The organism is Micromonospora sp. NPDC005171 (genome assembly GCF_040608575.1).
GTDB lineage: Bacteria > Actinomycetota > Actinomycetes > Mycobacteriales > Micromonosporaceae > Micromonospora.
The window spans coordinates 1-57003 of the sequence record NZ_JBEXIM010000011.1 but is presented as its reverse complement, the minus strand read 5'-3'; the positions used below and the strand labels follow the sequence as shown (position 1 = coordinate 57003).

The window sequence follows — 57003 nt, the reverse complement described above, 5'->3', positions numbered from 1 at the left end:
AACCGTCGAAGCTGACCCGCACGTCACGGACGGACAACCCGTCCAACCGCTCGCCACTCATGCCGCCGGCACCTCCGTCCGCTCGGCCCGTCGTCGACCCACCGACAACCACCCGCGCCGCAGCGGCGGCGCGCCCACCTCACGGCGGCGGGTCAACGCCCACAGCGACGCCAGGCCACCGGGAAGGAACGCCACCACGACCACGAAGAGCAACCCCTGAAGGTACGTCCAGGTGCCCGGGAAACGCTCGGAGAGGGCGGTACGCGCCCAGGCCACCGCCACCGCGCCGAGCACCGGCCCGAGCACTGTCGCCCGGCCGCCCACCGCGACGCCGATGACGAACTCGATCGACGGGACGATGCCGATCAGCGCGGGCGAGATGATGCCCACCGCCGGCACGAACAGCGCACCGGCCAGCCCGGCCATGCCCGCCGCGACCACGTACGCCACCAGCTTGACCGACGCCGGGTCGTAGCCCAGGAAGCGGACCCGTTCCTCACCGTCGCGGACCGCCACCAACAGCTCGCCGTAGCGACTGTGGATGAGCTGACGGGTCAGCGCGAGCAACGCCAGCAGCGTGCCGGCGATGATGAAGTACACCATCCGCTGGTTGACCGGATCGTCCAGGTCGTAACCGAAGAAGCCCTTGATGTCGGTGAGCCCGTTGGTGCCGCCCGTGGTGCCCTGCTGACCGATCAGCAGGATCACCATCGCAGCGGCGAGGGCCTGGCTGAGGATGGCGAAGTACGCGCCGCGGACCCGGCGGCGGAAGACCAGCGAGCCGAGCCCGAAGGCGACAGCCATCGGCAGCAGCACAGTGGCGGGCAGCGCGAACCACGGGCTGGCGAACGGCCGCCACCACAGTGGCAGCTCGTCGAGTTGCCCGTACAGCTGCATGAAGTCGGGCATCCCACCCGGGCCCGCGTCGGCGAGCTTGAGGTGCATGGCCATCGCGTAGCCGCCGAGGCCGAAGAAGACGCCCTGGCCGAGGGTGAGCATCCCGCCCCGGCCCCAGGCGATCCCGATACCGACCGCGACCATGGCGACGCAGAGGTATTTGGCGAGCAGCGCCAGCCGGAAGTCCGACAGCGCCAGCGGTGCGACGGCGAACAGCAGCGCCGCGCCGAAGGCGAAGCCGGCCAGGGTCCGCAGTCGCGAGCGGCCGGCGGGCCGGCCCGGTGGTACGGCCCCGGCGGGCGCCGGGCGGACGGCTGTGTCGGGTGGCGCGGGGGTGACGGCGGTCATGCGAGGCTCCTGGTCCGCAGGGTGAACAGGCCCTGTGGCCGCCACTGGAGGAACGCGACGATCGCCACGAACACGATCACCTTGGCGACGCTGAGGGTGGTCAGGTACTCCCCGGTGGCCTGGAGCACGCCGAGGGCGAAGGCGACGATCACGCTGCCCTTGAGCTGGCCGATCCCGCCGACCACGACGACCAGGAAGGCGTCGATGATCAGGTTGGTGCCCATTGTCGGGCCGATCGGACCGAGCAGGGTGAGGGCCACCCCGGCGAGCCCGGCCAGGCCGGAGCCGAGAAAGAAGGTCGTCCGGTCGACCCGGGCGGTGGCGACGCCGGACACGGCGGCGAGATCGCGGTTCTGCACCACCGCGCGGATACGACGCCCGAGCGGGGTGAGCCGCAGCGCCAGGGTGAGCGCCGCGACGGCGGCCAACGCCAGGGCCAGGATGAACAGCCGGTTGTTGGCGATGGTCAGCCCGCCGGGCAGCGCCACGTTGCCGGTGAGCAGCTCGGGCGCGCGGGTCTGCACGTTCGGGCTGCCGAAGATGTCCCGGGCCAGTTGTTGCAACATCAGTGACACACCCCAGGTGACCAGCAGGGTGTCCAGTGGTCGGGCGTAGAGCCGGCGGATGAGCAGCACCTCCAGCAGGACACCCATGGTGCCGGCGACCACGAACGCCACCGGCAGCGCGACCACCAGCGACAGGCCGGCGCCGGTGATGCTCTGTTGCAGCACGTAGGTGGTGTACGCGCCGGCCATGATGAACTCACCGTGCGCCATGTTGATCACGTTCATCTGGCCGAAGGTCAGCGCGAGGCCGAGCGCGATGAGCAGCAGCACCGCGCCGATGCTGATGCCGGTGAAGAGTTGACCGAAGAGGACTGTCACGGTGGGTACTCCGAACTGCTGGTCGGGTGGCCCGGGCGGAGCGCGCGGCAACGCGTTCCGCCCGGGCCGGCGTCGTCAGCTCAGGCCGCTCGCCCACGGGTAGGTCTTGAGGTACGGGTCCGGCGCGACCGGCTTGCCGGAGTTCCACACCTCGGTGATCAGACCGTCCGCGCCGATCTTGCCGATCCGGGCGGTCTTGGCGATGTGCTGGGTCTTGCCGTCGACGGTGACCAGACCCTCCGGCGCGTCGAAGGTGATCCCGTCCGAGGCGGAACGGACCTTCTCCACGTCGAAGGCGCCGGCCTTCTCGACCATCGCCTTCCATAGGTGGACGCCGACGTAGGCGGCCTCCATCGGATCGCTCGTCGGCTTGTCCGCGCCGTACTTCGCCTTGTACGCGGCCACGAACTTCGAGTTCGCCGCGCCTGGGGTGGTCTGGTAGTAGTTCCAGGCCGTCAGTTGGCCCTCCAGGTACTGGGTGCCGATGCCCTTGACCTCTTCCTCGGCGATCGACACCGACACCACAGGCATCGCGGCGGCGGTCAGACCGGCCGACTTGTATTCCTTGAAGAAGGCCACGTTGCTGTCACCGTTGAGGGTGTTGAACACCGCGTCCGCGCCGGAGGATTTGACCTTGTTGACGATGGTGCCGAACTCGGTCGACCCGAGGGGCGCGTAATCCTCACCCAGCACCGTCATCCCGTTCGCGGTGGCGTACGCCTTGATGATTTTGTTGGCGGTCCGGGGAAAGACGTAGTCGCTGCCGACCAGATAGACCGACTTCGCGCCCTGTGACTTGAGATAGTCGAGCCCGGGAACGATCTGCTGGTTTGTCGTCGCTCCGGTGTAGAAGATGTAGGGCGACTGCTCCAGACCCTCGTACTGCACCGGGTAGAACAGCAACGCCTTGTTCTTCTCGAACACCGGCTTGACCGCCTTGCGGCTGGCCGACGTCCAACAGCCGAAGACGGCGGCCACCCGGTCCTCGGAGATCAGCTTTTCGGCCTTCTCCGCGAAGGTGGGCCAGTCGGAGGCGCCGTCCTCACCGACCGGCTGGATCTTCTTGCCGAGGACACCGCCGGCCGCGTTGATCTCTTCGACGGCGAGCATGATGGAGTCGCGGACGGTGACCTCGCTGATCGCCATGGTCCCGGAGAGCGAGTTGAGCAGGCCCACCTTGACGGTGTCGCCGGAGACGTCGGCGGTGACGCCGGTCGTGCCGCCCTCGTCGGTGGTCTTGCTGCCGCACGCGGTCATCGCGGCCGCGGCGACCACTGTCATGGCACCCGCCAGGATGCGGCGGCCCCGGAATAATGACATCTATTCTCCCTGCGGTGCGCTCAAGTGGCGAAAGGACGGTCGGTGCGGTCCGATGGAGCTGACGTGGGCGATGCCGAGGTCGACGGGTGGACGCCGCGCAGGGCACCGGATCGGATATGGGCAGGGAAAGCGTCGACCGGCATGATTGCGCGGGTGTTTCCCGGTCCTTAATTGACTGTTTCCGAGGGGCTGTCGAGGCGCGCACGAAAAACGGCCGACACCGTGGGGAGGAAACGGTGCCGGCCGTTCGGAGAGACGCAAGATAAGTGCCACCACAATGGTCGACGGAGAATTCGCCGACGGTGGGCACACAATGGTGAGATCCGACCCCGGGGCCAGATACTTCACGCAGGAAGTATCTTAGGGCGGTGTCGGGTGCCGCTGTCAAGGGTCGGGTGGGCCGACTGCCGTGCCCGGTTCAGAGCTGGGCGAGCACTGTGAAGTCGAGCCCGTCGGCCTCGGCCAGGTAGATGCGCTGACGCACGTGCCGCTGGCGCAGCCGCAGCCGCCCCCGCGGCCCGTGGTAGGCGACCGTGTCCGCGGCCGTCTCGATGGCCCGTACGTCGAGGGCGCGGGCCTGGCCGATCAGCGCGGCGAGCAGCATCACGCCCTCGTAGCAGGACTCCCCCAGGCTGCCCAGCGGTGGTGCCTCCACCCCGAAGCGCCGCGCGAACTCGCCGTGGAAGTCGAGATTCTCCTGGGTGACCAGCCCGGCGAAGAAGCCCGCCGTGCTGTACAACCTCCGGGTCGCGCCGGCGCCGCTGGCCAGCAGCATGTTCTCGTCCATCAGGGTGCTCAGCCGCAGGCAACGCTGGTCCAGACCGGAGCGGGCGAACGCGCGGTTGAACCGCACCGCGTCGGCACCGACCAGCAGCATCAATACCGCGTCCGCGTCACTGTGCTCGATGCGGCGCAACACCTCGGTGAAGTCGTGCGCGTCCAACGGCAGGAAGTGCCGACCCACCACCTGCCCCCCGCCGCGTAGCGCGTACCGCTGGGCCGCCCGCGACGTTCGGCGCGGCCACACGTAGTCGTTGCCCACCACGAACCAGCGACGCACGCCCTGCTCCCCGGCGAGCAGCCGCATCGCCGGCCACAGTTGGGCGTCGGGCGTCTCGCTGGTCAGGAAGACCCCTTCGGTACGCTCACCGCCCTCGTAGAGTGCGGTGTAGACGTACGGCACCCGGTGCGCGACGCGGGGCGCCAACGCCTGGCGCACCGAGGAGATGTGCCACCCCGTCACCCCCTGCACGGCTCCCACCGACACCAACGCCTCGACCTCGGCGGCCACCTCGACCGGCGGCGCGCCACCGTCGACCGGCACCAGCCGCACCTCCCGGCCCAGCACGCCACCGCACCGATTGATCTCCTCCACCGCGAGCTGCGCGCAGAGCTCGCAGGTGGGGCCGAACATGCCGGCCGGCCCGCGCATCGGGTAGACCAGCGCGATGCTGACCACGGCACGGTCGACGGTCAGCCACGGCGGTGCCGGCGCGGACATGAGGACATGATTGTCCGGCCCACGACGGAAGACCAGCGCTCACCACTGACCGGGACGACTGGCTACCATGACAGGGCCACCGGACCAGGGAGTTTCATGTCAGACGTGCCCGGGGCGCCAGCCGACCTGCTGCGCTCGCTCACCCGCGCCGAACGGCTGCTCTCCCGCCGGCTGGGCGCCGTTCTGGCCGACGACGCGATCAGCATCGAGGCGTGGCGGGTGCTCTGCCTGCTCGCCGACGGCGAGGGTCACCCGATGAGCGAGGTGTCCACCGAGGCGTCGCTGCCGCCGGGCACCCTCACCAAGCTCGTCGACCAGCTCGTCGACCGCAACCTCGTCTTCCGCCGGATCGATCCGATCGACCGTCGACGCATCCGGGCGTACCTGACCGCCCGGGGCCGCCGCGAGCACGCCCGCCTGGAGGAGCGGGTCCGGGCCAGCATCGCCGAGTTGGGCATCACGGAGAGCAGCGAGCTGGGGGTGCCCCCGGCCGCCGACCTGGTGAGTCAGCTCGACGACCTGATCGGCCGCCTCGACCCCACCCGTCGAGTCGACCCGGTCGGTCACCACGACCCCGTCCGTCGCGACGATCGCGTCGATGCCGGCACCGCCGCTGACCCCCACCGCTGACCCACGCAACAACCGCACGGTGACAATCTCACTGAGGATGCCTGGACGGACCGGCCGGGACCAACAGTCCAGCGGAGGCCGACGGGACCACAGACGGTGGCCGGTTCTGCTATGCCGGGAGGTGGGCGCGCAGGGTGTGCGCGTCGGGGGCGGTGGCGGTCCACAGTGTCGCGGGACCGCCGGCCAACGGCAGCCGGGCGACACTGCCCTCGGCCGTCGGCGGTTCGGCGGGTTGCGACGGGTCGACCACCAGCAGCGACCCGGTGGCCGGGGCACCGCCGAGCACCGCCGGGCCCGCCCAACCCGGCGCGTGCGGTCCCACCGCGAGGGACTGGCGCAGCAGTGGTCGACCCGCGTAGTCGACCTGGGTGTGCACGACGGCGCCGCCGGGCACCTCGCCGTACCGGCCGCAGATCAGCTCGTCGCGCCAACGCAGGGTCGCACCAGCGGCCAACTCGATCCGGGACTCGGCGAGGTGCGCGCAGCCGGCCGCCGCGACCAACTGTTCCGGGAGCCAGTGCAGCGTGGCGTCGGCGTGCACCACCGCCCGTACCGCCACCCGGGAGACGGCACCCGCGCGACCCGGTAGGGCGATCGAGGCGGCGACGCTCTGCACCCGGACCGCCGCGCCCGGGCCGACCTCGATCTCCAGGCGCAGATCGTCTCCGGCGAGCGGTCCGGCCGCTCCGCCGACCAGGTACACGGTGGCGACACCAGCGTCGGTCGGGGTCTGGCGCAGCAGCAACGGCGTTTCGCCGTGCAGCTCGACCAGGGCCGTCCCACCCCGACCGTCGGCCTGCGCCACCAGCCGGGCGAACGCTCGCATCAGGCCGGACCGACCGGCGCGGCGAGCGGGTGCAGGGCGGCGTGGTGGGCCAACTCGTGCCGGATCCAGTCCGCGACCGACGTCGCGGTGGGGTCTCCCACGATGGACAGGAAGAGGGTCGGGAGGTCGCCGCGCCGGGCCCGCGCGTCACGATCCATGACGGCGAGGTCGGCGCCCACCATCGGCGCCAGGTCGGTCTTGTTGATCACGAGGAGGTCGGCGGCGGTGACCCCGGGGCCCCCCTTGCGGGGCACCTTGTCCCCACCCGCGACGTCGACCACGAAGATCTGCCGGTCCACCAGCCCCCGGCTGAAGGTCGCGGTCAGGTTGTCCCCGCCGCTCTCCACGAGGACCAGGTCCAACGGGCCGACCGCCTCGGCCAGCTCGTCGACGGCGTCCAGGTTGGCGCCGATGTCGTCGCGGATCGCCGTGTGCGGGCAGCAGCCGGTCTCCACCGCGCGGATCCGGGCCGGGTCCAGCACTCCGGCCCGCCGGAGGAAGTCGGCATCCTCGGTGGTGTAGATGTCGTTTGTCACCACGCCGAGCCGCAGCTCATCGGCGAAGGCACGACAGAGCGCGGCCACCAGGGCCGTCTTGCCGGACCCGACCGGGCCGCCGATGCCAACCCGAAGGGCACGACCGGCACGCGCCAACGGCGGATGAGGGTCCACCCCCGGCTCCGGGTGGGTGTGCGGAACGGTCTCATCGTGGGGTGGGGTGACCGGCGGCGTGGTCGGTTCGACGGCGGGCACAGCGCTCGGCACAACGGTGTCAGGACGCAAAGAGACGCACCTCCCAGGTGGCATGGATTTCGGCATGGATGTCGGCAAGTGGAGCGGCGGCGGCCGGCAGCCGCTCCGGTGGGTCGTCGGCGGCCCGCGCCGCGTCGGCGGCCGTGCCGTCGCAGGCGTCGGCCAGGCCGACCAGCAGGGACTGGACCTGGTACGGGTCGAGGCCGAGCAGACGTACGCCGGCGCTGGCCGCCCCGGTCAGCGTCCCGTACGCGGAGATCGTGGCGGTCTCGACGCGCGACAGCCCGGCCGCCGCGCAGAGCAGCCCGAGCACCAGCGGTTGGTGTGGGCCACCGGGCGTCGCGGGCAGGTCGGCGAACGAGGCGTCCGGCCAGACGGCCCGGCCGGCACGCAGCAGCGCCCGGCCCTGTCGGCGCGACACCGCCCGCAATGCCGGAGCGGCGGTACGGGCGTCCAGCTCCGCGTCGAGCCGAGCCAGCGCCCCCGACCGGACGGACGGCTCAGCCAGCGCCGCCGCCCGGTGCGCGGCCGCCGCGAACGCCGCGCCGACCAGACCGGCGGTGGCCAACCGTCCGGTCAGGAACGCCTCCAACGTGGCCAGGTCGGTGACCCGGCCGGCGGCGACGGCCGCCTCCAGGCCACCGGAGTGCGCGTGCGCCCCGGCCGGGAAACGCCCGTCGGCCAACAACAACAGCAGGCTCGGCGTCGCCATCAGAACAGGAAGTACCGCTGGGCCATCGGCAGCCGGGTCACCGGGTCCGGCTCCACCACCTGCCCGTCGATCCGCACGGTGAAGGTGTCCGGGTCCACCTCGATGCGCGGCATCGCGTCGTTCTCCGGCAGGTCGGCCTTGCCCCGCGACCGCACGTCGCTCACCGGCACCACCCGGCGGCGCACGTCCAGGCGGAGCCCGGCTTCCAGGGCCGCCGGGGCCACGAAGGCCAGGCTGGTGGCGGCCGCCGCCGCGCCGTACGCCCCGAACATCGGCCGCGGCAGCATCGGCTGCGGTGTCGGGATCGAGGCGTTGGCGTCACCCATCTGGGCGTACGCGATCATGCCGCCCTTGAGCACCAGGTGCGGTCGGACGCCGAAGAACGCCGGGTCCCAGAGCACCAGGTCGGCGAGCTTGCCCGGCTCGACCGAGCCGATCTCCCCCTCCAACCCGTTGGCCATCGCGGCGCAGATGGTGTACTTCGCCACGTACCGCCGGGCCCGGTGGTTGTCGGCGGCCCCGTCACCCGGCAGGGCGCCGACCCGGTCCTTCATCACGTGCGCGCTCTGCCAGGTCCGCATGATCACCTCGCCGACCCGGCCCATTGCCTGCGCGTCGGAACCGATGATCGAGATCGCGCCGAGGTCGTGCAGGAGGTCCTCGGCGGCCATCGTCGATGGCCGGATCCGGCTCTCGGCGAAGGCCAGGTCCTCCGGCACGGACGGGTTGAGGTGGTGGCAGACCATCAGCATGTCCAGGTGCTCGGCCAGGGTGTTGGCGGTGTACGGCCGGGTCGGGTTGGTCGACGACGGCAACACGTTCGGTTCGCCGGCCACGATGATGATGTCCGGTGCGTGCCCGCCACCGGCTCCCTCGGTGTGGTACGAGTGGATCGCCCGCCCACCGATCGCCCGTAGGGTGTCGGCGACGAACCCGGCCTCGTTGAGCGTGTCGGTGTGGATCGACACCTGGACCCCGGACGCGTCCGCCACCCGCAGGCAGGCGTCGATCGCCGCCGGTGTGGTGCCCCAGTCCTCGTGCAGCTTGAAACCGCCCGCACCGGCCCGCAACTGTTCCCACAGCGCCTCTTCCGACACGGTGTTGCCCTTGCCGAGCAGCAGCACGTTGACCGGCATCGTGTCCAGCGCCTCGTGCATCCGGGCCAGGTGCCAGGCGTTCGGGGTGACGGTTGTCGCGCGGGTCCCCTCGGCTGGCCCGGTGCCGCCGCCGACCATCGTGGTGATGCCACTGGCCAGGGCCTCGGTGACGATCTGCGGGCAGATGAAGTGCACGTGGGTGTCGACCGCGCCGGCGGTGAGGATCCGCCCGTTGCCGGCGATCACCTCGGTCGACGGGCCGATGACCAGGTCGGGGTGGACACCGGGCATGGTGTCGGGGTTGCCGGCCCGGCCGAGCGCCACGATGCGTCCGTCACGCAGCCCCACGTCGGCCTTCACCACGCCCCAGTGGTCGAGCACCACCGCGCCGGTGATGACGGTGTCCAGTGCCCCCTCGGCGCGGGTGGCACGAGCCTGCCCCATCGACTCGCGGATCACCTTTCCGCCGCCGAAGACGGCCTCGTCGCCGCCCACGCAGTGGTCGGTCTCCACCTCGATGAGCAGGTTGGTGTCGGCCAGTCGGATCCGGTCACCGGTCGTCGGCCCGTACAGGTCGATGTAGCGGTCCCGCCGCACGGCGCTCACCGCGGCGACCCGTCTGCCGTGGGCGGGTGCGGCGACGGGTCCAACGGTCCCGCGCACTCCGCGCGCAGACCCGGCACGATCCGTGCCCCGCCGAGCGGTACGAGGTCGACGCTGCGGCTGATGCCCGGCTCGAACCGGACCGAGGTGCCCGCCGGCACGGCGAGCCGCTGCCCCCACGCCGCGCCCCGGTCGAACGACAGCGCCGGGTTGGCTTCGGCGAAGTGGTAGTGCGAGCCGACCTGCACCGGGCGGTCGGCGGTGTTGACCACGAGCACTGTGGTCACCGGACGACCCACGTTGATCTCGACCGGGTCGGCCGCCGGCAGGATCTCCCCGGGGATCACGGGATCGGGTGGTGCACCGTCACCAGCTTGGTGCCGTCCGGGAACGTCGCCTCCACCTGCACCTCCCTCAGCAGCTCGGGGATGCCGTCCTGGACGTCGTCGCGGCCGAGCACCGCCCGGCCGGCAGACATCAGGTCGACCACCGACCGCCCGTCGCGGGCCCCTTCGAGGAGGAACGCGGTGATCACCGCGACGGCTTCGGGGTAGTTGAGGCGCAGGCCGCGTTCGCGGCGGGCGCGGGCGACATCCGCCGCGACGTGGACGAGCAGGCGGTCCTGCTCGTGCGGGCTGAGGAACACGGGGCTCTCCCGGTGGGTCGGCGTGCCCCGGCTCGCCGTCGGCTCCACACGGAGCCACCCCGGGCAGACCCGGGGACGAGCTGGGAGTCACACGACCGCCGGGTCACCGCCGACGGGGCGACCCGGGACTCCACCATCCCGGCCCGCACGACGGGCATCCGGCGGTGTCGGGTCGGATGCGGACCGCACCGCCCACCGCTGAGCAGACCGTAGAGGATCGCCACCGACCGAGGCAACAGTCGATCAGGGATGCCGGCGCGTATTTCCGTGCAGCGGCGGGCAGGGCATGATCGCCGGATGACGGCGACGAGGGGTACCCGCGCACTGCTCGGTGTTGTGTTCCTGGCGGCGGCCACGGTCGGGGTGTGGATCCTCTGGTTGGGCTGGGACACCGAGTACACGGTCGACGCGCAGACCGGCGCGAGCCGCGGCCCGTACGAGGCGTGGCAGGTGATCGGCTGCGTGCTGACGCTCGTGGTGCTGGCCGCGCTCGCCGGGACGCGGCTCAGCCCGTGGCTGGTGGCGCCGGTGATGACCGTGGCGTTCACGGCGGCCTGGTCGTGGCGGGCCGCGTCGACCGATGACAGCGGGTTGTGGGTGGTCGGCGGGATTCTGGTGCTGCTCGGCATGGCGGCCGGCAGCACGGCGGTCAGCTTCGCCGCGCGGCGGTTCGCCCGACGCCGGGCCGGCCGGCCCGGCTAGGACGTGTCGTGTCGATCCTGTGCCGGCTCATCGGTCAACGCCGGTGGGTGAAGGCGCGCCCGGCGACCGCGAACAACGACAGGCTGATCGTCGCGACGAACACGCGCATCGTTGGGTCGAAGGTCAGCGCGGAGCCGAGTTCGCGGGAGACATGCGTGCCGATGAAGGTCGGCACGGCGCCCCACACCGTGACCGCGAGCAGGAGCAGGGCGGCGATGGCGAGGACGGCGGCGAGCAGGCATTGGCGCAGGTAGCGACCGGACTGCTTGCCGCGTGCCCAGAGCCGGGCGACCGCCGACGTCGGCGGTCGGTGCCAGCTGCCGTGTCGGACCCAGCGGTCCTCGTGGTCGTCGAGGGAGTAGCGGTTCACGATCGCCTGTATCAGCAGGTAGGTGCGCAGCAGCAGGTGGACCTTCGACGGTGCGTCGAACGCGAACCAGCGCTGCAACTCCCGCGTCTCCGCGCGGATTCTGCCTGCCCACCCGCGCAACTGCCGATCGGTGACGTCGACGCCGGTCCGGTTCACGCGATGCCAGGCGAACTCGAACCTGGTCGCGGCGCGGTCGAGGGCCTGCACGGCACGGCGTCGGTCCGGTGGCGCAGGATCCGCCTCGACGCAGTCGCCGAACTCCAGGAGAGCGGCGACCAGCGCCAAGTGCGGACGCGTCCACAGGTCCCGTTCGACGCGCCACACGTGCACGAGCGGCCACAGCGCGGCGACGACCAGGCCAGCGCCCGCGAACGCGAGTCCTACCAGGACGTCGTACCAGCGTGTCGCGTGGATCGCGGGAGTGGCCGACGCCGCGACGCTCACTACGGCCATGGCGGCGCCCCCGATTGCCGCCAGGCGGTACGGAATGGCGAGGAGAAGCACGGCAAGCGCCACCACGACCCCGAGGACGAGGCTCGTGGCGAAGACCACCAGCCGGTGGGCCAGTGACCCGCCGACGATGCCGAACACCGCGATGGCGGCCACCACCACACCGAGAATGAGCGGTAGCCGCTGTGGCGTCCGCACCGGGCGCAACGCGAAGTCCAACCAGTCGAGTGTGAGCCTGGCGCCCCGTACGATGGGCACCACCGACACCGGGTCGTCGTCGACGTGGCCCCAGAACGTGTCGTAACCCGCAGGAAGACCGCTCCGCCTGAACTCCTCGCGCGCCTTCTTGCGGTTGGCCAGCGCGGTCGCGTCGATCTGTTCGCCGTGGCTGATCCACCAGGGCACCTGATCCATCCGGTCGGCGACCTCAGCCTCGTCGACCGGCTCGCTGTCGGCCGGCGGGCTGTCGGGCTCCTCGTCGACGAACAGTACGTCGTCGTCGGGAATGTCCGTCAGCATCGGGTCGCCGGACCGCGCGCGTCGAGGCAGTGGCGCCCAGAATTCAGGTTCGGGCGCGTCGGATGCCCATTCGTCGTCCACGAGATCACCACCAGGTCGCGGATGTGCCTCCGTGGTAGCACGCCACGACAAGCCAGACAGTGCCCACCACCGTCCGTCGGCTGGTCAGTGAGCCGCAGCCGACTGCGCCGGGCGCGACGTCGGCATCCCGGCGAACGGGACGTCGACCTTCTCCACCGCCCCGGGCGTCCCGTCGGGGTGCCGCCACAGCCCTCGGTCGCGCAGGATCGGCAGCACGCCCTCGCCGAACCAGTACGCCTCCTCCAGGTGCGGGTAGCCGGAGAGGATGAACTCGTCGATGCCGAGCGCGTGATATTCGGCGATCCGGTCGGCGACCTCGGCGTGGCTGCCCACCAGTGCGGTGCCGGCCCCGCCACGGACCAGCCCGACCCCCGCCCACAGGTTGGGGGCGACCTCCAGGCCGTCGCGGGAGCCGCCGTGCAGGTCGAGCATCCGGCGCTGCCCCTCGGACTCGCTGCGGCGCAGCCCTTCCTGCACGGCCCGGATGTCGGTCTCGGAGATGCCGTCGAGTAGGCGCTGGGCCTGCGCCCAGGCATGCTCGGCGGTGTCCCGCACGATGACGTGCAGCCGGATGCCGAAGCGCAGCTCCCGCCCGGCGCGGGCGGCCAGCGCCCGGACCCGCTTGAGTTTGTCGGCGACCAGGGCCGGCGGCTCGCCCCAGGTGAGGTAGACGTCGCTGTGCCGGACGGCCACCGGGAGGGCGGCGGCGGAGGACCCACCGAAGTAGACCGGTGGCGCCGGGTCGGGCAGCCGGTGCAGCCGCGCCTGTTCGACGTGGACGTGGGTGCCGTCGTGGTCGACGGTCTCGCCGCGCCACAGCGCGCGCACCACGTGCAGGAACTCGTCGGCCCGCGCGTACCGGGCCTCCTTGTCCAGGAAGTCGCCGTAGGCCCGCTGCTCCTGCGACTCGCCGCCGGTGACCACGTTGAGCAGCAGCCGGCCGCGGGACAGCCGCTGGAAGGTCGAGGCCATCTGGGCGGCGAGCGTGGGGGCCAGCAGCCCCGGCCGGAAGGCGACCAGGAACTTGAGTCGCTCGGTCACCTCGGTGAGCATCGCGGTGCTGAGCCAGGCGTCCTCGCACCAGGCGCCGGTCGGGGTGAGCGCGCCGACGAAGCCGAGTTGCTCGGCGCTGCGGGCGATCTGCCCGAGGTACGCCACGCTGGCCGGGCGGGCGCCTCCGGCGGCACCTGTCGGTACGCCGTGTCCGCCGCCGACGATGTCCCGGCTGTCGCCGTTGGTGGGCAGGAACCAGTGGAAGGTGAGGGTCATCTCGGCTCTTTCCGTACGGAGGCGTCGGGTGGGGGTGCGGGTGCGCGCGGGGCGAGCGCGCACCTCCTGAGGGGTGGGACGATCCCGCGGACAGCCTACCCATAAAACCTATCGGGTTAGTAGGCTACTGTCGGCGCCGACACCTGTCGATGCGCCGCTGTCCACCTGCACCGACCCGAGGAGCCGCCATGCCCACCCCGTCGACGAGCCGCCCCCCGCATCGCCGCCTCTTGACGGCCGTGCTCACCACCGTGGCGCTGCTCGCCACTGTCGCGGTGAGCGCGTGCGGCGGGTCCGCCGAGGCGGACGGCAGCAAGGGCAAATTCCGGGTCGGCTACCAGCGCTTCGGCGGGCTGAGCCTGGTCAAGGCGCGCGGCGCCGCACCGGATGTGGAGTGGTCGCTGTTCGAGAGCGGCCCGGCGCTCACCGAGGCGCTCAAGGCCGGCTCCATCGACATCGGACAGGTCGGCGAGGCGCCGCCCGTCTTCGCCGCCGCCGGGAAGATCCCGTTCTCCATCATCGGCACCTCGGCGCCGATTCCGCAGGGTGAGGCAGTGCTGGTCAAGGCCGACCGGGGCTACCGCAGCTTCGCCGACCTCAGGGGCAGGACGGTGGCCCTCAACAAGGGGTCCAACGTGCACTGGCTGCTGGTCCGGCTGCTGGAGGCGAACAACATGACTTTGAAGGACATCCAGGTCAAGTACCTCAAGCCCGCCGAGGGGCGGCCCGCGTTCGACGGCGGCCAGATCGACGCCTGGGTGATCTGGGACCCGTACTTCGCCCTGGCCGAACAACCGGGGGTCCAGGTGCTCGCCGACGCGACCGGCCTGGCCAGCAACCGCGAGTACGTCCTGGCCGCGCCACAGGCGGTCGACAAGCGGTCCGACGAGATCCGGGCATTCCTCCAGCGCTACCGCGAGGTGACCGACTGGGGCATCGCCCACCCCGAGGAGCGAGCCAGCACCCTCGCGCCGGAGCTGAAGATCCCGCAGGACGTCACCAACCGCGCCCTCGTCCGCAGCGCCAAGCCCCTCGCCCCGGTCACCCCGGCCATCGGCGACGAACTTCAGGCGATCACCGACAGCTTCATCGCCCTGGAACTCATCCCGGGGCCGGTCGATCTTCGATCCCGGGTGGACGACCGGTTCAGCGCGGTGTTCCAGTGAGCCGTACGACGCTCGTCGAGGCGCCCGACCGGGTCACGGCGGCGGCACCGGTCGTACCCCCTCGTCAGCGGCCGACCCGGCGCTGGCGGCGGGTGGTGAGCCCGCTGGTGCTGGTCCTGGGCTGGGAGTTGGCAGCACGGACCGGGCTGCTGGCAGCGGAGAAACTACCCGCGCCCAGCGACGTCCTGGCCACCGGCTGGCGGCTGAGCCGGGACGGAACGCTCGGCATTCATCTGTTGGACTCCCTCACCCGGGCCGGGGCGGGCCTGCTGATCGGCGGTCTCCTGGCCCTGACCCTGGGCACAGTGGCCGGGCTGCTGCGGCTCGGCGACGACCTGGTCGACCCGCCGGTGCAGATGGCCCGGATGCTGCCGCACCTCGGGCTGGTCCCGTTGCTGATCATCTGGGTCGGCATCGGCGAATCACTCAAGATCAGCTTGGTGGCTCTGGGGGCGTTCTTCCCCCTCTACTTCAACACCTACGCCGGCATCCGGGACATCGACGAGCGGCTGGTGGAGGCGGCCCGCACCTGTGGTCTGGGCCAGGCCGCCCGCCTGCGCCACGTGGTGCTGCCCGGCGCGCTGCCCTCCCTCTTCCTCGGCCTACGGCTGGCGATCGGCGCGGCCTGGCTCAGCCTGGTCGTCGGCGAGCAGGTCAACGCCCAGACCGGGATCGGCTTTCTGATGATGGAGGCGCGGGAGTTCAGCCAGACCGACGTGGTGGTGCTCGGCCTGCTCGTCTACGCGCTGCTCGGGCTGATATCCGACAGTGCGCTGCGCGTCCTGGAGAGGAGGATGCTGACATGGCGTCGCGGACTGCGGGCCACCTGACCGGCCCCGACCCGGTGCTGACCGCCCACGCGGTGCGCCGGGCGTTCGGGCCGACGGTCGTGCTGGCCGGGGTCGACCTGACCATCGCCCGCGGTGAGGTCGTGGCCCTGCTGGGCGGCAGCGGTTCCGGCAAGAGCACGCTGCTGCGGATTCTCGCCGGATTGGACGGCGAGGCCAGCGGGACGAGCGTCGTGCACGGCACCGCCGCCGTGGTCTTCCAGGAACACCGGTTGCTGCCGTGGAAACGCGTGGCGGAGAACGTGGGGCTGGGGCTGTCCGGCGCGGACGGCCCGGGGCGGATCCGGCGGGCGCTGGCCGAGGTCGGTCTCGCCGAGCGGCACCGCGCCTGGCCGGCCGAGTTGTCCGGTGGGCAGGCGCAGCGGGTGGCAGTGGCGCGGGCCCTGGTCCGCGAACCGGACCTGCTGCTGCTCGACGAACCGTTCGGTGCCCTGGACGCGCTGACCCGACTGCGGATGCAGATCCTGCTGCGCCGGCTGCGCGCCGAGCACGGCTTCGCCGCCCTGCTGGTCACCCACGACGTGGAGGAGGCGCTGCTGCTCGCCGATCGGGTCCTGCTCCTCGACGACTGCCGCATCGCCGCCGAACTGCCCGTCGACCTCGGCCCCACCCGTACGCCGGACGACCCCGCCTTCGGCACGCTGCGCCGCCACCTGCTCGACCGACTCGGCGTTCCCACCACCTGACGAGCGGAGCTGCGATGACCCGCTGGACCCCTGACCCCACGTTCTACCCCTCGCCCCGCGAGGCGGTGACCGCGCCGGCGGAGAAGCTCGCCTACGTGGCGGCCTTCGACCGGACGGCCAGCCGTCCGGACGCCATAGTGGTGCTGGACACCGACCCCGACTCCCCCGACTACGGCCGGGTCGTCGGCTGGACCGACCTGCCGTACGTCGGTGACGAGCTGCACCACTTCGGCTGGAACGCGTGCAGCAGCGCGCTCTGCCCGACCGCCCCGCACCCGCACGTCGAGCGGCGCTACCTGATCGTGCCCGGCCTGCGGTCGTCGCGCATCCACGTGCTCGACACCCAGCCCGACCCGCGCCAGCCGCAGATCGTCAAGGTTATCGGGGCGGAGGAGTTGGCGAAGCGGGCGGGCTACTCGCGGCCACACACCGTGCACTGTGGCCCGGACGGCATCTACCTCTCCGCTCTCGGCGGCGCGGACGGTGCGGAGGGCCCGGGTGGCATCGCCATCCTCGACCACACCACCTTCGAGGTTCGCGGGGCGTGGGAGGCCGACCGGGGGCCGCAGTTCCTGGCGTACGACGTGTGGTGGCACCTGACCCAGGACGTGCTGGTCACCAGCGAGTGGGGCACCCCGTCGATGATCGAGGACGGCATCATCGGCGAGTTGCTGCTGGGCCGCCGCTACGGGCACGCCATCCACTTCTGGGATCTCGCGAAACGCCGGCACGTCCAACGGGTCGACCTCGGCGACCAGTACCAGATGCCGCTGGAGCTGCGGCCGGCGCACGACCCGACGAAGTCGTACGGGTTCGTGGGGGTGGTGATCAGCGTGGAGGACTTGTCCGCCTCGATCTGGCTCTGGCACCGCGACGGGGACGCCTGGGCGGTCACCAAGGTGATCGACATCCCAGCCGAGCCGGCCGACCCGGCGCACCTGCCGGACCTGCTCAAGCCGTTCGGGGCGGTGCCGCCGCTGGTGACCGACATCGACCTGTCGGTGGACGACCGCTTCCTCTACGTCTCCTGCTGGGGCACCGGTGAGCTGCGCCAGTACGACGTGAGCGACCCGTTGCACCCGGTGCAGACGGGTTCGGTGCACCTCGGCGGGATCGTCCGCCGGACCGCGCACCCGTCCGCGCCGAACGAGGCGATGGCCGGTGGCCCGCAGATGGTGGAGGTCAGCCGGGACGGCCGGCGGGTCTACGTCAGCAACTCGCTCTACGGGGCGTGGGACGACCAGTTCTATCCCGACGGGGTGGGCGCCTGGCTGGCCAAGCTCGACGTCGACGTGGACGCCGGCGGGCTCACCCCCGACGAGCGGTTCTTTCCGCACGGGGACGAGTTCCGGGGCCTGCGGGTGCACCAGACCCGGTTGCAGGGCGGGGATGCGTCCTCCGACTCGTACTGCTATCCGTGACCGTCACCGCAGTGGCGACCCTCGCCGCGCTCGGCGCGTTCCATGGTCTGAACCCGGCGATGGGTTGGTTGTTCGCGGTGGCCCGGGGCCTTCAGGAGCGCAGCCGGCTGGCGTTGCTGCGCGCTCTGCCGCCGATCGCGGCCGGGCATCTCGCCTCGGTGGCGGTCGTCGCCGCGTTGGTCGCCGCGACCCGGTCGGTGACGACGAGCAGCACCCTCGCGGTGGTCGGCGGTGTGCTGTTGGTGGGGTTCGGGCTGTGGCGGCTGCTCTCCGAGCGGCACTTCCGCTGGGCGGGGATGCGGCTGTCGGCGGCGCAGCTCGCCGCCTGGTCGTTTCTCATGTCGTCGGCGCACGGCGCGGGGCTGATGCTGTTGCCGGTGCTGGTGGCCGAGCCGGTGCCCGGGGGTCACAGCGGGCACCTGGCCGCCGCGCCGGTGGGTGCGCTGTCGGGCCTCGCGGCGGCCGGGGTGCACACAGTGGCAATGCTCGGCGTCGCCCTGGCCGTGGCGCTGCTGGTCTACCAGGTGCTCGGGGTCGGTGTGCTGCGTCGGGCCTGGTTCAACGTGGATCGGCTCTGGGCCGGGGTGCTGGTGGCCGCGGGGTTGGTGACGCTGATTCGGGCGTGACCGTCCATCGTGGAAACGTCGGATCTGTGATCTCATGTCGTGGTGATCACTCCCACTCCCCTCATGCGCCTGGTGGCCGGTGTGTGGGGGTTCAAGACCCTCGCGGCCGGCGTCGAGCTCGGCCTGTTCACCCGGTTGGCCGGTGGGCGGACGATGACAGTGGAGCAGGCCGCCGCCGAGTTCGGGCTGCCCGACCGACCCGCGGACCTGTTGCTGGCCGCCAGCGCCTCGCTCGGTCTGCTGGAGAAGGCCGGTGACGGTTACCGCAACTCGGAGTTGGCTGAGCAGTTCCTGGTCGAGGGTCGCCCGTACTACTTCGGCGCGCAGGTCCGCTACTCGGACCTGCGCACCTACCTGCCCTGGCACCGCATCGGTGAGGCGCTGCGGACGGATCGGCCGTTGACCTGGGACCCGGAGGCCCAACAGTCGATGTTCGACACCGCCGACCCGGAGATGCTGGCGCAGTTCTGGGACGCGATGTTCTCCACGTCCAGTTTCACCGCCAGCGCGTTGGCCGACGCCTACGACTTCTCCGCGCACCGCCGGCTGCTCGACGTCGGCGGCGGGGCCGGCGCGTTCCCGATCGAGTTCTGCCGGCGCCTGCCCGAGCTGCGGGCGACGGTCCTGGACCTGCCGCACGTCTGCGTCCGGGCCCGGGAGCGGATCGCGGAGGCCGGCCTGACCGGGCGGATCGAGGCGGTGGCCGGTGACTTCCTCGCCGACCCGGAGCTGCCGGGCGGGCACGACGTCATCCTGCTCAGCATGATCCTGCACGACTGGGACGAGCCGACGAACCGGGCGTTGCTGGCCCGGTGCCACGCGGCGTTGCCACCCGGCGGGGCGATCGTCGTCTGTGAACTGTTGCTCAACGACGAACGCACCGGGCCGCCCGAGGCGGCCCTGATGGGGATGAACATGCTGGTCGAGACCGAGGGCGGTCGGAACTACTCGGGCGCCGAGTACGCGGCCTGGCTCACCGACGCCGGGTTCGTCGACGTGCGGACGGTGCCGTTCGACGCCCCCGGGGCCAACGGCGCGGTGGTGGCCCGCCGGGCCTGACCGACGACGACACCCGGCCCCGGTGCGAACCGTGGGTCGGGTGTCGCGGCGCCTCACGGCGCTGGCGTCCGATCGGCTACCGGCACAGGTCAGGCGCGAGCCTTGGCCGGCTGCTTCATGAAGTCCAGGACCGCCTTGTTGATCTCGTCGGCGTGGGTCCACGGGATGCCGTGCGGTGCGCCCTTGAGCGTGATGAGCTGGGCGGTCGGCATCATCGGCCCGAGCCGCTGGCCGGTCACCGGGTAGGGCAGCACCCGGTCCTGGTCACCCTGCACGATCAGCACCGGAATGTTGATCTTCGGCAGGTCCGGGCGGAAGTCCTCCTGCCAGGCGTCCACACTGTCGTGGGTGGCCTTGCCGGAGGCCATCGCGCCGATCTGCCAGTGCGCCCGGTACGCCTCCTCGCTGACCCGCTTGCCCATGTTCTGGTCCGGGTTGAAGAACGCGTCGCAGAAGGACGTCAGGTAGGCGAAGCGGTCCTTGATGATGGCGTCCTGGAAACCCTTGAAGAGGCTCCGGTCGACGCCCTCCGGGTTGTCGCTCGCCTTGGCCAGCATCGGTTGCAGCGGGCTGATCAGCACGGCCCGGCTGACCCGTCGCGAACCATAGTTACCGAGGTAGCGGACCACCTCGCCGGTGCCCATCGAGTGACCGATCAGGGTCACCTCGTTCAGGTCAAGCTCGGTCATCAACACGTCCAGGTCCGCCGCGAACGTGTTGTAGTCGTACCCGAACGCCGGCTGGGCGGAGTTACCGTTACCGCGCCGATCGTAGGTGATCGTCCGGTATCCCGCGTTGAGCAGCGCGGTGGTCTCCTTCTCCCAGGTCGCACCGTTGAACGGGAAGCCGTGGATCAGCACCACCGGCTTACCGGAACCGTGATCCTCGTAGTACAGGTCGATGGGCGCGGAGTTTTCCGTCCCCACGGTAATGAAAGGCATGTTTTTCTCCTGCTCCGGTTTCGGGCTGTCGGACGCCCCGCGCTTTCCCGCCGGGTCGCCGGATATGCGGCCGTCAGATCGGCCCGAACGGCAGGCACAGAGGTTCCGTGACCCGCCCGTGCCGTCCTAACCTCGGGGGGTGAAACCTCCACCCCGGCTGCGCGCCGTCAGCGATCTGCACGTCGGGCACCCAGAGAACCGGGCGTTCGTGCAGGAGCTGCACCCGGACAACGACGGCGACTGGCTGCTCGTCGCCGGTGACGTGGCCGACCGGTTCGCCGACATCGAGTGGGCACTCGGGCTGCTCAGCAGCCGGTTCGCGCGCGTCGTCTGGGCCCCCGGCAACCACGAGTTGTGGACGCCACCCCGCGACCCGGTCACCCTGCGCGGCGAGGAGCGCTACCGCGAGCTGGTCCGGATGTGCCAACGGCTGGGGGTGGTCACCCCGGAGGACCCGTACCCGGTGTGGGACGGCGAGGGCGGCCCGGCCACCATCGCCCCTCTTTTCGTGCTCTACGACTACACGTTCCGGGTGCCGGAGGCGCGCACCCAGCAGGAGTCGCTGGCCCTGGCGTACGCGGCCGGGGTGGTGTGCACCGACGAAATGCTGCTGCACCCCGACCCGTACCCGAGCCGGGAGGCGTGGTGCGCGGCCCGGGTCACCGAGACCGAACGCCGGCTGGCCGAACGCGACCCGGCGCTACCGACGGTGCTGGTCAACCATTACCCGCTGGTCCGGGAACCCACCGACGTCCTGCGGTACCCGGTCTTCGCCCAGTGGTGCGGCACCGTCCACACCAGCGACTGGCACCTGCGCTTCGATGCGGCCACCGTGGTCTACGGGCACCTGCACATCCCCCGCACCACATTCCACGACGGGGTGCGCTTCGAGGAGGTCTCCCTCGGCTACCCCCGCGAGTGGCAGCCCCGGGGGCCGGTGCCCGACCCGGTCCGCACCATCCACCCGGCCGACGACAGGCGCCGACGCACGTCTACCAAAGGGTGAGGCCGACCACCGTGGCCAGTCGCGCCACACCGGCCGGCGCCGGCTGCGCGCGGGCAACATCGGCGATGAGGGTACGCGCCAACGGCCGGCACCGAACCTCAGCCGGCGCGATACTGCCCGCGTCGACAAGCGCGCGAGCAGCCCCGCGCACGTCACCAACCTGGAGGTACGCCGCCGTGAGGGGTTTCCTGCCTGTTGGCCGGAAACCCCTCACAGTGACGTAGGTCAGTTGGCTGACGTCACGCGATCGGTGACGTGCGGCTTCGCCGCAGGATCAGCGAGACGGCGCCGCCGAGGGTCACCATCGCGGTGCCGATGCCGAACAGCCACCACATCTGGGTCGTGTCCTCGCCGGTCACGGGAAGGATCGGGCTGGGGCTGACCGTCGGAGGCTGGGTCGGGCCATCCGTGGGAGGCGCAGTTGGCTGGGTCGGCGATGGCGTGGGCTGCGTCGGCGTCGGGGTCGGCGAGGGGCCAAGCGGACGCTCGCAGCGTGCCTCGGCGAGGATGACGGTACCGACGGGGATGTCCAGCAGTGGCCCGCCGACGACAGTGCCTGTCAAGCGTAGGGTCGCCTGCACGGCGATGGCGACAGCACCGTCTTCGGTCACGGTTTCGACGTTGGTCAGCGTCGCGTTCAACGCAGCGTCAACCAGGCCCGGGACCGTTACTGCTGCGCTTGCGCTGACGCCGGGGGTGTTCGGCACCAGGGTTACCGGCTCACCGAACAGTTCAAGCCCTGTGAAGGTGGTGTCCGCCGTTTGCGCGCCGGTCTGCGGGCAGTTGACCGCTGCGGTGATCACCTCGGCGTCGACTATGGGCGTGCCGAGGACGGCCAGAGCCAGGTCGGCGATCTCGGCGTCGGCCGATGATGCCGTCTCGCCCCGGGTGGCACTTACCTCGACCACTGTGCCCGAGGCCGTCACGCCCAGGGCGCCTGGGATGGTGATCGCCAAAGCAGTATCGGTGTCCGTGCCGCCGCCGGCGGGTGCGGTCGCGCTGCCGATGACCACGTCGGCCGTGATCACCGGAACGCTGGCCACGGCTGCGGACAGGTCTACCACAACGCCACGGGCGCTGGCGTCGCCGGGCGCGGCGAGGGCTGGGGCTGCGCTGGACAGCGCTACCGCACCGACGGCGATCGCCATCGCTCCGGTGGCAGAAATTCGCCGGGTTAGTCTCACGTTCTCGCCTCTACTCATTCACCCTTCCCGACGGTCGAGAAGGCAGCCCGACTTTATAGGTTATAGTTCGCGAATATGGATAACTCGGACAAGATGCGGGCTGCTCGCGTCAGCTCACGACCTTGCGCCACTTGCCCCTGCCTTTGATTTCCAAGTGACGTCGGGGGGACCGCCCGGGCGGGGCCGGCGCAGCGGACGGCCACCGCTCCTCGCCCGGCGGCCGCCCCACGCCCGCTCAGCTGGCGTACACCTCCAGTGTCGACAACTGCCCAGCCGGCCACCCCGTGTTGCCGGTGACGGTGATCCGCACGTAGCGCGCCTGGGCGGCGGTGAACGTCAGCGTCACCTGGTTGCCGGTGGCCGGGTCGAAGGTCCGCCCCGCCGATCCGACAAGCGTGCCGAAGCTCCCCCCGTCGGTGCTGCCCTGCACGGAGAGGGTCTGCGTGCGGCTGCCCCACGCCGATGACGGCGGCAGCTTCAGCACCACCCGCCCGACCGTGCGCGAGGAACCCAGATCGACCTGAACCCACTGCGGGAACGCGCTGTTGGCACTCTCCCAGTAGCTGTTCGCGTCACCGTCCACGACGTTGCCCGACCCGTAGCTCTGCACATGGCTGCTCTCCGACGTCGGTCGACCCCGGGCGAGGTCCGCGTTGGCGGCGGCGTCGGTGGTGGCGGTGACCGCGTTGGACGCCGTCGAGGTGTTGCCGGCGGCGTCGCGGGCGGTGACAGTGAAGGTGTACGCAGTGGACGGGCTGAGCCCGTTCACTGTCGCCGTGGTGCCGGTGACGGTGGCGACGACGGTGCCACCCTGGCGTACCTGGTAACCGGTCACCCCGGTGTCGTCGGTGGCGGCCGTCCAGGACAGCGACACGCTCGTCGACGTCTTGCCGGTCACCGTCAGGCCGCTCGGCGCGGTCGGCGGGTTGTCCGGGACGGTGCTGCCGGCGTACACCTCCACCTGGGCGAGTTGGGCGGCCGGCCAGCCGGTGTTGGCGCCGATGCTGAGGCGGACGTAGCGGGCCGTTGTGGTCGTCAGCGTGCGGGTGACGGTGTTGCCGGTGGCCGGGTCGAAGGCGAACGCGGAGGCCCCGGCGATGGTGGCGAAGGAGCTGCCGTCGACGCTGCCCTGCACGGTGATGGTCTGGGTGCGCGCGCCCCAGCCGGTGGGCAGCCGCAGCACGAGTTTGTTGACCTGGTGGCTGGCGCCGAGGTCGACCTGCCACCACTGGGGGAACGCGCCGTTGGCGCTCTCCCAGTAGCTGCCGACGTTCGAGTCCACCGCGTTACCGGACGGGAGGCCGCCGCCCTGGCTGCTGGCCGATGTGGGTCTGCCGGCGGCCAGGTTACCGCCGGTCGGGGGCGGGGTGCCGACCATCGGCGGTGTCGGGCGTACGGCGGTGAGGGCGAGCTGCCCCTTGAGCATCCGACCGCCGTCGGCGGTGATCCGCAGGTAGTAGTCGGAGGAGCAGGCCACGCCGTCCTCGTCCAGGGCGCGGATGTTCGCGCCGGCCGGGGTGGTGGCCTGGGTCTCGGACGTCTTGGCGATCTGGTTGCCCTCGTTGTACTCGTCGTACATGGACACGTACAGGCCCTGGGAGCCGAGCCGGACCATGTTGTAGATGTGCCGCCAGTAGAAGTCGCCGTGCTTGCGGTGCCCACCGGCGAGGTCGCCGGGCATCACGCAGGGCAGGTAGTCGATACCACGCGCCGCGCAGTCGGCCATGTCGCCGACGTTGACGTTGTTGTAGTAGGAGTCCAGCTCCTCCACGGTCCTGGCCCGGTAGACCATCCACGGTGAGATCGCGTTGAACGCGTGGTAGACGTCGAGGAAGCCGGGGCGGGAGTCCTCGATGCCCTGCCGCCACCAGGTGGGCACGCCGCCGATGACGTAGCAGCCCTGCGCCTTGAACCAGTTGATGACCTCCAGGCAGGGCCCGGGGGTGAAGGGCCGGCTGGGTTCGCTGAACCCGAAGCCCCAGATGCAGACGACCGGTTTGCCGTTCTGCCGGGCGTACGCCGAGGACGCGGTGTGCGCGGCCATCTTCGTCGTCCAGTCGGTCTTGATCTCCGACTGGAAGCTCAACCAGTCGGTGACGTCGTACATGATGTAGAACTTGCGGCTGTATCGCTCGGCCGCGGAGCGCACCTTCTGGGCCATCGCGTCGCGGGTCGGGCCCTCGTCGCCCATCGGGTTGAACCGTTGCAGCGCGGCGGTGTCGCAGCCATACTCCTGCATCCACCGGAAGTGGGTGTCCACGGTCTGCTGGTCGTACGAGGAGAAGAGGGTGGCCGGCTGGCCGTTGCCCAGGTTGGGGTACGCGGTGGGGTAGCTGCGGGTGTACTCGCGCATGTCCGGCCAGGACACGATTGTGGTGTTGGCGGGTGAGGGCGGCTGGAACCGGTCGCGGCTCCAGTGCCACCACCCGCCGATCGGCGCACCGTCGCCGGGGGCGCTGAACCAGCCCTGGTAGCCGACCGTCACCTTGCCGACCACGTCCCCGGGGGGACTGGCGGCCTGTGCGGGGCTGGCCAGTGTGGTGAGCAGCTCGGTGGTGGAGGCGGTGGCGAGGGCGGACCCGGCCAGTACCGATGTGACGAACCTGCGGCGGGACACCGCCATGATGACCACTCCTTCGGGACGGAAGGCATTGACGGACATCGTGGCAGCAGTCGATGCTGACCCGCAAGAGTTAGACTGATCGATGAAATTCCCGATCAGTCGACGGGAATTATGCGGTTGGTCAAGAGTGGCTGAGCGCCCACACCGGGGACAGGTTCGGGCTGCCGGCCTGGCGGCGACGGACGTCGCGCACCGTCATCCGCACGCCCTCGGTGAAGCCGACCTTGGGATACCACCCGAGCAGCTCGCGCGCCTTCCTGGTGTCCAGCGCCATGTTGCGCACCTCGTCCGGCCAGGGCAGCGGCTCGTAGCGGGCCGCGTCGCCGACGCCGGACGCCTCCCGGACCGTGTCGTACACCTCGTTGACGCTCGTCTGTCGACCCGAGGCGATGTTGACCGTCCCCACCCCGTTGTGGTGACAGGCGACCGCTATCGCCTCGGCCACATCACTGACGTAGATGAAATCCCGGGTCTGCGTACCGTCGCCGTAGATGACCGCCTGCCGGCCTCCGAGGAGCGCATCGGCCATCACTGACACCACGCCGCAGTCGCTGCCCTCCTGCCGGGGCCCGTAGACATTCCCCAACACCATCGAGGTGTACGACAGGCCGTGCTGACGCCCGTACCAGTCGAGGTAGTGCACGCCCACGGCCTTGCTGACGCCGTACGGGCTGACCGGCGCGATCGGATGCTCCTCGCGGACCGGCAACTCGTGGGCGGCGACGCCGCCGAAGATGTCGCTGCTGGCCGCGTTGATGAACAGTCGTACGCCGCCGCGGGCGCAGGCGTCCAGCACGTTCACGGTGCCGAACACGTTCACGTCGGCGTCGTACAGCGGTGACCGACTGGCTGCCGGAACGCTCGACTGTGCGGCGAGGTGCACCACCACGTCCGGCTGCCACTGGTGGATGACCTCGACACCCTCCTGCGTACGGATGTCGCCCGAGACGACGTCCGCCTCGGTCAACCCGCCGTACGCGGCGTCGGCCAGGTTCTCGAGCCGGCTGGTGGAGAAGTTGTCGAGCACCCGGACCTGGCTGCCCATCAGCATCAGCCGGGCGACCACGTGACTGCCGATGAAGCCGGCACCTCCGGTCACCAGAATGCGCCGGGGCGTCAGGTCCGTCGGCGGGTCGGCACCGACGGCGGAAACGGGCAGGTCCATCTGGAACTCCTCGCAACGACGGTACGGTCGGCCCGCTGCGGCAACCGGACGGCCGGTCACGACGGTAACCCGACCAACAGCCACCAAGCAGACAATTAGCCCAACGCTTGGTGTAGATATGCGAGATTTGCGGCGGGAAGCTCTGTATCTGGCTGTTCATCACCATCCGACCCTTGTCGCTAGTAATTTCTTCCGGAGGTGGCCACCGGCATGCCCGGGGCCATTCGACGAGGAGGGGAGGACGGCCCGTTGAGAGAGACTCTGGGCCCGCCACCGCAACGACCGGGCGGTGTCGAGATGGGCGCTCCGCTGTTGTCGGTGCTGTTGGTCAGCTGGAACACCTGCGAGCAGACCCGGCAGTGCCTGGAGTCGCTGGCGTCGACCGCCGACCCCGACCTGGACTACGAGGTGGTGGCCGTCGACAACGGCTCGTCCGACGGCTCAGCCGACCTGCTCGCCAAGCAACCCCGGGTCCGACTGATCCGCAACAACCACAACAACGGTTTCGCCGCCGCCGTGAACCAGGCGTACCGCCGGGCTAACGGGCAGCTGATCCTGCTGCTCACCAGCGACATCCGGCTCCACCCGGGCGCGCTGTCCCGGATGGTCGACCATCTGCGCGAGCGGCCGGACGTCGCAGGGGTCAGCCCGCTGCACCTCAGCCCGGACGGCACCGTCCAGCAGCACTACGTCCAACAGCCCAGCTTCGCCGCCACCATCGCGCTGGTGACCGCGCTGCGCCGACTGCCCGGGTTCCGCCAGGCGCTGCACCGGTTCCAACTGCGGGGCGAGGACTTCACCCGTCCCCGGCGACTCGCCTCGGGCAGCTGCCTGCTGCTGCGCCGCAAGGTGCTCGGGCAGCAGACCATCCTCGACGAGACGTTCCCCCTCTACTGGAACGACGTGATCCTCGCGCGGCAGCTCGACCAGGCCGGTCACGAGATGTGGATGCTTCCCGACGCGGTGGTGACGCACAGCCGTGGCGCGTCCACTCGGCTGCTCGGGCCGACCATCCGCTTTCGACACCTGCTGGGCAGCCTGGTCGGATATCTGCGGATGACCCAGCCCCGGTACCGGTTGCCGGTGTTCCGGGCCGCGCTGCTCGCCGACCACCTGGTCAAGCGACTCCTCGGTCGACCCGTACAGCTGGGCCTGGGTGACCTGCTCGCCGCGCTGCGCGGCGACGTCGGCCCGCTGCCCGACCGCCCGGTGCTCGGTCGGCCGGGCGAGGACGAGGTGCTGCCCGCCGGAGCGCCACGGCCGATGGAGCGGTCGAGCCGTGGCTGAGCACACCACCCCGCAACGGCTGGACGGCACGGGGCGTCCCTCCGCGTTCCCTGTGGGAGGGGCCGCGATGCGGGCGCCGATCGTCGGGCCCGGGGTGCTGCTCGCCGGCGTCGGGCTGGGCGGAGTGGTGACAGTGACCACCCTGCTGCCCGAGCCGGTCGGCCTGGCCGCCGCCATCGGAGTGCTGTGCACTGGTGCGTTCCTGCTCAGGCCCTGGGCCGTACGCCGCGGTGAGCGCGACCGCGACCACAGATTCTTCACGACCGACGACGGTGCCGGAGCCACCATCGGCTCCGGCACCGTCGGTACGCCCGGTCCCGTTACGGGGTCGGATACTGGGTCAGGTAGACCGGAGCGCCGACCTTGGTCATGTCGGCCGCCTCGCCGACACCGTTGACCACGTGGTCGATCGTGCCGGCGCTGAGGTTGACGGTCATGATGTGGTGCAGCCGCACCCCCGGCCGGTTCGGGGCCTCGAAGCCGTTCTCGGTGTGGATCGACGGGTTGTTCTGGTTGAAGACGTACACCCCGCCGCCGTACAGGGTGTGGTGACGCACCCGGTCACCGACCTTGTACCCGGCCCAGCCCTCGACCGGGCCGTTCATCCAGTCGGCCTGCGTCGGCGGGTCGTACGGCAGCTCGTTCTGGTAGAGGATCGTGGTGCCGTGCTCGCCGTTCCAGACCGTGTTGTAGCGCTGGAAGTGCTCGACGAACAGGCCGGTCGCGGTGACGTGGTCGCCGTTGATGACGGCGCCGTAGCGACCGGTGTTGGTCCGCCAGCGGTCGGTGTCACCGTTGACGCCCTCGGTGAAGCCCTCGACGCCGTGATCACCGCGCCACACCCAGGTGTGGTCGATGAGCACGTTGTCGCTGTTGACCTCCAGCGCGGTGTTGGTCCGTCCGATGTGCGGGCCGCCGACCCGGAAGTACACGTCGGAGAGCGTTGTCGGGTTGTGCGGGCTGCTCGCGTTGTGGCCGTGCTGGCGTCCGACCCGCAGCAGTACCGGCGATTCGACGGTGCCGGCGTCGATAGTGACACCGGCGACGATCACCCCGGGCACACCGGCCACGTCCAGCGGGATGGAGCCGTTCACGGCGGTGAGCGTGGCGTGCCCGATCCCGAGCACGACGGTGTTCGGGCGCCGGACCTCGATGCTGCGGGCGATGTCGTAGGTGCCGGGGGTGAGCAGCAGGTGCTTGCCGCGCGTCAACTGGCTGTTGATGACGTGGACCGAGTCCGACGGCTTGGCGATGAAGAAGTCACCGATCCCGATGGTCCGCCCCGGCGTGATGCCGTCGGCCCAGGAGACGCCCCGGCTGTCGCGCTGCGCGGCGGGCACCCGTACCTGGTAGCGACCCTTGCCGTCGACGAAGAGGTAGGGCTTCTCCCGGCTGATCGGGGTGGTCTGCAGTGTGGTGTACGGCGGGTCGGGGAAGGTCGCGTTGTCCGGCGCGCCCTCGACTCCCGCGAACACCTGGTTCCACACCGCGTTGGACCAGCTGCCGACCTCGCTGTTGCGGGTCAGCCACTGCTGCTGGGAGCCGTTGGTGGTGGCCGGCAGCCGCGAGTCGGCGATGAAGCCGCCGCTGGCGTACTGCGGGCCGGCGGTGCAGTAATCCATCAGCGACAGACCACCGCCGCCGATGTTCAGCCGGCGCATCGACACCGCCTGCGAGACCGCCCAGAAGTTCGCCGTCGACCGGCAGTCGTCCTGGCCGGCCGCGTTGATGGTGAGCGAGAGGTTGGACAGGGTGCGCCAGAAGTTCACGAGCGCGAGGCAGTTGCCGTTGCCGCCGTCGGCGAGGCAACGGTTGTAGACCTCCAGCTTGCCGTTGACCGAAACGTCGGTGGGCGAGGCGCCCAGGCCGGACACCTCGGTGTAGTAGCCGACCTTGGCCTGCAACGGCTGCGCGGCGGTGCCGTAGGTGCCCGGCTTGAACAGGTAGGCGTGCCGCTCGGTGCCCATCTCGTTGTCGACCTGCCGGGCGTGCGCGGCGTCGAGGGTCTGCTGTATCTCGGCGACCGGCATGGACGGGTCGAAGATCGTCACGTTCGGGCCGAAGTCGGGCGCGCCGTGGGTCGGGCGACCGGCAGTGGCGGCGGTGCTGGTCATGGTGATCGCGGCGGTCACCAGCAGAGCAAGGGTGAGGGTACGTCGGGACGGGCTTGTCATGTGTTTCGTCCTCTCCGCTGGCCGGACCGTTTCGTCCGACGCAGCTGGGGCGGCGTGAGAGCGCTCTCCGATCCCTGCGGCCGAAGGTGGGGTCGCGCCGAAGGGGTCGACATGTTTCTACCCGGTGAATCGGCCGCGCGCCATGGCACGGGCGGCGAACCTCGGGTCGGCCGGGCGAGAATGGACGTGAAGCGGGAGGCACCGATGCGGATCGACTCACTGCCCCACCTGGACGAACACGCCACACTCGTCGCAGCGACGCCCGACCAGGTCTGGCCGCACCTCGCCGACATCGTCGAAGCGACGTTCTCGCGGCCCGGCATGACCGGGTACGCCCGACTGGTGGGTGCCGCCGACCCCGTCACGTCCGGGCCCCGACCTCTCACCGAGGGCTCGACATTCCCCGGATTCCACGTCGCCACCGCGACCGTCGGCCAGGAACTGGCCCTGCGTGGCAGCCATCGGTTCTCGGCGTACGCGCTGATCTTCCGCCTCGACGCCGACGGTCCCGCCCGGTCACGGCTGCGCGCCGAGACGCGAGCCGCCTTTCCCGGCCTGGCCGGCGGCCTCTACCGACACCTGCTTCTCAGATCGGGCGGCCACGTCATCGGCGTGCGGCGCATGCTCGCCGCGGTCCGCCGCCGATCCGAACAGGGACCCGTCCGCTGACGAGACGCGCTCACTCGTTCTCCCCGGCTGGCGGGGCTAGGCTTCCGGCCCGTCCTCGGTAAGGAACTCGTCGATCATCGGGGCCAGCCAGTCGGCGCGCTGCGGGATCGTGGTGTGCGTGGTGCCGGGCAGGATGGCCAGCCGGCAGGCCGGCAGGCCGGTCAGGTCGCCGGGCACCGCGCCGCCGAGCAGCCGGAACATCCGCACCGCGTGTTCGGGTTGGACGATGTCCGCGTCGGCCAGCACGATCATGGTGGGCGCGGCCAGCGAGCGGATCTGTTCGGGCGTCCAGCGCGGCAGTTTCGCGTCGAGGACCTTCATCTTGGTGACCAGAGTGGCCCAACCCGCCGGGTCCGGCGCGGTCCGCAGGTACTCCTCGTGGAACTCCGAACCGTGCAGGTGCTCCGGTTGCAGGTCCTGGATCCCGTCGAGCAGCCCGGGGTGCAGGCCGTCCTCGTCGAAGCTCACCGAGGCGAGCACCAGCCGGCCCACCCGGTCAGCGTGGTGGGTGCCGAGGCGCAGCGCGACCGCCGCGCCCATGCTCCAGCCGTACACGTCCGCCCGCCCGACGCCCAACCGGTCGAGCAACTCGACCACGTCGGCGGCGAAGTGCTCCACGGCTAGTGGGCGGTCCACGTCAGGTGTGCGCCCGTGGGCCTGCAACTCCACGGCGATCACCCGCCGGTTCTTCGCCAGCCACGGCAGGATCGTGCCGAACGACGTACCGATGCCGGAGAGCGCGCCGTGGATCAGCACCAGCGGGCGACCCTCACCATTGCCGTGCGTCTCGTGGTAGATGTCCATGCCCACACGGTGCGCCAGCGCGCTTACGGTCCGCTTCAGGTCGCCTTACCGGCGTCAGGGCCTAAGATGACCGCCGTGCAGTTCGGGGTGCTCGGGCCGCTCGCCGTGACCACGGACGCCGGCGAGCCGGTGGTGGTGCCCGGCACCAAGGTACGCGCGCTGCTGGCCGACCTGCTGACCAACCGCAACCAGGTGGTCTCGGCGGACCGCCTCATCGACGACCTGTGGGGTGACGACTCCCCCGCCAACCCCGCGGGCGCACTCCAGGTGCGGGTGTCGCAGCTGCGCAAGGCGCTCAACGACGCCGAGCCGGGCGCCCGCGAGCTGATCGAGTCACGGCCGCCCGGCTACCTGCTGCGGGCCGACAGCGTCGACGCGGACCGCTTCGTCGAGCTGACCCGCAGCACCGACGCCGACCGGCTCACCGCGGCTCTCGCACTGTGGCGCGGTGACGCGTACGCCGACCTGGCCGACGCCGAGTTCGTCCGCGCCGAGGCGACCCGCCTGGCCGAGCAGCGCCTCGCCGCGCACGAACGGCTGGCCGAGGCGCGGGTGGCCCGGGGTGAGCACGACCTGGTCGCCGCCGACCTGGCCGAGCTGGTCGCCCGGCACCCCCTGCGGGAGGGTCTGCGGGCGGTGCAGCTGCGCGCACTGTACGCGGCCGGCCGCCAGTCGGAGGCGTTGGACAGCTACGCCGACCTGCGCGACCGGCTCGCGGAGGAGTTGGGCCTCGACCCCGGCCCCGAACTGGTCGCGCTGCACCGCAGGATCCTCGAACAGGACGCCGGGCTGAGCGCGCCGCCGAAGGCCGCGATCATCCGCAACAGTCTGCCGGCCCAGCTCGACGAGCTGGTCGGGCGGGCCGAGGCGGTGACCGAACTGCGCGGGCTGCTGCCTCGGCAACGCCTGGTGACGCTGGTCGGGCCGGGCGGTGTCGGCAAGACCCGGCTGGCCACCGAGGCGGCCCGGACCCGGTCCTGCCCGGACGGCGTCCACCTGGTGGAGCTGGCTCCCCTGCCGGCCGGCGACCCGCGCATCGCCGAGCAGGTCCTCGGCGTGCTGGACGTCCGGGAGGCCGCCGGCACGACCCTGTCCGCGACCGACCGCCTCGTCGCCGCCCTCCGGCACCGGCACCTGCTGCTCGTGCTGGACAACTGCGAACACGTCGTCGAGGCGGTGGCCGCGCTGGTCGCCCGGCTGCTGCGCGACGCGCCCGAGGTGAGCGTCCTCGCCACCAGCCGGGAGCCGCTCGGCCTGACCGGAGAGCTGCTCTGGGAGGTACCCCCGCTGTCGATGCCCGAGGACGGTGACCTGGACGCGGTCCGGCGCTCGGCGGCGGCGCGCTTGTTCGCCGCCCGCGCCGCCGCGCAGCAGCGTGGCTTCCGGCTGGACGAACGGACCGCGCCGGCGGTGGCCCAGCTCTGCCGTCGCCTCGACGGTCTCCCGCTGGCGCTGGAGCTGGCCGCGACGCGGGTCCGCGCGCTCGGGGTGCGGGGTGTGGTGGACCGGCTGGACGACCGGTTCCGGCTGCTCACCACCGCCCAGCGGGACGTGCCGCCACGGCAGCGGACGTTGACCGCGGTGATCGCCTGGAGTTGGGATCTGCTGGACGAACCCGACCGGACGGTGCTCGCCCGGCTGGCGGTGTTCCCGGACGGCTGCACCCCGGAGGCCGCCGAGCGGGTCTGCCAGACCGACCTGGACGCCCTCGCCCGGCTGGTGGACAGGTCACTTGTGGTGTTGGACGACACCGGGGCGGGCCCCCGCTACCGGCTGCTCGAATCGGTCGCCGCGTTCTGCCTGGACCAGCTGATTGACGTCGACGACGTGCGGGCACGGCACGCCACCTACTACACCGAGTTGGCCGAGCAGGCCGACCCTGAGCTGCGCGGCGCCGACCAGCAGCGGTGGCTGGCGCTGCTGGACGCGGAGACGGCGAACCTGCGCGCCGCGCTGGTGCACGGCGGCGGACTGCGGTTGGCCGTCGCGCTCAGCTGGTACTGGTATCTGCGGGGCCGGCTCACCGAGGCACGGCGCGCTCTCGCCCTGCCCGGTGACGCCGCGCAGGAGGCTCGCGCCGCGGCGTGGCGGGTCGGTTTCGCGCTGGTGCAGGGCGACACGGCCGCGCCGGCCGACGTGCGCGCGGCAGTGGCCGCCGACCCGGACGGCCGCGGCGCCTGGTTCGCGGCGAACGCGCTGATCGACCACAGCGACCTGACCCTCTCGGCGGAGCTGCTGCCCGTCGCCGCCGATCCGTGGACCGAGGCCGCGGTGCTCGCCTCCCGAGCCAAAATCGCGCACGTGGCGGGTGACCAGGCGACGCTGGAACGCGTTGCGACGCGCAGCGCCGCGCTGTTCGCGCAGGTCGGTGACCGGTGGGGCCGGCTCCAGGCCGCCGAGTGGACCGGTGGGCTGGCCGAGCTGCGCGGCGAGCACGAACGCGCCGCCGACCTGCACCGGGAGGGGTTGCGCTGGGCCGAGGAGCTGGGTCTGTGGCAGCAGGTCGGCACCGAGCTGTCCTGGTTGGCGTGGCTGGCGGTGCAGACCCGTGACTACCCGCAGGCCCGGGAGCTGGCCGAACGCGCGTACCGGCTGGCGCAGGAGCAGGACTCCCCCAGCGCGCTGGTCTTCGCCGAGATGAGCCTCGGGCTGGCTGCCCGCCGCGACGGCAAGCTCGACCTGGCCGTCACCCACCTGACCCGCCTCGCCGAGCGGGGGCGTGCCGAGGCCCAGCCGGCGCTCTACCTGCCGCCGGTCCTGGTCGAGCTGGGCCACGCGGTCGAGCAGGGCGGTGACCCGGACGGCGCGCTGGCTCTGCACGTCGAGGCGTTCGAGGTCGCCGAGGCGATGGCCGCACCCCGCGACGCGATCTACGCCTTGGAGGGAATGGCGTCGGCGGTGCGCGTACCGGAGGTCGCGGCCCGGCTGCTCGGCGCGGCGGCCGCCGCCCGGCTCGCCACGCGGGCGCCGTCCTCCCCTGCCGAACGCGACGAGACCGACCGGGTGACCGAGCGGGTGCGGGGCGCCCTCGGGCGGGACCGGTTCGACGCGCTGGTCGGCGAGGGCGCGAAGCTGAGCCCGGGCGAGGCCCGGGCCCAGCTCTGATCGACAGGTCAGGCGATCGTCTTCGGCCGGTACGAGGCGACGATCACGCCGCTCTTGTGCACCCGGGTGTCGACCAGGTCGAACGACGCCTTGAAGTCCGTCAGCGGCACCGTCAGGCTGGCCGTGCCCTCCAGCACGGGGTGGATCCACAACCGGACCTCGTCCACCAGGCCCGCCCGGATCAGCTGCGCGGTGACCGAACCGAAGCCGTACTGGATGATGTTCTTGCCCTCCTGGGCCTTGAGCGCGGTGACCGCCTCGACCAGGTCGCCCTGGAGCACCTCCGTGTTGTTCCAGGTGGGGTTGGTGAGGGTGGTCGAGGCGACGTACTTCCTGACGTTGTTGAAGTACGCCGCGCCGGTCGTCGGGTCGCTCTCGTCCTGCTGTGGCCAGGCGACGGACATGCCGTCGTAGGTGGCCCGGCCCATCAGCATCGCGTCCGCCTCGTCGGTCTGCGCCCCGGCGAGGCTCATCGCCTCCTCGTCGAAGTACGGCCCGGTCCACATCGGGTTCTCGATGACGCCGTCGAGGGTGATGTAGGTCGAGTTGATGAGCTTGCGCATCGGAATCTCCTGGGTGTCTGTCGTGTGCTCCGGTGACACCCAGAACTCTGCCGAGCCCCGCTTACGATTCGCTTCAGGTGCCCTTGCGAGGCTCCGGAAGCGGGTCGGTCAGCGGAATCGGCAACGCCTGCGTGGCCACCGTGCCGCCGCCGGTGGAGTGCTCTGGCGCGGGGCGGGCACCGACGCGGCTGTGCAGCCGCCCGCGCCCGGCCGGACCGGCCCGCCGGGTCACCTCGACGGTCACCATCCGCACCGGCGGTGGCGGCGCGGTGAAACGCCCGACGCCCCACCGCACCCAGATCGGGATCCGGCCGGCGTCCGCCTCCGCGCGCAGCTTCTGCACCGTACGCGCCCGGTCGGTGTGGTCGACCTCCACCACGACGGGCGGACCGTCGGGACGGGCACACGCCACGTCGAGCACCGAGTGCCGCTGCTCCAGCGGCGGCGGCAACGGCAACACGCTTGGCGCGCGCCGGTAGACCCGCCAGCCCTGGGCCTCGGCCCACCGCACCACCGCGTCGATCACCCGCGCGGTGACCTCGTCGGTGTCCAGGTCGACGAAGGTCACCTCGGCAAGCCAGCGGCCCAGGTCCGCGGCCAACCGCTCGCCCTGCGCCGTGACCTCCACCGGCGCAGGATAACGCCTCAGCCGACGACGGTCGCGGTCGCGGCGAGGTGCCGCGTCAGCCAGCCGGCGGTGGCCGTACGGGCCGCCTCGGCGTTCGCCCGGGCCAGGAAGTCGTGCCCCTCCCCGGCCAGCACCAGGTGCCCGTGCGGCACCCCCCGGGCGGCGAGGGCCTGGGCGACCTGCGCCGATTCGCCCGCCGGCACGTTTGTGTCGTTGGCGCCGTGGATCAGCAGCACCGGCACGTCCAGCCGGTCGATGTGGGTCAGCGGCGACAGGTCCCGCAGCAGGTCGGCGTCCCGCTGCGGGTCGCCGTACTTGCTGACGGCGGCGGCGGCGATCCACGGCTCGGTGCCGGCGAAGAAGGTCCGGAAGTCGGAGATGCCGCACTCGGCCACCCCGGCGGCGAACAGCCCGGGGAAGTTCACCAGCACCGCGAGGACCAGGTAACCACCGTAGGAGCGGCCCAGACAGCCGAGCTGGCCGGGCCGGGCGACGCCGGCATCGACCAGGAAGTCGGCGCAGGCGGCCACGTCGGCGATCGCACCGTAACGGCCGGCGAGGTTGTCGGCGGCGACGAACGACCGGCCGAACCCGGACGACCCGCGCACGTTGGGCGCGAACACCGCGACGCCCTGCGCGACGAGGGCCTGGAACAGCGGGTTGTAGCCGGGACGCTCCTGCGCCTCCGGGCCACCGTGCAGGCTGATCGCGGTCGGCCAGGGGCCCTTCCCGGCCGGGCGGTACAGCCAGCCGGAGAGCGGCAGCCCGTCGCGGGCGCGCAGGTCGAGAAGTTGCGGCGCGACACCAGCATCGTCGGCGCGCGGGGCGGTGTCCGGCCGCAGCGGGCGCGGCGCCCCGGTCGACGGGTCGACCAGCCACACCTCCCGCGGCTGCACCGGCCCCTGCGCGGTGAGGCAGAGCAGGCCGCCGTCGGCGGCGAAGACCGCGTCGCCGAGCACCTCGCCGGGGGCGGTGACGGCTCGCTGCACACCGCTGGCAAAGTCGATCAGACTCAGCTCGCTGCGCCCGCCGTAGGTGTTCCACAGCAACGCGCCGCGCTGCCCGTCCGCGCTCAGCGTGACGTGTTCCAGCTCGGCGTCCGATCGCCCGGCGAGCCGGGTCGGCGGCTGCTCCGGTCGGGTCAGGTCGACCCGCACCAGCGCGGCCAGCTCGGAGTACGCGTCGGTGCGCGCCAGCACGCTCGTGCCGTCCGGGCCGAACCAACCCTGGTCGGTGCTGCCCCGGCCAGTCTCCGGCAACAGCCGCCGCCGAACGCCTGTCGCCACGTCCAGCAGCTCCAGCCAGCGGGCGTTGCGCGGGCCACGACGCAGCAGCGCCACAGCGGCGTCCGGGGTGACGTCCAGGAGGGTCAGCAGGTCGCCCTGGGCGAGCACCCGCCGCTGCCCGGTGGCCGCGTCGACCAGAAGGGCCTGCCCGTGCTCGTCGGTCTCGGTGACCGCCATCAGCGCGCCGCCGGGCAGCCAGCCGGCCAACCCGGCGCTGCGGCGGCCGAACCCGGCGACCTGGTGGCGTCGCGTGCCGTCCGGGCGCAGCACCCACAGCTCTGTGCGGGGCGCGCCCCCGGGGGCGACGACACAGGCCAGCCACTGCCCGTCCGGCGACCAGCTCAGCGCGAGGACCGGCTCGTCGCCCACCGGCAGCGCGACCGGCGCACCGGCGTCGACGTCGCAGACCCAGACGCCGGGCGTGCCAGCCCGGTCGGAGAGGAACGCCACCCGGCGGCCGCCCGGGGACGGCGCCGGGGCGAAGTCCTCGCTGGTGGGCAGCGGCGGCGACACCGGCCGGCGGCTCGCGGGTCGGGCCCGCCGGGTGGTGCGCGGCGGCTCAATCCGTACGCTCATCTAAACCCCGATCCGCTGCAACCAGAGCTCCAGCAGCCCGAGCTGCCAGAGCGCGTTGGAGCCCAGCGTGGTCCGCCGGGCGTTCGGCGCGTCCAGCAACTCCTCCAGGTAGTCCTTGCGGAACAGGCCCCGCTCGCGCGCCGGTCGGGCGGTCAGCGCGTCCCGCACATCGTCGAGCAGCGGGCCGGAGAGGTGCCGGATGGCGGGCACCGGGAAGTAACCCTTCGGTCGGTCGATCACCTCGTCCGGGACGATGCCCCGGCTCGCCGCCTTCAGCACACCCTTGCCGCCCTGCGCCAGCTTCATCGCGGGTGGGCAGGCGGCGGCCAGCTCGACCACCTCGTGGTCGAGGAACGGCACCCGGGCCTCCAGCCCCCAGGCCATCGTCATGTTGTCGACCCGCTTGACCGGGTCGTCGACAAGCATCACCAGGCTGTCCAGGCGCAGCGCCGCGTCCAGCGCGGTGTCCGCGCCGGGCGCGCCGAAGTGCGCGGAGACGAACTCCAGGCTGGCGTCGTGGTCGAGCATCCACTCGGGCGCCAGGTGCCCGCCGAGCGCGTCGTGGCGACGATCGAAGAACACCCTCGCGTACGCCTCGACGGCGTCCGCGCGGGCCACGTTCGCCATCGGCGGGTACCAGTCGTAGCCGGCGAGGATCTCGTCGGCGCCCTGCCCGGACTGCACCACTGTGATCCGCTGCGACACCTCCTCGGAGAGCAGGTGGAACGCGACGCAGTCGTGGCTGACCATCGGCTCGCTCATCGCCGCGATGGCCTGGTGCACGGCCGGGACGAACCGCTCCGCGCCGATGCGGATCTGCTGGTGGTCGGTGTCGAAGTGGCGGGCCATCAGGTCGGAGTAGTGGAACTCGTCGCCGCTCTCCCCCGCCGCGGCCTCGAAGCCGATGCTGAAGGTGGCCAGCCCGGTCTGGCCCTGCTCGGCCAGCAGCGCGACGATCAGGCTGGAGTCGAGGCCGCCGGAGAGCAGCACGCCGACCGGCACGTCGGCGACCATCCGCCGTCGTACGGCGGTGCGCAACGCCTCCATGAGCCGTTCCTGCCACTCGTGCGCGGACATGGCGGGGGCGGCGGCCCGGTTGAACTCCGGCCGCCAGTAGGTGGTGTCGGTGCTCCGGCCGTCCGCGGTGATCACCCGCACGGTGGCCGGCGGCAGCTTGCGGACCCCGGCGAGGATCGTGCGCGGCGCCGGCACCACCGAGTGGAAGCTCATGTAGTGGTGCAGCGCCACCGGGTCGAGGTCGGTGTTCACGTCACCGGCGGCGAGCAACGCCGGCACTGTCGAGGCGAAACGCACCCGGCCCGGCCCCTCGGCCAGGTAGAGCGGCTTGATGCCGAGCCGGTCCCGGGCCAGCACCACCGTGTGCGTGGCCAGCTCGACCAGGGCGAACGCGAACATTCCGTAGAACCGCTCGACGCAGGCCGTCCCCCACCTGTGGTACGCCTTGAGGATCACCTCGGTGTCCGAGGTGGACCGGAAGGAGTAACCGGCGGCGGTCAGCTCGTCGCGCAGCTCCCGGTAGTTGTAGATGCAGCCGTTGAAGACCATGGCCAGGCCCAGCTCGGTGTCGACCATCGGCTGGGCGCCCGCGTCGGACAGGTCGATGATGCGTAGCCGGCGGTGCACCAGGGCCACCGGCCCCTGCTGCCACCGGCCCTCGCCGTCCGGGCCCCGCGAGGCCAGGGCGGGGAGCATCCGCTCGACGGCGGCTGTGTCCGCTGGCGCCCCGTCGAGGCGGAGTTCACCTCCGATACCGCACATGGCACGCACCTCTCATCGGCTGGGGCCGCTGACCGGTCCAGGCTTGGCGGACCGGGTTGCGTCCCGATGACGTGTGGGTCAAGCGTGGGTTACACCGACGGTTCGTCGGCTCCACCGAGAAGCCAGGTGTCCTTCGACCCGCCGCCCCGCGACGAGTTGACGATCATGCTGCCGGCCGGCGCCACCCGGGTCAGCGCCACCGGCGCGACCTCGGCGGTGTCACCGAGGAACACGAAGGCCCGCAGGTCGACGTGGCGGGGAGCCAGCGCCGTGCCGTCGAAGACCGGGTGGGTGGTCAGCGCGATCATCTCCTGGGCGATCCACCGGTGCGGGGCCGCGAGGATCTGCTCCCGGACCGCGTCCAGCTCCTCCGCCTCGGCCCGGGGGCCGATCACCACCCGGTCACCGCCGTACCCGTCGACCGGCTTGAGCACCAGCTCGTCGAGCCGGCTCAGCACCTCGGCCCGCTGCTCGGGCAGCCCACACAGGTACGTCGGCACGTCCCCCAGCAGCGGCTTCTCGCCCAGGTAGTACTCAATCAGCCGGGGCACGTACGCGTACAGCGCCTTGTCGTCACCGACACCGTTGCCCAGCGCGTTGGCCAGCGTGAGCCGCCCGGCGTGCACCGCGGCGAGCAACGGCCACCCCAACGGCAGCCCGTCCGCGCCCGGCGCGTGCAGCAGCGCCTCCTCGTCCATCCGCAGGTAGATCACGTCGACCTCGCGACGGCAGCCCTCGCGGACCAGCCGGACCCGGCCCTCCTCCACCAGCAGGTCACCGGTCTCGGTCAGCGGAACCCCCATCTCGTCGGCGAGCAGCCGATGCTCGAACCACGCCGGGTCGCCGGGGCCGCTGCTGAGCACCACCACGGCGGGGTCGTCGGCCGCGGCGGGCGCGGCGGCGACCAACGCCCGGTACAACATCGCCGGCGTCTCGTCGGCGGGCAGCAGATCGTCCGGCACCGGCAGCTCCGGCAGCACCGCCTGGGTCAGCCGGCGGTTCTGCACCGCGTAGCCGATTCCGGAGGGCACCCGCAGGTTGTCCTCCAGCACGTACCAGCCGCCGTCCGGGTCCCGGACGAGGTCGGTGCCGGACACCTGGGCGCGGGTGCCCCGGCGGCCCATCAGCGCCCCGGTCGGGCGCAGCCCGGGTGAGGACTCCACCACCCACGCCGGTACCACTCCGTCGGCCACCACGGCCCGGTCGGCGTAGACGTCGCGCAGGAACGCGTCGAGGGCGCGGGCGCGCTGCACCAGGCCGGTCCGCAGGGTCCGCCAGTCGGCGGCGGGCACCACCCGGGGCACCAGGTCCACCGGGAAGAGCCGGGTGCTCGCCTCGCCGGCCACGCTGAACGTCACCCCCCTGGCCCGCTGCTCCTCGTCCCGGTCGTGCTCGCGTTGACGCAGGGCGCCGGCGCCGAGCCGGCGCAGGGCGGCGAGCATCGGGGCGTACGCCGGCTGCGGTCCGGCCGGTCCGAAGACCTCGTCGCCGGCGTCGGCGTAGGTGGGCAGCGCTGGCGGTGTCGGCCCACCGGGCAGCGGCGCGCGGATCCGGCCGCGGGTCTCGTCGAGCAGCAGGTCGACCACGTCGGCGAACCGGCCCCGTCGTTCGTACGCCCGCCGCTGCCGGGCGGCGGAGCTGCCGCGTTCCAGCGCGTAGCGGGTCAGTTCGCTGACCTGCTCCCAGTCTCCGGTCGCCTCCAACTGCGGGCGCAGGTCGGTCACCAGGCGGCGGACCGCCTGGGCGGCCGGCACCGGGCGGGCCGACCGTGGCAGGTCGAGCAGGTCACCTTCCAACCCGGAGCGGGCCGCCCGCCACACGGCGGCGCGCAGCACCGGTGGTCGTACGGCGGTGCGCTCCACACCGGCGCGCAGGGCGGCGACCTCCCGCCGGACGATCGCCCGGAACAGGCCGGTGAGCAGGACGATGGTCTCCACGTCGGCGTTGGCGTCGGTGATCCGCAGTTCCACTGTGGGCACGTGCGCCGACGGCCGGACGTCGAAATAGATCATGGCGGGGTCGGTGATGGTCTCGGAGGAGATCAACTCGGCGACCAGCGCCTCGTGGTCCGCGGCGCTGGTCACCTCGCCCGGATCACCCGCGGTGGGCCAGCGCTGCCAGACCAGGGATCGGACGCTGGCGTAACCGCTGTCCTGGCCCATCCAGTACGGCGAGCTGGTGGAGAGTGCGAGCAGCACCGGCAGCCAAGGCTGGACCCGACGGGTGACCGCCACCGCCAGGTCCCGGTCGGAGACGCCGACGTGCACCTGCGCGCCGCAGATCAGCTGCTCCCGGGCGAGCAGCTGGTACTCGTCGAGCATCCGCCGGTAGCGGGAGGTGGGTGTGACGCTGGGGTCGCCGTCGGCGCGCAGCGGCACCGTACCGGCCGCCACGATGCCCAGCCCGGCCCGGTCGGCGACCTGGACGGCAGTCTGCCGCAGCCGGGTCAGCTCGGCGCGGATCTCGTCCAGGGTGCGGCAGACCGCGGTGTTGGTCTCCACCACGCTGCGGTGCAGCTCGGCGGTGAACGAGGCCGCCGGCAACCGGTCGAGCAGTTCCCCGGCGCGGGGCACCAACTCCCGGGTGTGCAGGTCGACGACGTGAAACTCCTCCTCCACACCGATCGTGGCCAGGTCAGCCGGGTCACCGTCGTCCAGCGACAGGGCCGGGTTGGCGCGGGGCGTGGGCAGCGTCCGGCCGTTGCCGGACCGGCCCACCGGCCCGTCGTACGTCGGCGCGTTCGTGGTGTTGTCGGCCATGGTCACCCCGGTTCGCGTGTCGGTGGTGGACTGTCCGACGAGCGTTCCCAGGGTTGGTACCGGGGGTGTTTCCGGTGCGTTAAGGTGACGCGCCCGTTCTGTCCGGGCTGCTCAGGGGCGGGTGATCAGCCAGTGGGTGGGGTCGCGGGCCGGCCGAGAGCGCGCCGGCGGTGACCCGGTCACCGTCGTCGACCACCGCTGCACCGTGGCTTTCAGAAAGCGGCCCCGGGAGCTGTCGACGGCGGGATTGGTCGACACGGGTTGGTGGTGTCGGGGCATCCCGCTGGCCTGGACACCCCGACATCAGCAGTCTCGAATCGATCGGTCACGGTCGAGGACCGGCCGGGGTCACCTCATGTTCGCCACCACGAACGCCGCGTGGCCGTGCAGGTAGTTGGTCCACCCGCCGGTCACCGGCGCGCCCGGGCTGAGCAGGTTGGTGGTGTCGGTGCCGACGTCGAGCTTCCAGGCCGTCCAGGAGATGCCGTTCGCCTTCATCCAGTCGATCCAGGACTGCGCCTCCGGCAGGCAGGCCCGGCCGTCGAGGCCGCCATCGGCGTTACTGGCACCCCACTCCGTGACGAACAGCGCCAGACCCGCGCGGATCGCCGCGTCACCCTTGGCGCGCAGCGACGCCCCGTGCGTGCAGGAGTAGAAGTGCAGCGTGTACATCAGGTTGGTGCCGGCGACCGGGCTGGCCGCCGCGACGTCCACGTCCTGTGACCAGGTCGGGGTGCCGAGCACGATGATGTTGTCCGGGTCGGCGGCGCGGATCGCGGACACCACCGCCTGGTGGTACGGCTTGATCACGTTGGTCCAGCTGACCTGGAGCGGCTCGTTGTAGGGCTCCCAGATGACGTTGGGCAGGTTGCCGTAGCGGCGGGCCAGGTCACCGAAGAACGCCACCGCCTGGGACTGGTTGTTCTGCGCCTCGTGCGCGTGCCAGTCGACGATCACGTACACCCCGGCCGTGACCGCGTTGTTGATGATGGTCTCCACCTGCGCGCGCGCCTTGGCCGGGTCGCTGAGGTACGCCCCCGCCGGCTCCACGCCCATTGCCGCGCGGATCACCTGGAGGTTCCAGTTGTCGCGCATCCAGGTCAACGCCGAGAGGTTCTCGGCGTACGGGGCGGTCTCCCAGTTGAGCCACATGCTGCTGATGCCGCGCAGCTGCACCCGGGCGCCGGACTTGTCGCACATCGTCGTGCCGCAGACCCGCAGCTGCCCGTGTCGCTCAACCGGCGTGCCGGTGGTCGGGGGCGGCGTGGTCGGGGGCGGGGTCGTCGGCGGCGGGGTGGTCGGTGGTGGGCCGCCGGCGCAGGCCGCGCCGTTCACAGTGCAGTTGACCGGGGTGCCCGAGCCGTTGACGAGGAAGCCGAACGAGGTCGAGGCGCCGGCGCCGAGGCTGCCGTTCCAGGACACGTTGGCGAAGGTGTAGCGGCTGCCCGAGGTGGTCTGCTGCGCGTTCCACGACTGGGTGATGGTCGAGGAGGACGGCAGGTCGAACTCGACCCGCCAGCTGGTGATCGGTGCGGAGGTGTCGTTGGTGACGGTGACCTGCCCCTGGTAGCCGTTGCCCCAGTTGTTCGTCACCGAGAACACGGCGGTCGCCGCGCTGGCCGGTGAGGCGGCGACCAGGGCCACCCCACCGGCGAGCAGGCCGGCGACGGCCAGGGTCGTGACAAGTCTCAGTGTGCGCATGCGGAACCCGCTTCGGATCGACGGTGGTGGTCTGAGGCGGGGCGGCGCCTTCGCGCACAATATCGATCGATGCCGATGCAGGCAAGGTGGGCGCAGCGGGGACCGACCCCGGCCGGGCCGGTCCCCCGCGGCGTTCAGGCGGCTGGTCGTACCCGGTAGCCCAGGTGGGTGACGCCCTCGCCCTCGACGACGCTGAACGGGCCGTCCAGCTGAAGTGGCGCGATCTTCAGGTCGGCGAAGAGCGGGATGCCGGCGCCGAGCAGGACCGGGACGAGGTCGACGTGCACCTCGTCGAGCAGGCCGGCCTCGACGACCTGGGCCGCGATGGTGCCACCGTTGACACCGACCTCCTTGTCACCGGCGAGCGCCTTCGCCCGGGCGACGGCGCTCTCGATGCCGTCGGTGACGAAGACGAAGGATTCGCTCTCCGGCTCCCAGCCCTCCGGCACGCTGTGCGTGACCACCACGACGGGTACATCCATCGGATGCCGACCACCCCACCCGCTGGTGATGTCGAAGAGCCGCCGGCCGACGACGAGCGCGCCGGTCCGCTCGGTGAGAGCCCGCAGATGCCGGGCGCTCGCGGCGGACGTCCGGAACGTCATCTCGGGGTGGGCCGTCGGCGTCTCGACGTCGCCGTTGGCGTACCACTGGAAGAGGTACTCGAAGCCACCGTGGGACGCGTCCGCGATGTAGCCGTCCAACGACATCGTCGCCCCGGTCGTCACCTTCGTCATCGATCCACTCCTTGTTCCGTGCCGTGTCGGCTCGTCGGCGAGACCGGGTGTCCCCGGCCCTCACCCATGGTCGAAGCCGGCCCGACCGGCCTCGACACGTCCACTAATCTTTTCGGACGGCGCTGGACGCTCCGCCCCGATCGAGCAGCACCGCCTGGCGGACGTGTCGCGTGTGCTCAGCGGGTCCGGGCGAGGCCTCCTGGCGAACACCTGGGTAAAACCCTGAGCGTTTGCCCGGTGGTCAGGGACGCAGCGCGTTGAGCACCAGGTCGGCGTACCGGCGCCACACCGCCGGGTCGCGCTCGTCGAGCACGATGAGCTGCCGGACCGCCCCGCAGAGGAGCACCCGGATGTCCAGCTCCCCGGCGTCCGGACGGATCTTGCCGGACGGCCGGGCCGCCGCCACCAACTGCCCGATCAGGCCCAGGATGCGCGCGGCGGGCACCAATCTGCCCTCGAAGAACGCGTCGGCGAGGACCCGGTCGCGGGCGAGGCGTCCGAACAGGTCGGGCACGAAGGAACACCACTCCCGGTACGCGTCGGCGCCGTCGAGCGCCGCGCGGAGGCGCTGCTCCAGCTCCTGAAACTGCCGCTGGACGACCGCGACGATCAGGTCCTCCTTGCTGGGGTAGCTGCGGTAGACCGTCGCGCGGCCCACCCCGGCCCGCTCTGCCACCTGCGGCACCGTCACCTGCAGACCCTGCTCGCTGAAGAGCTCCCGGGCGGCGGCGATGACCCGCTCCTGGTTGCGACGGGCGTCCAGACGCCGATGGGGAGCATCCGGTTCGCTGGGCGTCCGCGGGGTCATGGCTTCAGTCTGCCCGTTCGGTCTGGTCGGTCAGCAGCGGCTCGTCGCCGTACACGGTGGTGAGTTCGACGTTGAGCACCGTGGCCACCCGCCCGAACGACCAGTAGTAGCCGATGACCTGGAGCACCTCGACGATCTCGCGCTCGCTGAGGATCTGCCGCACCTGGTCGAAGAGGTCGTCGGGAACGCGCGGTGACCGCACCACCTCGGCGGCGAACCGAATGAGCGTCCGGTCGTACGCGGAGAGGTGCGGGCTGTCGATGTCCCGGCTGCTGATGATCTCGCGGGTGCGTTTGTCGACGCCGGCCGCCGCGGACATCGGGCCGTGCTGGGCCGCCTCGAACTCGCACTCGGTGTACTCGGCCACGGTCAGGATGACCAGTTCCCGCGAGCGGGCGGGCAGTTCCAGCGCTGTGAACTGCGCCCTCGCGAGTTGGATGAAGAGGGCCACAGTGCCGACCGAGTGGGTCAGCATCTTGACCATCGGGTCGGGCGGCAGGGCGGACAGGACGTCGCGCACGTCGGCCGGGATCGCGTTCGGGTCGGGGTCAGTGAGGCGGGGCATGGCTCACTCCGGTTCTGGTCGTCGAGCTGGGTCAGGCGGGCAGGTCGAAGCCGGTTTCGCTGAGGTGACGGAAGCGGCCGTCCTCGGCGTACGTCCCGAAGATCGCGATCTCCCGCCTGGCGGTCGACCCGTCGACCATGGTGATCTCGTAGACGTGTCGTTCGGCGTAGCGGAGACCGTCGCGCAGCTCGTCGAGGACCCGCACGGTGCCGCTGACGATCTGCCCGCGCACCCCGGTCACCATCTCGACGAATGCGGCTCGGTCGAGGGTCTCGCCGTCGCGGCGGTGGGTGTAGTCGGGGGCGTAGAACTCGTCGAGCGCCTCGGTCAGGTCGCGGGTGGGCTCGAAGACCACCGCGCGCAGGGCGTCACTGATCCGTACCGGGGTCATGGGGCTCCTCGTGGGTCACTGCCAGGCATATCCGGACTCAGGGGTCCGCTTAGCGTCCACCGTACCGGACTCCCGAGTCCGCTTCCGGTGAGAGTCGTCACGCACCCGAGGAGCAGCCGTGCCGACCTCGGCGATGCGGGTCCGCCGCTGCGGTCGTAGCGTGGGGCACATGCGAACCACCACGCTGGGCAGCACCGGGCCCGAGGTCGGCGTCATCGGCCTCGGCTGCATGGGCATGAGCCACGGCTACGACGTCACCGGCCCGCGCGACGACGACACGTCCATCTCCGTCATCCGACAGGCACTGGACCTGGGCGCGACGCTCATCGACACGTCGGACGTGTACGGGCCGTACACCAACGAGGAACTGGTCGGACGAGCACTGGCCGGCGGCCACCGGGAGCGGGCCGTGCTGGCCACGAAGGTCGGCCTGGTGGCCACCTCCCCCACCGGCGGCCCCGACAAGTTGCCGAAGATGGGCAACAACGGCCGCCCGGAGCACATCCGCGCGGCGATCGACGAGAGCCTGCGCCGGCTCGGCACCGACCACGTCGACCTCTACCAGTTGCACCGGGTCGACCCGGAGGTGCCCATCGAGGAGTCCTGGGGTGCGATGGCCGAGGTCGTGGCGGCGGGCAAGGCCCGCCAGATCGGGCTCTCCGAGGTGACCGTCGCCCAGATCGCGCGGGCCCAGGCGGTGCACCCGGTGGCGTCGGTGCAGTCCGAGCTGTCACTGTGGACGCGCGACCCGTTGACCGAGGTGTTGCCGTACTGCGCCGAGCAGGGCATCGCCTTCCTGCCGTTCTCCCCGCTCGGTCGCGGTTTCCTCACCGGCCGGTTCACCTCGTTCGACGACCTGCCCGCCGACGACTTCCGGCGCGGCCTGCCGCGCTTCCAGCAGGACGCGCTGCGCGCCAACCTCGCCATCGTCGCCCGGGTCCGAGAGATCGCCGACCGGGCGGGCGTCAGCCCCGCGCAGGTCGCCCTCGCCTGGGTGGTCGCCCAGGGCGACCAGGTCATTCCGATCCCTGGCACCAAGACCCCGAAGTACCTGGTGGACAACTGCGCGGCCGCCGACGTGCGGCTCAGCGCCGAGGACCTGGCCGACCTGGACGCGCTGCCCGCACCCGAGGGTGGCCGCTACTGAGCCTCCGGCGGCCCGGCAGCACGCGGCCGGGCCGCCACCGGCGGACCGAACCGGACCCCGACACCGGGCGAGTAGAGCACGCTGACCGGCGGCCCGAGCCGGGCCGGCAGCCCGGCGGCGGCAACCAACTCGTCGTCCAGGTGCAGCACCTCGGCCCGGTGCAGCGGCCAGCGCGGATGCCAGTTCGGCAGGTGCAGCGTGCGCCCGTACGCCCGGGTGTGCAGCCCCCAGCGGGCGGTGACGAAGTGTTCGAGCGGAGTCGGGTCGACGATCCGCTCGCCCACCCGCACCACCATCCGGCTCGTCGCGCCCGCCGGCCCGGGCCAGCGCCGCCGGCACCGGTAGGTGCGACGGTCGCCGTCGCGATCCACGCGCATCGAGGACCAGAGGTACGGCAGACGCAGCGTCGCCCGCGCCACCAGCACCGGCACCAGGCGGGACGCGTCGAGCGACCGGAACACCACGGCGCGTCGGCCGGCATCGTCGACCGAGTAGAGCCGGACGTTGGTCTCCCAGAAGGTGCCGAAGTAGGGCACCCCCGGCCCCCGGCCGAAGCCCAGCCCCACCATCCGGAAGCCGATCAGGCCGACGTAGCTGACCCCGTCCAGCGCGTCCGGACGGGTGCCGGCGGGCAGCAGCGGTGCGACGAGCTCCGGGTCGACGGCCCAGTGCAGGAAGGTGAGGTCCTCCCAGCGCTGGCGCAGGACCGCCCAGGGGAACGACTGCCGGGGCGAGTGGTCAACCGGTTCGGGGTGCACGCTCTCATCCTCGCCCAAGCGGTGGCCGGCGTGGTCTCAGGCGTGCGGGCCGACACTGACGGTGCCGATGGTCAGCGATGCCTTACCCTCCAGGATCTCGCCGACCCGTTCGACCTCCTCCCCCAGCGCCCGTTGCCCCGCGGCATCGAGCGTTCGCAACGGCTCGACGGTCACGCGGATCGAGCGGCCGGACCGGCGTTGGTGCCACACGCCGGCGACCACCCCGTCCACCAGAAGCACCGGATAGTTGCCGGCCTGACCGCCGGCGAGCGCCCGCTCGGCGGCGGCGCCGGGGAAGAGCCGCTCGCGGGGGTGACAGCCCACCGCGTACGCGTCGAAGTAGGGCAGCAGCCGCAACCCGGACGGCCGGTCGTCGGGGAACTCGGTGTCGTCGGCGGCCACCCAGGCCCGGCTGCCCTCCACAGTCACCTCGGTCAGCTCGGCCGAGTCGAACAGCCACGTCGCCCACCCCGGCGGCACCCCCAACCACCTGGCGAACTGCGCCGGGGTGGCCGGCCCGTACGCGTGCAGGTAACCACGGACGAGTGCGGCCATTGCGGCCCGACCGGCCATCGGCGTGAAGTCGGGCAGCCACCGGGTCGGGCTGGTGTACGTGGTGGCCCGACCGCGATTCGCGCCGAAACAGACCACCCCGGCCCGGGTGGCGGCGGGCATCGCGGCGAGCCACCGGGGCAGGGTGTCCTGGAACGCCTCCATGACCAGGTCGCCCGCCCACGGGCCGGTGCGGGCGACGATCTCCTCGGTCAGCTCGGCGGTGGTCAGGTCCGCCTCGGAAACCGCGTCGGCGATGGCCGCGAGAACCTGCTCGGTCTGCCGGGGCGTCAGCAGGACCACGGTGCGCTCCCACGACGGGGCCGGCAACGCGGACAGCGCGCCGACCCACATCGGCAGGTCCGCCGCGGCGAGCAGGTGCACGGTCCCGCGCGGCCCCCGGGTCTTGACCAGGGTGCGATCCGTCCACAGTGACCGGCGTACCAGGGCGCGGGTCGCGCCCGGCACCCGCAGCCCGATGGACAGCTCGGCGGCCGAGGCGATCTGGGCGTGCGCGCCGCAGATCGCCGACACCGCGTCCGCGACGCGTCCGGCGCCCGGTGCCGCCGCCGACGACGACGGGCGGAGCTGGTGCCGCCGGAGACGTCGAGCCGAGACCTGAGCCCAGCTCAGCTCGGTCATCGCAGACCCTTGAAGAACGCGCGGATGTCCGCAGCGTGCGCCAGCGGCTCGTCCATGGCCACGAAGTGGCTGCCCGGGTTGCCCTGCGGCCAGTGCACGATGGTGTTGTCTCGCTCGGCGAGGCGGCGCATCAACGCGGACCCACCGCCGTACACACCGGACGGCACCCGTCGCTGGCCCGTCGGCCAGGCGAAGCCGCCATCATCGGCAACGGTCAGCCGCTCGTACATCGGCCACGAGGACGTTCCGGACGTGCCGGTGAACCAGTAGAGGCTGACATTGGTGAGCAGGTGGTCCCGGTCGATGGCCTGCTCCGGCGTCGGCACCGTCATGGTGAACTCCTTGAACTTCTGCATCATCCACGCCAGCAGCCCGCCCGGCGAGTCGTTCCAGGCGTACGAGAAGGTCTGCGGCGCCGCCCGCAGCAGGGCGTGATGGTCCACGCCACCGCTCATCCACCGCTGCATCTGCTCCCACTCGGCGCGTTCCGCCACGCTCATGTCCGGCACGTCGGCGGCGGTCGGGAAGCCGAACCCACCGTCGATGTGCACGCGCCGACCACCTTCTCCGGCGCCACCGCCGCCACCCGCGGCGCGACGTACGCGCCGAGGTCGCCGCCCTGGGTGCCGTAGCGGTGGTAGCCGAGCCGGTCCATCAGCTCGGCCCACATCCGGGCGAGCCGGTCGATCGTGAACCCGGCCGGCGGCGCCTGCGAGAAACCGTAGCCGGGCACCGACGGGACCACCACGTGGAACGCCTGCGTGGGATCGCCGCCATGGGCGCGCGGGTCGGACAGTGGGCCGATCAGCTCGGTGAACTCGACAACGGAGTTCGGCCAGCCGTGCGTCAGCAGCAACGGCAGCGCGTCTAGTTCCGGCGAGCGGACGTGCAGCAGGTGCACGTCCAGGCCGTCGATCTCGGTGACGAGTTGGGGAAAGTCGTTGAGACGCGCCTCGTGCGCCCGCCAGTCGTAGCCACTCGCCCAGTACTCGGTCAGCTCACGGAGGTAGTCCACCGGCACCCCGCGGCTCCAGCCGGTGCCGGGCAACGAGCGGGGCCACCGGGTTCGGGAGAGCCGGTCACGCAGGTCGTCGAGGTCGGACTGGGGGATGTCGATGCGAAAGGGCGTCATGCCGAGAACGCTACGACTCAAATAGGACAGGTTCTGGCACACATCACTGGCATTCTGGGAGCCATGTCCGACACCCCCGCCCGACTGCTGGGCCTGCTGTCGCTGTTGCAGACGCCGCGCGAGTGGCCCGGCAGCGAACTGGCCACCCGACTCGGGGTCAGCCTGCGCACCATCCGCCGCGACGTGGAGCGGCTGCGTGACCTCGGCTACCCGGTGCAGGCGACGATGGGCGCGATCGGCGGATACCGCCTGGTCGCCGGCAAGGCGATGCCCCCGCTGCTGCTCGACGACGACGAGGCGGTGGCGATAGCGGTCGGTCTGCGCACCGCCGCCGGTCACGCGGTGGCCGGCATCGAGGAGGCCTCGGTGCGGGCGCTGGCGAAGCTCGAACAGGTGCTGCCGTCCCGGCTGCGGCACCGGGTCAGCGCGCTGGGGGCGGCCACCGAACCGATGCTCACCTGGGACCAACCGACGGTCGACCCGGAGCACCTGAGCGCGCTGGCCGCCGCCGTCAACAACCAGGAGGGACTGCGGTTCACCTACCGCCGTCGCGACGGCGTGGACACCGAACGGCTCGTCGAGCCGTACAAGCTGGTGTCGGCGGGCCGGCGCTGGTATCTGGTGGGCTACGACAACGACCGCGACGACTGGCGGATCTTCCGGGTCGACCGGATCACCGACCTGCGGCCCACCCGGACCCGGGTCGCCGCCCGGCAACTGCCGGCGTCCGACGCGGCTTCGTTCATGACGGAGAAGCTGCTGGAGCTGACACCCGTCTACCGGGCGGTGGTGACCCTGCACGCCCCGGTCGAGCGGATGGCGGGCCCGCTCAGTGGCGCCGGCGTCGATCTGGAGCCGATCGACGCGACCTCGTGCCGGCTGCGCAGCAACGCCGACACACTGGAGTGGCTGGCGTGGCGCCTGCTGACCCTCGGTTGCGAACTGGAGGTGCACGAGCCGCCGGAGTTGATCGCGCACCTGCGGCAGATCGGCCTTCGTGCCACCCGCGCCGCCAGCCCTTCCGCAGCGTAGGACGGCCAGCCGCTCGGGGCATCGACGCGCCGGCCCGCCGTACGCTTGATGAAGCACAAGCGGTCGAAATGTGCTTTCGGGGAGGAACTGGGCGTGACGCAGAGCGACATGGAGCTGGTCGTGCTCGCGCAGGCGGGAGACGCAGCCGCGCTGGGTGCGCTGCTGGCCCGACACGAGGCCGGGATGCGGGCCGTCGCGCTGAGCGTCCTCGGTTACGGGCCGGACGCCGAGGACGCGGTGCAGGACACCATGCTCGTCGCCCTGCGTCGCATCGGCGAGGTGCGCGACCCGAGCGCCGTCGGCCCCTGGTTGCGGGCCATCGTCCGCAACAACAGCCGGATGGCGCTGCGGGGCCCGAAAGCGGTCCCGGTCGCCGAACCCGAGTGGTTCACCCGCCCCGCCGACACGCCCACCCCGGAGGAGGCGCTGGACCGCGCCGCGACGCGCGACTGGGTGTGGCACTCGATCGGGCAACTGTCCGAACCTGACCGGCTCGTCACACTGCTGCGGTACTTCAGCGACGCGTCCTCGTACGAGCAGATCGCGGCCGTGTGCGGCGTGCCGGTCGGCACCGTCCGCAGCCGCCTCAGCCACGCCCGCCGTGCGCTCGCCGGCGGCCTCCGGACGGCGGCGGAGGCGGCGCACACCGACGTCGCCGCGTCGAACGACTCGCGGTGGCGGGAGGGCCACGACATGATCGCCACGGCGATGGGCGGCGACTTCGAGCGGGTGGTCAGCGAGAGCTGGTGGCCGGACGCCGAGATGATCGTGCCGGGCGGCCCGCGCGGCGGCCGTGACCTGGCGATCAGTGGCATGAACCGCGACCTGGCCGCCGGGGTACGTCAGCGGCTGCGCAACGTGGTGGCCAGCGGTGACGTGCTGATCTGGGAGACCGACCTGCTCAGCCCACCCGACGACCCGGAGCACTGCCCGCCCGCGGCGCTGTGGTTGCAGGTGCTGCGCGAGGGCCGGGTACGCCAACTCACCCTCTTCCACCCCGTCCCGGCGCTGGTCTGAAAAAAACATCCCCGACCGAGCGAACTTTTCCCTCGACCCGTGCATCTGGTCCGCGTCATGCACCAGTTGCCGTGTCGGCGGACGCCGCGCGGATCTCGGATCGGGAGATAGTTCATGGGTTCCACCAGCCACGACGTCAGCGCCCTCGCACCCGGCGCCCACACGTTCACAGTGGACGGCGTTCGGCAGGTCTACCACGTCGCCGGCACCGGCCCGGTCTGCGTGGCGCACTCCGGCGGCCCGGGCATCGAGTGGGCGTACCTGCGGACGCCCAGCCTTGAGGCGCACTTCACCATGGTCTACGTGGAGCCGGTGGGCACCGGCGCGTCCGGACAGCTCGACAACCCCGGCGATTACCGTCTCGACACGTATGTCCGGTTCCTGCACGCCGTCGTCGAACACCTCGGCGAACCCCGGGTGTACCTGCTCGGGCACTCGCACGGCGGTTTCGTCGTCCAGCGGTACGCGCTCGCCCACCCGGACCGGATCGCCGGCCTCGCCCTGTACGACACCTCCCCCGTCACCGGCGCCGAGTTCTGGGCCGAGGCCATGACCGGCCTCGCCGCCTACCCGCAACGGCACCCGGACCGGCCGGAGGCGGCGGCGGTCCCGGCCGCCTTCGCACAGATCGGCGGCGCGACGGACGACGAGTCGCTGGGGGCCGCCCTACGCGCCGCCCTGCCGGCGTACTTCGCGGACTTCTGGGGCCGACAGGACGAGTTCGCCCCGTTCCAGGCGGCCGTCCGGATCTGGGCGACGCCGGCCGGCGCACAGGACCCCACGCCCTTCGACGTACGGGCGAACCTCGGTGAGATCACCGTGCCCGTCGTGGTGGTCGTCGGGGCGTACGACTTCATCTGCGGGCCCCGCTGGGCGGCGCAGTTGCACGCGGGGCTTCCGGACTCACGGCTGGTGACGCTGGAGCGAAGCGGACACTTCGCGCACATCGAGCAGCCGGTGGAGTTCACCGACGCCGTGGCGGAGCTGCTGAAGCGGTGAACTCCACCGAGGCACAGCGCGCCCCGAGGTCCGTACGTCACAGCGGGCAGGCCTCGGGGTGCGGGCGCGTTGCACGGTCATAGGCTGAGCACTTTGCTGCACCGTGACGAAGAGGAGACCGCCGTGAGCCAGACCGAACGGATGGATTCCGTCGACGAGTGGAACGTGGCCGAGGACGACGGCGTCCTGGACGCCTCCGACACCCTCGACGACGACCGGGTCGGCGACCCCCTCGACACCGGCATCATCGCCGAGGACCACTGGACGGCGGCAAACCGGTTCGGCACCACGCCGGCCGAGGAGCGGGCGGGCGAGTCCCTGGAGCAACACCTCGCCCAGGAGGTGCCGGATGTCGACCCGTACGCCGAGGGTGGCGACGACGAGGACGAGCTGACCCGCCGGGGGTACGAGGCGGAGGCGCGCGCCGGCCGGCTCGTCGCCTACGACGAGGGCGTCCGCGAGGACGACGAGGCCGAGTCGGTGGCGTGGGACGCCGGCATCGACGCTGGTGCCGCCAGCGCCGAGGAGGCGGCGATCCACCTGGTCGAGGACCCGGACGGGCCCGGCGACGGTCCGTTGCGCTGACGCCGTACCCGCCGCGCCCAGCACCTCACCCGGTGCTGAGCGCGGCGGGGTCGGTCAGTGGATGACGACGGGCGTCTTGACCTGCTCGCCCTGCGGGTCGTCCAGCTGCGCCGGCTGACGTCGGCGCGGCAGCAGTGCGGCCGGGATGAACGTGAGCACGACCAGCGCGAACGCGACCCAGAACGTGCTGGCGAACGACTTGGCAGCGAAGTCGAGCCCGCGCTCGATGAGCGACGGGTCCACCGGCATCTGCTGAAGCAACTCCGGCCGCTGCTGGGAGGCGATGGCCAGCCCGGCCTCGGTGACCGGCTTGCCGCTCTCGTCCACCAGGCCGGGGATCGGCCGGGAGCCGTTCAGCTCGTTGGTGAGGATCACCGACATCACGGCGGCGCCGACCGATCCGCCGATCTGCTGCAGGATGTTGACAAGCGTCGAGCCGCGCGCCACCTCCTGCGCCTGCAACGTCCGCAGCGCCGACGTCATGATCGGCATCATCGTGCCGCCCATGCCCAGACCCATCACGAACAGCGACCCGCCGAGCAGCCAGTACGAGGTCTGCGGGTCGACCTGGGTGAAGCCGAAGAACCCGACGACGATGAGACCCAGCGCGAACGGGACGGTACGCCCGATCGGCACCCGGTCGGCAAGCGTGCCGGCGATCGGCATGGTGATCATCGCGCCGATGCCCTGCGGGGCCATCAGCAGACCGGCGGCCAGCGTCGACTCACCGCGCACCTGCAGGAAGTAGCTCGGGAACAGCAGGCCGGCGCCCATGAACGCGATGATGAACACGAACATCGTCACCGACGCGATGGTCAGGCTGCGGTTGCGGAACAGCCGCAGGTCGAGCAGCGGGTGCCGGGGCTTGAACGAGTAGAGCACGAACGCCACGACCAGCGCGCCACCGACAAGCATCGGAGCCCAGACCTTGGCCTCGGCGAAGGTGCCCACCTCCGGCAGGGACGAGACGCCGTAGAGGAAGAGGGCGAGGCCCGGCGAGAGCATGAGCATGCCGACGAAGTCGAACGACTCTGACGGCTCGGGCGCGTCCTTCGGCAGCGCGAACTGCGCGTAGATCAGGGCGATCACGCCGATCGGCAGGTTGATCAGGAAGATCCAGTGCCAGCTCGCGGTGTCGATCAGCCAGCCACCGAGGATCGGGCCGCCGATCGGCCCGAGCAGCATCGGGATGCCGAGCACCGCCATCAACCGGCCGATCCGGTGCGGGCCGGCCGCCCGGGTCATGATGGTCATGCCCAGCGGCATGAGCATGCCGCCACCGAGGCCCTGCAGGACCCGGTAGCCGATCAGCTCACCGATCGTGTCGGCCATGGCGCAGAGCCCTGAGCCGATGGTGAACAGGGCCAACGCCACCATGTAGAGCCGTTTGGTGCCGAACCGGTCCGCCGCCCACCCGCTGAGCGGGATCACGGTGGCGAGGGCGAGGGTGTAGGCGGTCATGGTCCAGGCGACGCGGGCGTAGGACGCGTCGAACTCGCTCTGGAATTTGGGCAGCGCCACGCTGACCACCGTGACGTCGAGGATCGACATGATCGCGCCAAGGACGACGACGCCCGCCACCTTGAGCACCGCGGCGTCGAGTTTGTCCGATGTCGCGACGGATTGCTGTGTCACTAACTCTCCTGAAGTCGATTGAGCCGGCCGATAGTGGGCGGTGGCGGCGATGCCGCGCCTACCGGGCGCGGGGCGCGACGTGCCGAGGCAGCGACGCGCGGAGGCAGACTAACCGCCAGTTGTGACGATTCGCCGCCGGATTTCGTGACCGGCCGGCCACGTACCCGAACGGCCGTCCTTTTACAGCCGCTCGTCGGGGTGTCGGTCAGCCAGCAGCGCGACAGAACAGCCTGATCATCGCGGCCTGCCCCGGCTTCGTCGCGACCGTCCTCCACGGCTTCCGGCGGCGTCCGTACCCCCGGGAACGGGGCGCGGCGATCGCGGTCCGCCTCGCGCCCCCGCCCCACGACGGGCCGGGCCGGCGGGTTCGTCGAGGATGCGAGTGCGGTGCCCTGAAGCTCACCGGTCCGCCGACCGCGGCCGAGCGGGAAGTCCGCCCGTAAGCCACTCCCGACCCTGTGCGGCAGGCCCTCATTCCGCCCCCGGTGGCTGGGCGTGCCGGGCCCTGGTCGCACACCTCGCACCGCCTCGGTAGCCGAACCGGAGCCCGGCGCACCGAAGCGCGGCGCACCGAAGCCGGGCACACCGAAGCGCGGGGCACCGGACCTGGCCGCGCGCCCCGCACCGCTTCGGTAGCCGCGTGAATTTGGGGCGTGCTGGCTGGCCACTCGGTCGGCCTGCTGACCGGGGTGATTGTTGCGCTGGTGGTGCTTACGTTCGTCGGTGGTAGTGGTTGCGGCGGGAGACCTGGTCGGGATCGAGCCAGGCCGGTGGCACGAATTCGGGGTGGCCATCGCTGGCCAATCGCACGGCCCAGTCGCTGCGGTGCAGGTGCCGGTGGTGGTGCCCGCAGAGCAGGACGGCATTGGTGAGGCTGGTGTCGCCGCCGTCGGCCCAGTGGCGGATGTGGTGGGCGTCGCACCAGCGCGGCGGTCGGTCGCAGCCCGGGAAGGCGCAGCCCCGGTCACGCAGCATTAGAGCTCGCCGGAGGGGGCCGGTGATGAGGCGGCGTTGTCGGCCGAGGTCAAGTGGTTGGCCGGCGCCGCTGAGGACGGCGGGGAGGACGGTGGCGTCGCAGGCGAGGCGGCGCACGGCCTCGGAGGTGAGGTGCAGGCCAGTGTCGAGGGCACCGCTGCCCAGTTGTCGGGTCAACCCGTCGTAGCTGGTGGTGACGACGATCTGGGCGGCGTCGCCGCCACTGTCGGGCAGCTCGCTGGTCCGGAGAGCGAGTCGGCAGACGTCGGCGAGGGCGTCGTGCCGGCGTTGACCGGGGGATCGGGAGTCGTCCGGCCCGGACGGGGTGGTCAGTGGGTCGATGGCGGCGCGGAGCAGGCCGGCGG

51 protein-coding genes and 2 pseudogenes (1 of these 53 only partly in view) are annotated in these 57003 nt (G+C 71.7%); 17 read left to right on the top strand and 36 right to left on the bottom strand.

Annotated features, from left to right (window positions below):
- The 5 genes from urtD to ABZU74_RS16445 form a co-directional block, all read right to left on the bottom strand.
- Nucleotides 1–61 carry the 5' end (the start) of an urea ABC transporter ATP-binding protein UrtD gene (gene urtD / locus ABZU74_RS16465; RefSeq protein ID WP_355423986.1) on the bottom strand. The gene continues 716 nt to the left of window position 1, outside the view, so 61 of the gene's 777 nt are visible here — the first part of the coding sequence; its start codon is at nt 59–61; its stop codon lies off the left edge, out of view.
- Complete coding sequence (gene urtC, locus ABZU74_RS16460) at nt 58–1245, bottom strand: urea ABC transporter permease subunit UrtC (protein WP_355423983.1); 1188 nt, start codon at nt 1243–1245, stop codon at nt 58–60. The genes urtD and urtC overlap by 4 nt, the downstream gene beginning before the upstream one ends.
- Nucleotides 1242–2129, bottom strand: coding sequence for an urea ABC transporter permease subunit UrtB (gene urtB / locus ABZU74_RS16455; protein WP_355423980.1), 888 nt, complete (start codon nt 2127–2129; stop codon nt 1242–1244). The genes urtC and urtB overlap by 4 nt, the downstream gene beginning before the upstream one ends.
- A 75-nt stretch (nt 2130–2204) precedes the next feature.
- Entirely contained in the window at nt 2205–3449 is a 1245-nt protein-coding gene (gene urtA / locus ABZU74_RS16450) for an urea ABC transporter substrate-binding protein (RefSeq protein ID WP_355423977.1), read from the bottom strand.
- A 418-nt stretch (nt 3450–3867) separates the two neighbouring features.
- Complete coding sequence (locus ABZU74_RS16445) at nt 3868–4950, bottom strand: substrate-binding domain-containing protein (protein ID WP_355423975.1); 1083 nt, start codon at nt 4948–4950, stop codon at nt 3868–3870.
- Nucleotides 4951–5046: 96 nt separating this feature from the next.
- Between ABZU74_RS16445 and ABZU74_RS16440 the strand changes: the two genes are divergently transcribed.
- Nucleotides 5047–5580, top strand: a complete 534-nt coding sequence (locus tag ABZU74_RS16440; protein WP_355423972.1) for a MarR family winged helix-turn-helix transcriptional regulator — start codon at nt 5047–5049, stop codon at nt 5578–5580.
- Between the two features lie 109 nt (nt 5581–5689).
- On the opposite strand, the gene ABZU74_RS16435 is transcribed toward ABZU74_RS16440, so the two are convergent.
- The 6 genes from ABZU74_RS16435 to ABZU74_RS16410 are packed head-to-tail and all read right to left on the bottom strand — an operon-like array spanning nt 5690 to nt 10216.
- Nucleotides 5690–6406, bottom strand: coding sequence for an urease accessory protein UreD (locus tag ABZU74_RS16435; protein WP_355423970.1), 717 nt, complete (start codon nt 6404–6406; stop codon nt 5690–5692).
- Nucleotides 6406–7188, bottom strand: a complete 783-nt coding sequence (gene ureG, locus ABZU74_RS16430; protein WP_355423967.1) for an urease accessory protein UreG — start codon at nt 7186–7188, stop codon at nt 6406–6408. The genes ABZU74_RS16435 and ureG overlap by 1 nt, the downstream gene beginning before the upstream one ends.
- Nucleotides 7178–7870 (bottom strand): urease accessory UreF family protein, encoded by a 693-nt coding sequence (locus ABZU74_RS16425; protein WP_355423964.1) that lies wholly within the window; start codon nt 7868–7870, stop codon nt 7178–7180. Before ABZU74_RS16425 ends, ureG begins: the two co-directional genes overlap by 11 nt.
- Nucleotides 7870–9573 (bottom strand): urease subunit alpha, encoded by a 1704-nt coding sequence (locus tag ABZU74_RS16420; RefSeq protein WP_355423961.1) that lies wholly within the window; start codon nt 9571–9573, stop codon nt 7870–7872. The genes ABZU74_RS16425 and ABZU74_RS16420 overlap by 1 nt, the downstream gene beginning before the upstream one ends.
- Nucleotides 9570–9917, bottom strand: coding sequence for an urease subunit beta (locus ABZU74_RS16415; RefSeq protein ID WP_355423958.1), 348 nt, complete (start codon nt 9915–9917; stop codon nt 9570–9572). Before ABZU74_RS16415 ends, ABZU74_RS16420 begins: the two co-directional genes overlap by 4 nt.
- Nucleotides 9914–10216 carry an urease subunit gamma gene (locus tag ABZU74_RS16410; protein WP_030335444.1) on the bottom strand — a complete coding sequence of 101 codons (303 nt, stop codon included), beginning with the start codon at nt 10214–10216 and terminating at the stop codon, nt 9914–9916. The genes ABZU74_RS16415 and ABZU74_RS16410 overlap by 4 nt, the downstream gene beginning before the upstream one ends.
- 297 nt (nt 10217–10513) lie before the next feature.
- Here ABZU74_RS16410 and ABZU74_RS16405 point away from each other — a divergent pair, with 297 nt between their 5' ends.
- A complete protein-coding gene (locus ABZU74_RS16405) occupies nt 10514–10918 on the top strand; it encodes a hypothetical protein (RefSeq protein ID WP_355423955.1) in 405 nt (134 codons plus the stop codon).
- 34 nt (nt 10919–10952) lie between these two features.
- Here ABZU74_RS16405 and ABZU74_RS16400 read toward each other — a convergent pair whose 3' ends face one another.
- The gene (locus ABZU74_RS16400; RefSeq protein ID WP_355423952.1) at nt 10953–12338 is read right to left on the bottom strand and encodes a hypothetical protein; all 1386 of its coding nucleotides are present in this window, start codon (nt 12336–12338) and stop codon (nt 10953–10955) included.
- Between the two features lie 84 nt (nt 12339–12422).
- The gene (locus ABZU74_RS16395; protein ID WP_355423950.1) at nt 12423–13607 is read right to left on the bottom strand and encodes an LLM class flavin-dependent oxidoreductase; all 1185 of its coding nucleotides are present in this window, start codon (nt 13605–13607) and stop codon (nt 12423–12425) included.
- A 188-nt stretch (nt 13608–13795) separates the two neighbouring features.
- Between ABZU74_RS16395 and ABZU74_RS16390 the strand changes: the two genes are divergently transcribed.
- Genes ABZU74_RS16390 through ABZU74_RS16365 form a run of 6 tightly spaced genes read left to right on the top strand, consistent with a single transcriptional unit; the run spans nt 13796 to nt 19413 of the window.
- The gene (locus tag ABZU74_RS16390; RefSeq protein WP_355423948.1) at nt 13796–14773 is read left to right on the top strand and encodes an aliphatic sulfonate ABC transporter substrate-binding protein; all 978 of its coding nucleotides are present in this window, start codon (nt 13796–13798) and stop codon (nt 14771–14773) included.
- Complete coding sequence (locus ABZU74_RS16385) at nt 14770–15603, top strand: ABC transporter permease subunit (RefSeq protein WP_355423945.1); 834 nt, start codon at nt 14770–14772, stop codon at nt 15601–15603. Before ABZU74_RS16390 ends, ABZU74_RS16385 begins: the two co-directional genes overlap by 4 nt.
- Nucleotides 15576–16307, top strand: a complete 732-nt coding sequence (locus ABZU74_RS16380; RefSeq protein ID WP_355423942.1) for an ABC transporter ATP-binding protein — start codon at nt 15576–15578, stop codon at nt 16305–16307. The genes ABZU74_RS16385 and ABZU74_RS16380 overlap by 28 nt, the downstream gene beginning before the upstream one ends.
- Nucleotides 16308–16321: 14 nt before the next feature.
- Nucleotides 16322–17728, top strand: coding sequence for a selenium-binding family protein (locus ABZU74_RS16375; RefSeq protein WP_355423939.1), 1407 nt, complete (start codon nt 16322–16324; stop codon nt 17726–17728).
- Nucleotides 17725–18354: a hypothetical protein gene (locus ABZU74_RS16370; RefSeq protein WP_355423936.1), complete on the top strand. Its 630-nt coding sequence runs from the start codon at nt 17725–17727 to the stop codon at nt 18352–18354. The genes ABZU74_RS16375 and ABZU74_RS16370 overlap by 4 nt, the downstream gene beginning before the upstream one ends.
- A 42-nt stretch (nt 18355–18396) precedes the next feature.
- Complete coding sequence (locus tag ABZU74_RS16365) at nt 18397–19413, top strand: methyltransferase (RefSeq protein WP_355423933.1); 1017 nt, start codon at nt 18397–18399, stop codon at nt 19411–19413.
- Nucleotides 19414–19502: 89 nt separating this feature from the next.
- On the opposite strand, the gene ABZU74_RS16360 is transcribed toward ABZU74_RS16365, so the two are convergent.
- Nucleotides 19503–20354 carry an alpha/beta hydrolase gene (locus tag ABZU74_RS16360; RefSeq protein WP_355423930.1) on the bottom strand — a complete coding sequence of 284 codons (852 nt, stop codon included), beginning with the start codon at nt 20352–20354 and terminating at the stop codon, nt 19503–19505.
- Between the two features lie 139 nt (nt 20355–20493).
- Between ABZU74_RS16360 and ABZU74_RS16355 the strand changes: the two genes are divergently transcribed.
- Nucleotides 20494–21360 (top strand): metallophosphoesterase, encoded by an 867-nt coding sequence (locus ABZU74_RS16355; protein ID WP_355423927.1) that lies wholly within the window; start codon nt 20494–20496, stop codon nt 21358–21360.
- Nucleotides 21361–21599: 239 nt separating this feature from the next.
- On the opposite strand, the gene ABZU74_RS16350 is transcribed toward ABZU74_RS16355, so the two are convergent.
- From ABZU74_RS16350 to ABZU74_RS16340, 3 genes are all read right to left on the bottom strand, one after another.
- On the bottom strand, nt 21600–22562 hold the full coding sequence (locus tag ABZU74_RS16350; RefSeq protein ID WP_355423924.1) for a hypothetical protein: 963 nt from the start codon (nt 22560–22562) through the stop codon (nt 21600–21602).
- A 217-nt stretch (nt 22563–22779) separates the two neighbouring features.
- Nucleotides 22780–25167, bottom strand: coding sequence for a discoidin domain-containing protein (locus ABZU74_RS16345; protein ID WP_355423920.1), 2388 nt, complete (start codon nt 25165–25167; stop codon nt 22780–22782).
- 121 nt (nt 25168–25288) lie between these two features.
- Nucleotides 25289–26332 (bottom strand): GDP-mannose 4,6-dehydratase, encoded by a 1044-nt coding sequence (locus ABZU74_RS16340; RefSeq protein ID WP_355423917.1) that lies wholly within the window; start codon nt 26330–26332, stop codon nt 25289–25291.
- A gap of 249 nt (nt 26333–26581) precedes the next feature.
- Between ABZU74_RS16340 and ABZU74_RS16335 the strand changes: the two genes are divergently transcribed.
- A complete protein-coding gene (locus ABZU74_RS16335; RefSeq protein WP_355423914.1) occupies nt 26582–27619 on the top strand; it encodes a glycosyltransferase family 2 protein in 1038 nt (345 codons plus the stop codon).
- Between the two features lie 320 nt (nt 27620–27939).
- Here ABZU74_RS16335 and ABZU74_RS16330 read toward each other — a convergent pair whose 3' ends face one another.
- Nucleotides 27940–29793 (bottom strand): adenylyl cyclase, encoded by a 1854-nt coding sequence (locus tag ABZU74_RS16330; RefSeq protein ID WP_355423912.1) that lies wholly within the window; start codon nt 29791–29793, stop codon nt 27940–27942.
- Nucleotides 29794–29997: 204 nt separating this feature from the next.
- Between ABZU74_RS16330 and ABZU74_RS16325 the strand changes: the two genes are divergently transcribed.
- Nucleotides 29998–30462, top strand: coding sequence for a hypothetical protein (locus tag ABZU74_RS16325; RefSeq protein ID WP_355423910.1), 465 nt, complete (start codon nt 29998–30000; stop codon nt 30460–30462).
- A 36-nt stretch (nt 30463–30498) separates the two neighbouring features.
- On the opposite strand, the gene ABZU74_RS16320 is transcribed toward ABZU74_RS16325, so the two are convergent.
- Complete coding sequence (locus tag ABZU74_RS16320; protein WP_355423907.1) at nt 30499–31266, bottom strand: alpha/beta hydrolase; 768 nt, start codon at nt 31264–31266, stop codon at nt 30499–30501.
- A 66-nt stretch (nt 31267–31332) separates the two neighbouring features.
- Between ABZU74_RS16320 and ABZU74_RS16315 the strand changes: the two genes are divergently transcribed.
- Nucleotides 31333–34371: a BTAD domain-containing putative transcriptional regulator gene (locus ABZU74_RS16315; RefSeq protein ID WP_355423904.1), complete on the top strand. Its 3039-nt coding sequence runs from the start codon at nt 31333–31335 to the stop codon at nt 34369–34371.
- An 8-nt stretch (nt 34372–34379) separates the two neighbouring features.
- Here ABZU74_RS16315 and ABZU74_RS16310 read toward each other — a convergent pair whose 3' ends face one another.
- The 10 genes from ABZU74_RS16310 to ABZU74_RS16265 form a co-directional block, all read right to left on the bottom strand.
- A complete protein-coding gene (locus ABZU74_RS16310) occupies nt 34380–34934 on the bottom strand; it encodes a dihydrofolate reductase family protein (RefSeq protein ID WP_355423901.1) in 555 nt (184 codons plus the stop codon).
- 73 nt (nt 34935–35007) lie between these two features.
- The gene (locus ABZU74_RS16305; RefSeq protein ID WP_355423898.1) at nt 35008–35562 is read right to left on the bottom strand and encodes a hypothetical protein; all 555 of its coding nucleotides are present in this window, start codon (nt 35560–35562) and stop codon (nt 35008–35010) included.
- A gap of 17 nt (nt 35563–35579) precedes the next feature.
- Complete coding sequence (locus tag ABZU74_RS16300; protein WP_355423895.1) at nt 35580–37424, bottom strand: S9 family peptidase; 1845 nt, start codon at nt 37422–37424, stop codon at nt 35580–35582.
- Nucleotides 37425–39203 (bottom strand): N-acetylglutaminylglutamine amidotransferase, encoded by a 1779-nt coding sequence (locus tag ABZU74_RS16295; RefSeq protein ID WP_355423892.1) that lies wholly within the window; start codon nt 39201–39203, stop codon nt 37425–37427. It abuts the gene before it with no gap.
- Between the two features lie 89 nt (nt 39204–39292).
- The gene (locus ABZU74_RS16290; RefSeq protein WP_355423889.1) at nt 39293–41962 is read right to left on the bottom strand and encodes a carboxylate--amine ligase/circularly permuted type 2 ATP-grasp protein; all 2670 of its coding nucleotides are present in this window, start codon (nt 41960–41962) and stop codon (nt 39293–39295) included.
- A gap of 348 nt (nt 41963–42310) precedes the next feature.
- Nucleotides 42311–43663, bottom strand: a complete 1353-nt coding sequence (locus tag ABZU74_RS16285) for a cellulase family glycosylhydrolase (protein WP_355423886.1) — start codon at nt 43661–43663, stop codon at nt 42311–42313.
- A gap of 134 nt (nt 43664–43797) precedes the next feature.
- Nucleotides 43798–44400, bottom strand: coding sequence for a dihydrofolate reductase family protein (locus ABZU74_RS16280; protein WP_355423883.1), 603 nt, complete (start codon nt 44398–44400; stop codon nt 43798–43800).
- Between the two features lie 241 nt (nt 44401–44641).
- Nucleotides 44642–45208, bottom strand: a complete 567-nt coding sequence (locus ABZU74_RS16275; protein WP_355423880.1) for a helix-turn-helix domain-containing protein — start codon at nt 45206–45208, stop codon at nt 44642–44644.
- 4 nt (nt 45209–45212) lie between these two features.
- Nucleotides 45213–45773 (bottom strand): hypothetical protein, encoded by a 561-nt coding sequence (locus ABZU74_RS16270; protein WP_355423877.1) that lies wholly within the window; start codon nt 45771–45773, stop codon nt 45213–45215.
- Nucleotides 45774–45804: 31 nt separating this feature from the next.
- Nucleotides 45805–46164 (bottom strand): hypothetical protein, encoded by a 360-nt coding sequence (locus ABZU74_RS16265; RefSeq protein ID WP_355423874.1) that lies wholly within the window; start codon nt 46162–46164, stop codon nt 45805–45807.
- 169 nt (nt 46165–46333) lie between these two features.
- On the opposite strand from ABZU74_RS16265, the gene ABZU74_RS16260 reads away from it, so the two are divergent.
- Nucleotides 46334–47311, top strand: a complete 978-nt coding sequence (locus tag ABZU74_RS16260; RefSeq protein WP_355423871.1) for an aldo/keto reductase — start codon at nt 46334–46336, stop codon at nt 47309–47311.
- Here ABZU74_RS16260 and ABZU74_RS16255 read toward each other — a convergent pair.
- From ABZU74_RS16255 to ABZU74_RS16240, 4 genes are read right to left on the bottom strand one after another with little or no spacing between them, the layout of a single operon-like run.
- A complete protein-coding gene (locus ABZU74_RS16255) occupies nt 47305–48069 on the bottom strand; it encodes a DUF2071 domain-containing protein (RefSeq protein ID WP_355423868.1) in 765 nt (254 codons plus the stop codon). The two genes, ABZU74_RS16260 and ABZU74_RS16255, sit on opposite strands and share 7 nt — an antisense overlap.
- Before the next feature lie 36 nt (nt 48070–48105).
- Nucleotides 48106–49263, bottom strand: a complete 1158-nt coding sequence (locus ABZU74_RS16250; protein WP_355423865.1) for a winged helix DNA-binding domain-containing protein — start codon at nt 49261–49263, stop codon at nt 48106–48108.
- Entirely contained in the window at nt 49260–49814 is a 555-nt protein-coding gene (locus ABZU74_RS16245; RefSeq protein ID WP_355423862.1) for a hypothetical protein, read from the bottom strand. The genes ABZU74_RS16250 and ABZU74_RS16245 overlap by 4 nt, the downstream gene beginning before the upstream one ends.
- A complete protein-coding gene (locus ABZU74_RS16240; protein ID WP_355423859.1) occupies nt 49760–50395 on the bottom strand; it encodes an epoxide hydrolase in 636 nt (211 codons plus the stop codon). Before ABZU74_RS16240 ends, ABZU74_RS16245 begins: the two co-directional genes overlap by 55 nt.
- Nucleotides 50396–50458: 63 nt before the next feature.
- On the opposite strand from ABZU74_RS16240, the gene ABZU74_RS16235 reads away from it, so the two are divergent.
- Both ABZU74_RS16235 and ABZU74_RS16230 read left to right on the top strand, forming a co-directional pair.
- Nucleotides 50459–51427, top strand: a complete 969-nt coding sequence (locus tag ABZU74_RS16235; RefSeq protein WP_355423856.1) for a YafY family protein — start codon at nt 50459–50461, stop codon at nt 51425–51427.
- A 48-nt stretch (nt 51428–51475) separates the two neighbouring features.
- A pseudogene (locus ABZU74_RS16230) lies at nt 51476–52024 on the top strand (sigma-70 family RNA polymerase sigma factor); the annotation flags it as partial.
- Nucleotides 52025–52065: 41 nt separating this feature from the next.
- On the opposite strand, the pseudogene ABZU74_RS16225 reads toward ABZU74_RS16230, so the two are convergent.
- A pseudogene (locus tag ABZU74_RS16225) lies at nt 52066–52122 on the bottom strand (hypothetical protein); the annotation flags it as partial.
- Between the two features lie 436 nt (nt 52123–52558).
- Here ABZU74_RS16225 and ABZU74_RS16220 point away from each other — a divergent pair.
- Nucleotides 52559–53443, top strand: a complete 885-nt coding sequence (locus ABZU74_RS16220) for an alpha/beta hydrolase (protein WP_355423853.1) — start codon at nt 52559–52561, stop codon at nt 53441–53443.
- 123 nt (nt 53444–53566) lie between these two features.
- Entirely contained in the window at nt 53567–54028 is a 462-nt protein-coding gene (locus tag ABZU74_RS16215) for a DUF5709 domain-containing protein (RefSeq protein WP_355423851.1), read from the top strand.
- 54 nt (nt 54029–54082) lie between these two features.
- On the opposite strand, the gene ABZU74_RS16210 is transcribed toward ABZU74_RS16215, so the two are convergent.
- Nucleotides 54083–55663, bottom strand: a complete 1581-nt coding sequence (locus ABZU74_RS16210; protein WP_355423848.1) for a DHA2 family efflux MFS transporter permease subunit — start codon at nt 55661–55663, stop codon at nt 54083–54085.
- A gap of 711 nt (nt 55664–56374) precedes the next feature.
- Nucleotides 56375–57003: DUF222 domain-containing protein (locus tag ABZU74_RS16205; RefSeq protein WP_355423846.1), on the bottom strand; the 629-nt coding region annotated here is incomplete at its 5' end.

Excerpts from the sequence above, each read along its gene's own strand:
- urtC (WP_355423983.1), bottom strand. The coding sequence starts at position 1,245 with ATGACCGCCGTCACCCCCGCGCCACCCGACACAGCCGTCCGCCCGGCG.
- urtA (WP_355423977.1), bottom strand. The coding sequence starts at position 3,449 with ATGTCATTATTCCGGGGCCGCCGCATCCTGGCGGGTGCCATGACAGTG.
- ABZU74_RS16445 (WP_355423975.1), bottom strand. The coding sequence starts at position 4,950 with ATGTCCGCGCCGGCACCGCCGTGGCTGACCGTCGACCGTGCCGTGGTC.
- ABZU74_RS16440 (WP_355423972.1), top strand. The coding sequence starts at position 5,047 with ATGTCAGACGTGCCCGGGGCGCCAGCCGACCTGCTGCGCTCGCTCACC.
- ABZU74_RS16435 (WP_355423970.1), bottom strand. The coding sequence starts at position 6,406 with ATGCGAGCGTTCGCCCGGCTGGTGGCGCAGGCCGACGGTCGGGGTGGG.
- ABZU74_RS16425 (WP_355423964.1), bottom strand. The coding sequence starts at position 7,870 with ATGGCGACGCCGAGCCTGCTGTTGTTGTTGGCCGACGGGCGTTTCCCG.
- ABZU74_RS16405 (WP_355423955.1), top strand. The coding sequence starts at position 10,514 with ATGACGGCGACGAGGGGTACCCGCGCACTGCTCGGTGTTGTGTTCCTG.
- ABZU74_RS16395 (WP_355423950.1), bottom strand. The coding sequence starts at position 13,607 with ATGACCCTCACCTTCCACTGGTTCCTGCCCACCAACGGCGACAGCCGG.
- ABZU74_RS16390 (WP_355423948.1), top strand. The coding sequence starts at position 13,796 with ATGCCCACCCCGTCGACGAGCCGCCCCCCGCATCGCCGCCTCTTGACG.
- ABZU74_RS16380 (WP_355423942.1), top strand. The coding sequence starts at position 15,576 with ATGGCGTCGCGGACTGCGGGCCACCTGACCGGCCCCGACCCGGTGCTG.
- ABZU74_RS16375 (WP_355423939.1), top strand. The coding sequence starts at position 16,322 with ATGACCCGCTGGACCCCTGACCCCACGTTCTACCCCTCGCCCCGCGAG.
- ABZU74_RS16360 (WP_355423930.1), bottom strand. The coding sequence starts at position 20,354 with ATGCCTTTCATTACCGTGGGGACGGAAAACTCCGCGCCCATCGACCTG.
- ABZU74_RS16350 (WP_355423924.1), bottom strand. The coding sequence starts at position 22,562 with ATGAGTAGAGGCGAGAACGTGAGACTAACCCGGCGAATTTCTGCCACC.
- ABZU74_RS16345 (WP_355423920.1), bottom strand. The coding sequence starts at position 25,167 with ATGGCGGTGTCCCGCCGCAGGTTCGTCACATCGGTACTGGCCGGGTCC.
- ABZU74_RS16340 (WP_355423917.1), bottom strand. The coding sequence starts at position 26,332 with ATGGACCTGCCCGTTTCCGCCGTCGGTGCCGACCCGCCGACGGACCTG.
- ABZU74_RS16330 (WP_355423912.1), bottom strand. The coding sequence starts at position 29,793 with ATGACAAGCCCGTCCCGACGTACCCTCACCCTTGCTCTGCTGGTGACC.
- ABZU74_RS16325 (WP_355423910.1), top strand. The coding sequence starts at position 29,998 with ATGCGGATCGACTCACTGCCCCACCTGGACGAACACGCCACACTCGTC.
- ABZU74_RS16320 (WP_355423907.1), bottom strand. The coding sequence starts at position 31,266 with ATGGACATCTACCACGAGACGCACGGCAATGGTGAGGGTCGCCCGCTG.
- ABZU74_RS16315 (WP_355423904.1), top strand. The coding sequence starts at position 31,333 with ATGACCGCCGTGCAGTTCGGGGTGCTCGGGCCGCTCGCCGTGACCACG.
- ABZU74_RS16310 (WP_355423901.1), bottom strand. The coding sequence starts at position 34,934 with ATGCGCAAGCTCATCAACTCGACCTACATCACCCTCGACGGCGTCATC.
- ABZU74_RS16300 (WP_355423895.1), bottom strand. The coding sequence starts at position 37,424 with ATGAGCGTACGGATTGAGCCGCCGCGCACCACCCGGCGGGCCCGACCC.
- ABZU74_RS16295 (WP_355423892.1), bottom strand. The coding sequence starts at position 39,203 with ATGTGCGGTATCGGAGGTGAACTCCGCCTCGACGGGGCGCCAGCGGAC.
- ABZU74_RS16290 (WP_355423889.1), bottom strand. The coding sequence starts at position 41,962 with ATGGCCGACAACACCACGAACGCGCCGACGTACGACGGGCCGGTGGGC.
- ABZU74_RS16285 (WP_355423886.1), bottom strand. The coding sequence starts at position 43,663 with ATGCGCACACTGAGACTTGTCACGACCCTGGCCGTCGCCGGCCTGCTC.
- ABZU74_RS16280 (WP_355423883.1), bottom strand. The coding sequence starts at position 44,400 with ATGACGAAGGTGACGACCGGGGCGACGATGTCGTTGGACGGCTACATC.
- ABZU74_RS16275 (WP_355423880.1), bottom strand. The coding sequence starts at position 45,208 with ATGACCCCGCGGACGCCCAGCGAACCGGATGCTCCCCATCGGCGTCTG.
- ABZU74_RS16270 (WP_355423877.1), bottom strand. The coding sequence starts at position 45,773 with ATGCCCCGCCTCACTGACCCCGACCCGAACGCGATCCCGGCCGACGTG.
- ABZU74_RS16265 (WP_355423874.1), bottom strand. The coding sequence starts at position 46,164 with ATGACCCCGGTACGGATCAGTGACGCCCTGCGCGCGGTGGTCTTCGAG.
- ABZU74_RS16260 (WP_355423871.1), top strand. The coding sequence starts at position 46,334 with ATGCGAACCACCACGCTGGGCAGCACCGGGCCCGAGGTCGGCGTCATC.
- ABZU74_RS16250 (WP_355423865.1), bottom strand. The coding sequence starts at position 49,263 with ATGACCGAGCTGAGCTGGGCTCAGGTCTCGGCTCGACGTCTCCGGCGG.
- ABZU74_RS16240 (WP_355423859.1), bottom strand. The coding sequence starts at position 50,395 with ATGACGCCCTTTCGCATCGACATCCCCCAGTCCGACCTCGACGACCTG.
- ABZU74_RS16235 (WP_355423856.1), top strand. The coding sequence starts at position 50,459 with ATGTCCGACACCCCCGCCCGACTGCTGGGCCTGCTGTCGCTGTTGCAG.
- ABZU74_RS16220 (WP_355423853.1), top strand. The coding sequence starts at position 52,559 with ATGGGTTCCACCAGCCACGACGTCAGCGCCCTCGCACCCGGCGCCCAC.